This window comes from Motilimonas cestriensis (genome assembly GCF_021295315.1).
Taxonomy (GTDB): domain Bacteria; phylum Pseudomonadota; class Gammaproteobacteria; order Enterobacterales; family CBDFNC01; genus Motilimonas; species Motilimonas cestriensis.
Genome location: NZ_JAIMJA010000002.1, coordinates 57,672 through 115,342 on the forward strand (window position 1 = coordinate 57,672; position 57,671 = coordinate 115,342).

Annotated in this window: 53 protein-coding genes (2 of these 53 cut by a window edge); 22 read left to right on the forward strand and 31 right to left on the reverse strand. The window is 44.0% G+C overall.

Annotated features, from left to right (window positions below; genetic code table 11):
• The 9 genes from nadD to lipA all read left to right on the forward strand — a co-directional run.
• Positions 1-449, forward strand: partial view of a nicotinate-nucleotide adenylyltransferase gene (nadD, locus tag K6Y31_RS01990; protein WP_233051187.1) — the 3' portion only. It extends 244 nt beyond the left edge of the window; 449 of the gene's 693 nt are visible here — the last part of the coding sequence; its start codon lies beyond the left edge, outside the window; its stop codon occupies positions 447-449.
• Positions 450-585: 136 nt separating this feature from the next.
• On the forward strand, positions 586-924 hold the full coding sequence (rsfS, locus tag K6Y31_RS01995) for a ribosome silencing factor (protein ID WP_232800182.1): 339 nt from the start codon (positions 586-588) through the stop codon (positions 922-924).
• Positions 921-1,391 (forward strand): 23S rRNA (pseudouridine(1915)-N(3))-methyltransferase RlmH, encoded by a 471-nt coding sequence (gene rlmH, locus K6Y31_RS02000; RefSeq protein WP_233051188.1) that lies wholly within the window; start codon positions 921-923, stop codon positions 1,389-1,391. The genes rsfS and rlmH overlap by 4 nt, the downstream gene beginning before the upstream one ends.
• Positions 1,392-1,394: 3 nt before the next feature.
• The gene (mrdA, locus tag K6Y31_RS02005; RefSeq protein WP_233051189.1) at positions 1,395-3,347 is read left to right on the forward strand and encodes a penicillin-binding protein 2; all 1,953 of its coding nucleotides are present in this window, start codon (positions 1,395-1,397) and stop codon (positions 3,345-3,347) included.
• Entirely contained in the window at positions 3,347-4,450 is a 1,104-nt protein-coding gene (gene rodA / locus K6Y31_RS02010; protein ID WP_233051190.1) for a rod shape-determining protein RodA, read from the forward strand. Before mrdA ends, rodA begins: the two co-directional genes overlap by 1 nt.
• 260 nt (positions 4,451-4,710) lie before the next feature.
• Complete coding sequence (locus tag K6Y31_RS02015) at positions 4,711-5,883, forward strand: serine hydrolase (protein ID WP_233051191.1); 1,173 nt, start codon at positions 4,711-4,713, stop codon at positions 5,881-5,883.
• A gap of 312 nt (positions 5,884-6,195) precedes the next feature.
• On the forward strand, positions 6,196-6,465 hold the full coding sequence (gene ybeD, locus K6Y31_RS02020) for a DUF493 family protein YbeD (RefSeq protein WP_233051192.1): 270 nt from the start codon (positions 6,196-6,198) through the stop codon (positions 6,463-6,465).
• A gap of 33 nt (positions 6,466-6,498) precedes the next feature.
• Positions 6,499-7,146 (forward strand): lipoyl(octanoyl) transferase LipB, encoded by a 648-nt coding sequence (gene lipB / locus K6Y31_RS02025; protein WP_233051193.1) that lies wholly within the window; start codon positions 6,499-6,501, stop codon positions 7,144-7,146.
• On the forward strand, positions 7,143-8,108 hold the full coding sequence (gene lipA, locus K6Y31_RS02030; protein WP_233051194.1) for a lipoyl synthase: 966 nt from the start codon (positions 7,143-7,145) through the stop codon (positions 8,106-8,108). The genes lipB and lipA overlap by 4 nt, the downstream gene beginning before the upstream one ends.
• 82 nt (positions 8,109-8,190) lie before the next feature.
• On the opposite strand, the gene proB is transcribed toward lipA, so the two are convergent.
• From proB to K6Y31_RS02055, 5 genes are all read right to left on the reverse strand, one after another.
• Positions 8,191-9,294, reverse strand: coding sequence for a glutamate 5-kinase (proB, locus tag K6Y31_RS02035; RefSeq protein WP_233051195.1), 1,104 nt, complete (start codon positions 9,292-9,294; stop codon positions 8,191-8,193).
• 166 nt (positions 9,295-9,460) lie between these two features.
• A complete protein-coding gene (gene crl / locus K6Y31_RS02040; RefSeq protein ID WP_233051196.1) occupies positions 9,461-9,862 on the reverse strand; it encodes a sigma factor-binding protein Crl in 402 nt (133 codons plus the stop codon).
• A 164-nt stretch (positions 9,863-10,026) separates the two neighbouring features.
• The gene (gene frsA / locus K6Y31_RS02045; RefSeq protein WP_233051197.1) at positions 10,027-11,289 is read right to left on the reverse strand and encodes an esterase FrsA; all 1,263 of its coding nucleotides are present in this window, start codon (positions 11,287-11,289) and stop codon (positions 10,027-10,029) included.
• A gap of 165 nt (positions 11,290-11,454) precedes the next feature.
• A complete protein-coding gene (gpt, locus tag K6Y31_RS02050) occupies positions 11,455-11,916 on the reverse strand; it encodes a xanthine phosphoribosyltransferase (RefSeq protein ID WP_233051198.1) in 462 nt (153 codons plus the stop codon).
• A gap of 45 nt (positions 11,917-11,961) precedes the next feature.
• On the reverse strand, positions 11,962-13,254 hold the full coding sequence (locus tag K6Y31_RS02055; RefSeq protein WP_233051199.1) for an NCS2 family permease: 1,293 nt from the start codon (positions 13,252-13,254) through the stop codon (positions 11,962-11,964).
• 360 nt (positions 13,255-13,614) lie between these two features.
• Between K6Y31_RS02055 and K6Y31_RS02060 the strand changes: the two genes are divergently transcribed.
• Positions 13,615-15,252, forward strand: a complete 1,638-nt coding sequence (locus K6Y31_RS02060; RefSeq protein ID WP_233051200.1) for a methyl-accepting chemotaxis protein — start codon at positions 13,615-13,617, stop codon at positions 15,250-15,252.
• A gap of 40 nt (positions 15,253-15,292) precedes the next feature.
• On the opposite strand, the gene K6Y31_RS02065 is transcribed toward K6Y31_RS02060, so the two are convergent.
• Positions 15,293-15,802 carry a P-loop NTPase family protein gene (locus tag K6Y31_RS02065; protein ID WP_233051201.1) on the reverse strand — a complete coding sequence of 170 codons (510 nt, stop codon included), beginning with the start codon at positions 15,800-15,802 and terminating at the stop codon, positions 15,293-15,295.
• 192 nt (positions 15,803-15,994) lie between these two features.
• Here K6Y31_RS02065 and K6Y31_RS02070 point away from each other — a divergent pair, with 192 nt between their 5' ends.
• Both K6Y31_RS02070 and K6Y31_RS02075 read left to right on the forward strand, forming a co-directional pair.
• On the forward strand, positions 15,995-17,455 hold the full coding sequence (locus tag K6Y31_RS02070) for an aminoacyl-histidine dipeptidase (protein WP_233051202.1): 1,461 nt from the start codon (positions 15,995-15,997) through the stop codon (positions 17,453-17,455).
• 143 nt (positions 17,456-17,598) lie between these two features.
• The gene (locus K6Y31_RS02075; protein ID WP_233051203.1) at positions 17,599-18,090 is read left to right on the forward strand and encodes a hypothetical protein; all 492 of its coding nucleotides are present in this window, start codon (positions 17,599-17,601) and stop codon (positions 18,088-18,090) included.
• Positions 18,091-18,094: 4 nt separating this feature from the next.
• On the opposite strand, the gene dinB is transcribed toward K6Y31_RS02075, so the two are convergent.
• From dinB to K6Y31_RS02140, 13 genes are all read right to left on the reverse strand, one after another.
• Positions 18,095-19,162 carry a DNA polymerase IV gene (dinB, locus tag K6Y31_RS02080; RefSeq protein WP_233051204.1) on the reverse strand — a complete coding sequence of 356 codons (1,068 nt, stop codon included), beginning with the start codon at positions 19,160-19,162 and terminating at the stop codon, positions 18,095-18,097.
• 111 nt (positions 19,163-19,273) lie between these two features.
• On the reverse strand, positions 19,274-19,498 hold the full coding sequence (nqrM, locus tag K6Y31_RS02085) for a (Na+)-NQR maturation NqrM (RefSeq protein ID WP_232800164.1): 225 nt from the start codon (positions 19,496-19,498) through the stop codon (positions 19,274-19,276).
• The gene (locus tag K6Y31_RS02090) at positions 19,495-20,523 is read right to left on the reverse strand and encodes an FAD:protein FMN transferase (protein ID WP_233051205.1); all 1,029 of its coding nucleotides are present in this window, start codon (positions 20,521-20,523) and stop codon (positions 19,495-19,497) included. The genes nqrM and K6Y31_RS02090 overlap by 4 nt, the downstream gene beginning before the upstream one ends.
• Before the next feature lie 6 nt (positions 20,524-20,529).
• Positions 20,530-21,753 carry an NADH:ubiquinone reductase (Na(+)-transporting) subunit F gene (gene nqrF, locus K6Y31_RS02095; protein ID WP_233051206.1) on the reverse strand — a complete coding sequence of 408 codons (1,224 nt, stop codon included), beginning with the start codon at positions 21,751-21,753 and terminating at the stop codon, positions 20,530-20,532.
• 42 nt (positions 21,754-21,795) lie between these two features.
• Positions 21,796-22,404, reverse strand: coding sequence for an NADH:ubiquinone reductase (Na(+)-transporting) subunit E (gene nqrE / locus K6Y31_RS02100; protein ID WP_233051207.1), 609 nt, complete (start codon positions 22,402-22,404; stop codon positions 21,796-21,798).
• On the reverse strand, positions 22,404-23,030 hold the full coding sequence (locus K6Y31_RS02105) for an NADH:ubiquinone reductase (Na(+)-transporting) subunit D (protein ID WP_233051208.1): 627 nt from the start codon (positions 23,028-23,030) through the stop codon (positions 22,404-22,406). Before K6Y31_RS02105 ends, nqrE begins: the two co-directional genes overlap by 1 nt.
• Positions 23,023-23,820, reverse strand: a complete 798-nt coding sequence (locus K6Y31_RS02110; protein ID WP_233051209.1) for a Na(+)-translocating NADH-quinone reductase subunit C — start codon at positions 23,818-23,820, stop codon at positions 23,023-23,025. Before K6Y31_RS02110 ends, K6Y31_RS02105 begins: the two co-directional genes overlap by 8 nt.
• Positions 23,813-25,018, reverse strand: a complete 1,206-nt coding sequence (locus K6Y31_RS02115) for an NADH:ubiquinone reductase (Na(+)-transporting) subunit B (protein WP_233051210.1) — start codon at positions 25,016-25,018, stop codon at positions 23,813-23,815. The genes K6Y31_RS02110 and K6Y31_RS02115 overlap by 8 nt, the downstream gene beginning before the upstream one ends.
• A gap of 2 nt (positions 25,019-25,020) precedes the next feature.
• Positions 25,021-26,358 carry a Na(+)-translocating NADH-quinone reductase subunit A gene (locus tag K6Y31_RS02120; RefSeq protein ID WP_233051432.1) on the reverse strand — a complete coding sequence of 446 codons (1,338 nt, stop codon included), beginning with the start codon at positions 26,356-26,358 and terminating at the stop codon, positions 25,021-25,023.
• Positions 26,359-26,723: 365 nt separating this feature from the next.
• Positions 26,724-27,824 (reverse strand): TRAP transporter substrate-binding protein, encoded by a 1,101-nt coding sequence (locus tag K6Y31_RS02125; RefSeq protein ID WP_233051211.1) that lies wholly within the window; start codon positions 27,822-27,824, stop codon positions 26,724-26,726.
• Positions 27,825-27,870: 46 nt separating this feature from the next.
• Positions 27,871-29,253 carry a TRAP transporter large permease gene (locus K6Y31_RS02130; RefSeq protein ID WP_233051212.1) on the reverse strand — a complete coding sequence of 461 codons (1,383 nt, stop codon included), beginning with the start codon at positions 29,251-29,253 and terminating at the stop codon, positions 27,871-27,873.
• Entirely contained in the window at positions 29,253-29,795 is a 543-nt protein-coding gene (locus K6Y31_RS02135) for a TRAP transporter small permease subunit (RefSeq protein WP_233051213.1), read from the reverse strand. The genes K6Y31_RS02130 and K6Y31_RS02135 overlap by 1 nt, the downstream gene beginning before the upstream one ends.
• A 186-nt stretch (positions 29,796-29,981) precedes the next feature.
• Positions 29,982-30,581 (reverse strand): alpha-ketoglutarate-dependent dioxygenase AlkB family protein, encoded by a 600-nt coding sequence (locus tag K6Y31_RS02140; protein WP_233051214.1) that lies wholly within the window; start codon positions 30,579-30,581, stop codon positions 29,982-29,984.
• Between the two features lie 114 nt (positions 30,582-30,695).
• Here K6Y31_RS02140 and K6Y31_RS02145 point away from each other — a divergent pair, with 114 nt between their 5' ends.
• From K6Y31_RS02145 to pntB, 5 genes are all read left to right on the forward strand, one after another.
• Positions 30,696-31,268, forward strand: coding sequence for a YajG family lipoprotein (locus K6Y31_RS02145; RefSeq protein ID WP_233051215.1), 573 nt, complete (start codon positions 30,696-30,698; stop codon positions 31,266-31,268).
• Between the two features lie 3 nt (positions 31,269-31,271).
• Positions 31,272-31,853 carry a peptidylprolyl isomerase gene (locus K6Y31_RS02150; RefSeq protein ID WP_233051216.1) on the forward strand — a complete coding sequence of 194 codons (582 nt, stop codon included), beginning with the start codon at positions 31,272-31,274 and terminating at the stop codon, positions 31,851-31,853.
• Positions 31,854-31,983: 130 nt separating this feature from the next.
• The gene (locus K6Y31_RS02155) at positions 31,984-33,507 is read left to right on the forward strand and encodes an AmpG family muropeptide MFS transporter (protein ID WP_233051217.1); all 1,524 of its coding nucleotides are present in this window, start codon (positions 31,984-31,986) and stop codon (positions 33,505-33,507) included.
• A gap of 309 nt (positions 33,508-33,816) precedes the next feature.
• The gene (locus tag K6Y31_RS02160) at positions 33,817-35,349 is read left to right on the forward strand and encodes a Re/Si-specific NAD(P)(+) transhydrogenase subunit alpha (RefSeq protein WP_233051218.1); all 1,533 of its coding nucleotides are present in this window, start codon (positions 33,817-33,819) and stop codon (positions 35,347-35,349) included.
• A 10-nt stretch (positions 35,350-35,359) separates the two neighbouring features.
• The gene (gene pntB, locus K6Y31_RS02165) at positions 35,360-36,751 is read left to right on the forward strand and encodes a Re/Si-specific NAD(P)(+) transhydrogenase subunit beta (RefSeq protein WP_233051219.1); all 1,392 of its coding nucleotides are present in this window, start codon (positions 35,360-35,362) and stop codon (positions 36,749-36,751) included.
• 213 nt (positions 36,752-36,964) lie between these two features.
• On the opposite strand, the gene K6Y31_RS02170 is transcribed toward pntB, so the two are convergent.
• The gene (locus K6Y31_RS02170) at positions 36,965-37,801 is read right to left on the reverse strand and encodes a helix-turn-helix domain-containing protein (protein ID WP_233051220.1); all 837 of its coding nucleotides are present in this window, start codon (positions 37,799-37,801) and stop codon (positions 36,965-36,967) included.
• Positions 37,802-37,946: 145 nt separating this feature from the next.
• Here K6Y31_RS02170 and K6Y31_RS02175 point away from each other — a divergent pair, with 145 nt between their 5' ends.
• Both K6Y31_RS02175 and K6Y31_RS02180 read left to right on the forward strand, forming a co-directional pair.
• Positions 37,947-39,320 carry an MATE family efflux transporter gene (locus tag K6Y31_RS02175; RefSeq protein WP_233051221.1) on the forward strand — a complete coding sequence of 458 codons (1,374 nt, stop codon included), beginning with the start codon at positions 37,947-37,949 and terminating at the stop codon, positions 39,318-39,320.
• Positions 39,320-39,658: an MGMT family protein gene (locus K6Y31_RS02180; protein WP_232800145.1), complete on the forward strand. Its 339-nt coding sequence runs from the start codon at positions 39,320-39,322 to the stop codon at positions 39,656-39,658. Before K6Y31_RS02175 ends, K6Y31_RS02180 begins: the two co-directional genes overlap by 1 nt.
• A gap of 3 nt (positions 39,659-39,661) precedes the next feature.
• Here K6Y31_RS02180 and ltaE read toward each other — a convergent pair whose 3' ends face one another.
• The 5 genes from ltaE to K6Y31_RS02205 form a co-directional block, all read right to left on the reverse strand.
• Positions 39,662-40,675 (reverse strand): low-specificity L-threonine aldolase, encoded by a 1,014-nt coding sequence (ltaE, locus tag K6Y31_RS02185; protein WP_233051222.1) that lies wholly within the window; start codon positions 40,673-40,675, stop codon positions 39,662-39,664.
• A 72-nt stretch (positions 40,676-40,747) separates the two neighbouring features.
• Complete coding sequence (locus K6Y31_RS02190) at positions 40,748-41,188, reverse strand: type IV pilus modification PilV family protein (RefSeq protein ID WP_233051223.1); 441 nt, start codon at positions 41,186-41,188, stop codon at positions 40,748-40,750.
• A 20-nt stretch (positions 41,189-41,208) separates the two neighbouring features.
• Entirely contained in the window at positions 41,209-42,720 is a 1,512-nt protein-coding gene (locus K6Y31_RS02195; RefSeq protein ID WP_233051224.1) for a hypothetical protein, read from the reverse strand.
• A gap of 86 nt (positions 42,721-42,806) precedes the next feature.
• Positions 42,807-43,475 (reverse strand): prepilin-type N-terminal cleavage/methylation domain-containing protein, encoded by a 669-nt coding sequence (locus K6Y31_RS02200; RefSeq protein WP_233051225.1) that lies wholly within the window; start codon positions 43,473-43,475, stop codon positions 42,807-42,809.
• Positions 43,476-43,489: 14 nt separating this feature from the next.
• Positions 43,490-44,101, reverse strand: coding sequence for a GspH/FimT family pseudopilin (locus K6Y31_RS02205; RefSeq protein WP_345790228.1), 612 nt, complete (start codon positions 44,099-44,101; stop codon positions 43,490-43,492).
• 211 nt (positions 44,102-44,312) lie between these two features.
• Here K6Y31_RS02205 and K6Y31_RS22250 point away from each other — a divergent pair, with 211 nt between their 5' ends.
• Positions 44,313-44,714 carry a type IV pilin protein gene (locus tag K6Y31_RS22250; protein ID WP_282560137.1) on the forward strand — a complete coding sequence of 134 codons (402 nt, stop codon included), beginning with the start codon at positions 44,313-44,315 and terminating at the stop codon, positions 44,712-44,714.
• A 248-nt stretch (positions 44,715-44,962) separates the two neighbouring features.
• Here the strand turns inward: K6Y31_RS22250 and K6Y31_RS02220 are convergent, their stop codons facing one another.
• The 6 genes from K6Y31_RS02220 to K6Y31_RS22260 all read right to left on the reverse strand — a co-directional run bounded on the left by K6Y31_RS02220 (position 44,963) and on the right by K6Y31_RS22260 (position 55,801).
• Positions 44,963-46,867, reverse strand: a complete 1,905-nt coding sequence (locus tag K6Y31_RS02220) for a transglycosylase SLT domain-containing protein (RefSeq protein WP_233051227.1) — start codon at positions 46,865-46,867, stop codon at positions 44,963-44,965.
• A gap of 26 nt (positions 46,868-46,893) precedes the next feature.
• Positions 46,894-48,501: an ABC transporter ATP-binding protein gene (locus tag K6Y31_RS22255; RefSeq protein WP_282560138.1), complete on the reverse strand. Its 1,608-nt coding sequence runs from the start codon at positions 48,499-48,501 to the stop codon at positions 46,894-46,896.
• Positions 48,498-49,541 carry an ABC transporter permease gene (locus K6Y31_RS02235; RefSeq protein WP_233051228.1) on the reverse strand — a complete coding sequence of 348 codons (1,044 nt, stop codon included), beginning with the start codon at positions 49,539-49,541 and terminating at the stop codon, positions 48,498-48,500. Before K6Y31_RS02235 ends, K6Y31_RS22255 begins: the two co-directional genes overlap by 4 nt.
• Entirely contained in the window at positions 49,541-50,629 is a 1,089-nt protein-coding gene (locus K6Y31_RS02240) for a microcin C ABC transporter permease YejB (protein WP_233051229.1), read from the reverse strand. The genes K6Y31_RS02235 and K6Y31_RS02240 overlap by 1 nt, the downstream gene beginning before the upstream one ends.
• A complete protein-coding gene (locus K6Y31_RS02245) occupies positions 50,622-52,457 on the reverse strand; it encodes an extracellular solute-binding protein (protein ID WP_233051435.1) in 1,836 nt (611 codons plus the stop codon). The genes K6Y31_RS02240 and K6Y31_RS02245 overlap by 8 nt, the downstream gene beginning before the upstream one ends.
• A gap of 206 nt (positions 52,458-52,663) precedes the next feature.
• Positions 52,664-55,801 carry an EAL domain-containing protein gene (locus tag K6Y31_RS22260; protein ID WP_282560139.1) on the reverse strand — a complete coding sequence of 1,046 codons (3,138 nt, stop codon included), beginning with the start codon at positions 55,799-55,801 and terminating at the stop codon, positions 52,664-52,666.
• Between the two features lie 418 nt (positions 55,802-56,219).
• Between K6Y31_RS22260 and hpf the strand changes: the two genes are divergently transcribed.
• Together hpf and K6Y31_RS02270 are read left to right on the forward strand one after the other, a co-directional pair.
• Positions 56,220-56,558 carry a ribosome hibernation-promoting factor, HPF/YfiA family gene (gene hpf / locus K6Y31_RS02265; RefSeq protein ID WP_233051230.1) on the forward strand — a complete coding sequence of 113 codons (339 nt, stop codon included), beginning with the start codon at positions 56,220-56,222 and terminating at the stop codon, positions 56,556-56,558.
• Positions 56,559-56,637: 79 nt separating this feature from the next.
• A protein-coding gene (locus K6Y31_RS02270; RefSeq protein WP_233051231.1) for a chorismate mutase crosses the window boundary here: on the forward strand, positions 56,638-57,671 show its 5' portion. It continues 874 nt past the right edge of the window; 1,034 of the gene's 1,908 nt are visible here — the first part of the coding sequence; the start codon lies at positions 56,638-56,640; the stop codon falls past the right edge of the window.

The following is a 57,671-nucleotide window of genomic DNA, read 5'->3' on the forward strand; positions in this document are numbered from 1 at the left end:
CCATTGCCGGAGTACCCGCGCTTTGCTTAGACATGACGGAATTATCACTGCCTCAGCCTAACTATACTGTTGCCACCTTAATTGCATTACGTACAGCAAACCCCAATACCCCGCTGTGCTTTATTATTGGCATGGATTCGTTTATTAACCTGCCGAAATGGCATCGCTGGTTGGAACTACTCGACTATTGCCACTTAATTGTTTGCCAACGCCCGGGCTGGCAACAAGAATACTGTACGTCACTAAAACAACATATTTTGCCCAAGCAAACCTTGGATATCACCCAACTCCATCAACGTAAACATGGCTTACTCTATTTTACTCAGGTGACGCAGTTAGATATAAGTTCAAGTCAAATTAGGCAATTACGCCAACAGCAGCAATCAATAAAATACCTGTTGCCTGATAGCGTGGTCCAGTACATCGAAGACAACCAATTGTATTGCTAGTCAGTGCACCTAGGCACACCTAGCCTTGCTCTTCAATGATCGGTCAGCATTTTGCTGTCATTTCACTACAGAAAGCTTAATCCCCCCGCGTGATCATGTTAGAATGCCGCCCTTAAATAAATGAGAGGAAATACCATTGCAAGCAGAAGCGTTACGACAGTTCGTTATTGACAAAATTGAAGACCTAAAAGGTCGTGATTTAACAATTTTAGATGTACAAGGTAAGTCAACCCTAACAGACTACATGGTAGTATGCTCTGGTAACTCAAAACGCCATGTTATTTCGATTGCGGAAAACCTTTACACCGAAGCAAAACGTGCTGGCAACAAGCCACTGGGTATGGAAGGCCAAGATACTGGTGAGTGGGTATTGGTTGACCTAGGTGATATCGTAGTCCATGTCATGCAAGACGAAACCCGTGATTTCTATCAGCTTGAAAAGCTGTGGAGCGAAGCGAGCGAAAGCAACGAATGAAAATCCAGTTAGTGGCGGTAGGCTGTAAAATGCCAGACTGGGTTGAACGTGGCTATCAAGAATATGCCCGTCGTTTTCCCCATGATATGCCACTAGAGCTGATTGAAATAGCCGCTGGGAAAAGAGGTAAGAATGCTGATATTAAACGCATTTTACATAAAGAGGGTGAGCTCACTTTAGCCGCAATTCCCAAAAGCAATCGTATTGTTACTTTAGAAGTAACCGGCAAACCTTGGGATACGCCAATGTTGGCCAAGCAGTTAGAAACATGGAAACATGATGGCAGGGATGTCAGCTTATTAATCGGTGGGCCTGAAGGGCTTGCGCCAGCTTGCATTGCCGCCTCCGAACAAAAATGGTCACTTTCTCCATTAACTCTCCCTCATCCATTAGTTAGAGTGGTCGTTGCAGAGTCTTTATACCGTGCTTGGAGCGTGACGACTAACCATCCCTACCATAGAGAGTAATTGATGAATCAATCCAACATAGCGATGCGAGATCATAGTGCCGAATCAGCTCTATTTGTCCGTCGCGTTGTGGTCAGTATTGTATTTGTGTTGGCATTGATTTCTGTTCTTTTTCTAAACCTTTATTACTTACAAGTAGAATCGTTTCAGGTTTATAAAACTCGCTCTAATGATAACCGCATTAATGTACTGCCTGTCGCGCCAAACCGAGGCCTGATATACGATCGAAATGGCGTCTTATTAGCAGAAAATCGACCGATATTCAGTTTAGAAATTACCATCGAAAAAATAGATGATCTGGATAAAACCGTCCTCGAACTCGCTGAACTACTCGGGCTAGATCAGGATGATATTGATAATTTTTACAAACAAAAAAAACGCCAACGCCGCTTCAAGCCGGTCGCATTGGTGAACCGTCTAACCACCGAGCAAGCAGCTCTATTCAGTGTCAATCAGCATAAGTATCATGGCGTCAATATTGAGGCGTATTTGAAACGTTACTACCCCCACGGCGATACCTTGACCCACACGTTAGGTTACGTTGGCAAAATTAATGATAAGGACGTAATTCGCCTTGATAAAGAGGGGAAAACAGCCACTTACGCCGCCACTAGGGACATAGGTAAACAAGGCGTTGAGCGCTACTATGAAGAAATGCTTCATGGCGTGCCCGGCTATCAAGAAGTGGAAGTAAATAATCGCGGCAAAATCATCCGCGTACTCAAGTTTGTTCCACCCGAGCCAGGCAAAGATATCTATCTCAATATTGATTTAGCCATGCAACGCAAAGCGCAAAAGCTGCTTGATGGGCGTCGCGGCTCAGTGGTGATGATAGACGCTAAAGATGGCGGAGTGCTCGCCATGGTATCGAGCCCAAGTTATGATCCCAATTTATTTGTTCATGGTATCAGTAGTAAAAACTATAATGAGCTGCTGCATTCTTTTAGCCGGCCATTAATTAATCGCGCCACTCAAGGTCGCTACCCACCTGCCTCTACTATCAAAATGCAAATGGCATTGTTGGGTTTAAATGAAGGTACAATCACGCCACAAAGTAAAATCTGGGATCCCGGCTCATGGCAAATTCCCAACACGTCTAAGCGTTTTCGTGATTGGAAACGTTGGGGCCACGGCTGGGTCGATGTATATCACGCCATTGAACAAAGCTGTGATACTTTCTTTTATGACTTGATATACCAAGTGGGGATTGATAAAACCAGCGCCTTTATGAAACAGTTCGGCTTTGGTGATTACACCGGAATCGACATAGCAGAAGAAACAACCGCTGTGATGCCATCCCGTGGCTGGAAACGCGCTCGATTTAATCAACCTTGGTATCAAGGTGACACTATTTCGATTGGTATTGGCCAAGGTTATTGGACAGCGACGCCAATACAATTAGCCCAAGCGACGGCAAATTTAGCACGACGAGGTGAAGTGATAGTGCCCCGTTTATTGAAATCAATTCGCACTGGCAGTGGATCGTTTGAAGTGCCGCCCGATCATAAAGCACCTATCGTGTTAAACAATGAAAGCTATTGGCAAGTGGCATTAGATGGCATGTATGGCGTAGTCAATAAGAAAACCGGTACCGCCAGAAAAGCCTTTGCCGATACAGAATATAAGGCAGCGGGTAAATCGGGCACAGCTCAAGTCGTCAACATGAAAGAAGATGAAGTTTACGATGCTGAAAAATTGGCTGAGCATCATCGTGATAACGCCATGTTTGTTGCCTATGCGCCATTTGAAAACCCTGAAGTGGTCACCTCCGTAGTAGTAGAAAATGCCGGTGGCGGTAGTTCTCACGCGGCCCCTGTTGCCAGAGCGATGTTCGACGCCTACTTTGCCGGAAAGAAGGCCGCCGATGAAGCAAAGCTATTTAATCTACCACTGGTTGCTCCTCAGCCGATTGAAAATACTAATTTATTGGCCCCAACTGAAGCAGGAGCGCAATAATGGAACGCCACCAAGAAAATACTATCTGGTACAAGCTGCATATCGATCTGCCTTTATTATTAGGCATATTAGGCTTGATGAGCCTTAGTTTAATCGTACTTTACTCCGCTGGCGGCCAAGACATGGATCTGATGATTAGGCAAATAGTGCGGCTGGGCTTTGGCTTAGGGACCATGATTTTTATGGCGCAATTATCGCCTAACTTTTATGCCCGTTGGGCAATGCCGGTTTTTTTACTCGGCGTCGCCTTACTGGTTTCGGTGTTGCTGTTTGGCCATGTCGGCAAAGGTGCGCAGCGCTGGATTAACCTTGGCTTTTTCATGTTTCAACCCTCTGAAATAATGAAACTAGCGATGCCATTGATGGTTGCCAGTTATATCGGCAGCAAGAGTTTACCACCGAGTTTAAAGCACACCTTTGTCGCTTGCGCCATCATTCTCACGCCCACGCTATTAATCGCCAAACAACCCGATTTAGGCACCTCATTATTGGTTGCGGCATCGGGGATTTTTGCGCTATTTTTGGCTGGGGTAAGTTGGAGGTTAATTGGCGTAGCCGTGGCCGGCGCCTCTGCTTTTGCGCCTGTGTTATGGTTCTTTCTAATGCATAACTATCAGCGCCAGCGTGTATTAACCTTCTTAAATCCAGAAAGTGATCCACTTGGCTCGGGTTATCACATTATTCAATCAAAAATTGCAATTGGCTCTGGTGGCATATTCGGTAAAGGCTGGATGCAAGGTACACAATCACAACTCGACTTTTTACCAGAGCGACATACCGACTTTATATTCGCGGTTTTTTCTGAAGAGTTTGGCTTGGTGGGCATCGCCTTATTGTTAATGTTATATATTTTTATCATTTGCCGAGGGTTGTTTATCGCCAGCCAAGGCCAAAGTGCATTTAGTCGCTTAAGCGCTGGCGCGCTAACGCTCACCTTTTTTGTTTATGTTTTCGTTAACATCGGGATGGTTAGTGGGTTATTACCCGTTGTCGGCGTACCCCTGCCCCTGATAAGCTATGGTGGAACCTCAATGGTAACGCTCTTAGCAGGGTTTGGCATATTAATGTCAATTCATACCCATAAACGGCTTTTAGCCAACTAAATATGGGGTTAACAAGGATATTAACTCAAAAAGTGGCCGTTCAATTGAACGCTATGGCAACTTTATTGTCATAAACAATGGAATTTTAAGGGCTTGTGTTCTTACTTGTGGCAACATTTAAGCCATAACTGGCAATCCAAGCCTCGCTCATCTCTATCCAAATTTTATCGGATATGAGCCGTGAATCGAAAAATGTCTGCATTTCGATTTCGGGGATTTTTTTTCAGACAGTTTTATCAAACGAAGAGACCAGCATTTCCATGTCGATTATTGCAAATATTACTCGAAAAACAGCCCTCCTTTGCTTATTCGTTAGCTTTAGTTCACTGGCTACACCTAGGGCCATTCCTAATGCACCAACAATCGCAGCCAATGGCTACCTACTGATCGATTATGATTCAGGGGAAGTGCTCGCGGGAAAAGATCAAGACGTCCCTATACCGCCAGCCAGCTTAACCAAAATGATGACCAGTTATGTTATCGGTCAAGAGATAAAAGCAGGCAATATTTCTCTTGATGACAAAGTAGTGATCAGTGAAAAAGCATGGTCAAAAAACTTTCCTGACTCATCTAAAATGTTTATTGAAGTGGGTAAAACGGTGTCAGTTGCGGATTTAAACCGTGGCATTATTATTCAATCAGGTAACGACGCATGTGTGGCAATGGCGGAACATATTGCAGGCAGTGAAGAAGCGTTTGCCGATCTAATGAATACTTGGGCTAAGCAATTAGGCATGACCAACTCTCATTTTGAAAACAGCCATGGCCTGCATTCTGAAACGCACAACACCTCACCGATGGACATGGCAATCTTAGCCAAAGCAATGATCCGAGATGTACCAGAAGAGTATGCTATCTATAAAGAAAAATCTTTTACCTTTAACAACATCACTCAGTACAACCGCAACTCACTGCTATGGGATAAGAGCCTAAATGTTGATGGCATTAAAACCGGCCATACTAGCGATGCCGGTTATAGTTTAGTGTCTTCAGCGACAAAAGATGGCATGCGTTTAATTTCGGTAGTGATGGGCACCAGCAGTGAACAAGCTCGTAAAGAAGAGAGTAAGAAGCTACTGAACTGGGGCTTTCGCTTTTTTGAAACGTTAACACCTTATAACGCGGGTGATAAGCTAGCTTCAGAGCGCATTTGGATGGGTGATAAAGAATATGTTGATCTAGGTGTGATTGAAAACACGCCCATTACTATTCCACGTGGCTCTGCAAAAAACCTAAAAGCGAATTTTGTACTGGATACTGAACTCGCTGCGCCTATCGCCAAAGGCCAAGTCGTTGGTAAGGTGTTCTATGAAGTTGACGATGAAACCCTAGCTGAATTCCCTCTGGTCGCATTGAATGACATCAACGAAGGTAGCTGGTTTAGCCGTTTAATGGATTACTTCCAACTATTATTTAAACGCTGGTTTGGTTAATCGCGATTGAGTTATACCCAAGTAACCTCAAGATGTGAGATTCAGAATACGAACGGCGTGCTCAGTACAAAGAAAATAAGCGTGGAAATGGTCATCCCTTTCAAGCTTATTTGACACCGTAATGGCACGCCGAGCACATTCCCAGAGGGCAAGTTTTTTGTGGTACAAGCGCCCTAAGGGCGTTTTTCATTACAGAACAACTCATTAAAACCCTGCAAAAAATGTGATATACCTCAACCTAGAGCTGAGGTAAAATTGCACGCAATATCCCATTTAATGGGATTTGATTGATCAACTGAAGTGAAGTGAGCCATGTCATTAAATACACGATTCGATGAATTTTTAGAATTCCCTAACGACTTTTTATTTAAAGTGGTTGGCCTAGCACAAAAAGAACTGCCCGATTTAGTCATGAATGTCTTACAACAACATGCTCCGGGTGATTACAGCCCAAAAATTCGCGCCAGTGCAAAAGGCACTTATCACACAGTGTCAGTTCGCGTTAAAGTCGACAGCAAAGAGCATATCGAAACCTTATATACCGAACTGGGTAAAATTGAGATCGTGAGAACCGTGCTTTAAACCTCCCTTACGTTGCAAGCTACAGGAAGTCCCTTGATTAGTAATAAACTGATTGTTAGACAATATCCCCTAAGCGAATACAGTCTTGTCTGGCAACAAATGAAAGCTTTTACCGATGCACGGGGTGAGCAAGACAGTGATGAGATTTGGCTAGTACAGCACCCTAGTGTGTTTACTCAAGGCCAAGCTGGTAAAGCTGAGCATGTTTTAGTGCCTGGTGATATTCCTGTTGTCGCATCCGATCGTGGTGGTCAAGTCACCTACCATGGCCCCGGGCAACAAGTGGCTTACATACTGATCAATATTAAGCGCAAAGCCTTTGGTGTCCGCGATCTGGTTAGCCATATTGAAAATGCCTTGATCGCTTTACTGAGTCGTTACCAAATTGACGCTTATGCCAAGCCCGATGCACCGGGTGTGTATATAGATGGCAAAAAAATAGCCTCTTTAGGGCTAAGGATCCGCAAAGGCTGCTCCTTTCACGGCTTAGCGTTAAATGTAGACATGGATTTGATGCCATTTCAACGTATCAATCCTTGTGGTTACGCGGGTTTAGAAATGACCCAATTGCGCGATTTTACTGCTGAGATTGATTTTACTTTAGTTCAGCAACGACTAATTGATGAATTAACCCAACTTCTTGCTTATAGCGAGATTGAATGGACAGGGCCAAAACAATGAGCAAACCAAACAAACCCGTCGCAGGTGTAAAACTTAGAGATGCCGATAAAGTATCCTTAATCCCAGTAAAAGTAGTGCCGAGTGAAAAAGCCACCATGCTGAAAAAGCCGGAGTGGATGAAAATCAAACTGCCTAGCTCAAGTGCACGCATTCAAGAAATCAAAGATGCGATGCGCAAAAACGATTTGCACTCGGTTTGTGAAGAGGCTTCTTGCCCTAACCTGTCCGAATGCTTCAATCACGGCACGGCAACATTTATGATTTTAGGTGCAATTTGTACCCGCCGTTGTCCATTTTGTGATGTTGCCCATGGCCGCCCTTTGCCACCCGCAGCAGAAGAGCCAACCAAACTAGCGCAAACCATCAAAGACATGAAGCTTAAGTACGTGGTGATCACTTCGGTAGACAGAGATGACTTACGTGATGGCGGCGCACAGCACTTTGCTGATTGTATCCGTGAAATTCGCGCGCTGAATCCTGAGATTAAGATTGAGATTCTAGTCCCTGATTTTAAGGGCAGAATGGATCGCGCCTTAGAAATATTGAAAGACACGCCACCCGATGTGTTCAATCACAACTTAGAAACCGCGCCACGCTTGTACAAAAAAGTGCGCCCGGGTGCCGATTACCAGTGGTCTCTCACCTTACTGCAGCGCTTTAAAGAACTACATCCTAATGTGCCCACCAAATCAGGTGTGATGATGGGGTTAGGTGAAACTAACGAAGAAATAGAGCAAGTGATTAAAGACTTAAGCGCCCATGGCGTCACCATGCTGACATTAGGTCAATACCTACAGCCGAGTCGTAACCACCTTGCTGTAGAGCGCTATGTGCCACCTGCCGAGTTTGATGAATTGGGTGAGGTCGCGAAACAAAATGGCTTTACCCATGCCGCATGTGGTCCTTTTGTGCGTTCGTCTTATCACGCCGACTTACAAGCTGCCGGTAAAGCGGTTAGCTAATGTTAGCCTCTGACCGATAAGATCAAAAAAGCCAGTGTTGTTTTACACTGGCTTTTTTATTGACGCTGATAGGGAGCTACGGTTAAAGCACCACTAGATCGTCGCGGTGAATAGCAACCGAACCATAAACATAACCTAAGGTTTTTTCGATATCCTCGGAATGTATGCCTTTAATCGCTTCTAGCTCGATACTAGAATAACGTGCAATACCACGAGCAATGACCTTACCCGTTTGGCTCATCACTAAAATAACATCACCACGGCCATAAGCACCCGCGACATGAGTAATGCCTTTAGGCAACAAGCTACTGCCCTTAGCAACTACCGCTGTCTCAGCGCCAGCGTCAATAGTGATCTGCCCAGCAGGTGGCGGCCCCGCTAAGATCCATTGCTTACGATGCTCTAAAGGCGACTTTTTCGATAAAAACAAGGTGCCAAGGGATTCGCCTTCTGCCACGCGTTTTATCACTTGCTCTTCATTGCCAGCGGCAATCACCACATCAATACCCGCACGCATAGCAACATCCGCGGCTTGTAACTTAGTTGCCATGCCACCAGTGCCTAAACCCGAGACACTGCCACCAGCAAGCTGGCGAATTTCATCTGTTATCTCTGTAATTTGCGAGATTAACTTAGCATCTTTATTGGTCCGAGGATCGGCGGTAAATAAACCCGATTGATCGGTTAACAAAATGAGTAAGTCGGCATCAGCCAAAATGGCAGCAAGTGCTGATAAATTATCGTTATCACCCACTTTAATTTCAGAGGTGGCAACGGCATCGTTTTCATTCACTATCGGGATAATGCGATGCTTAAGCAAGGTGCGCATAGTATCGCGCGCATTTAGAAAACGCTCTCGATCATCTAAGTCGGCGCGAGTTAATAACATTTGCCCCACATGCAAGCCATAGATATTAAATAGGTTTTCCCACGTTAAGATCAATTGGCTTTGGCCTACTGCGGCTAACATTTGCTTGTTAGCCACAGTGGTGGGCAAATCATGCATGCCTAAGTGCTCGCGACCGGCGGCAACGGCACCGGAAGTCACGACTATCACTTGATGACCAGCATTGTGTAACTTGGCACATTGGCGAACAAGCTCGACCATGTGGGCGCGATCTAATTTGGCACTGCCACCAGTTAATACACTGGTGCCTAATTTGACTACTATGGTTTTTTTAAACATGAGGCTAGCTAATAATTATGTAAATAAAACGAATAAAATCGTAACGTTGCTCAATAATACCAAGTTTATTCAACGCTCACACCTGCTAAAACAAGGCAACATTGAATTCGAGAAGATAGGACTAAAAAAGAGCCAGCACAACCACTTAATGTGCTGGAAACAAAGATTATGCCGCAGTTAATACAAGGTGACTGTCTAGCGCAGAAGACGGTTCTAAATCTAACTCAAAGGTGTTTTCAACTAACTCCGTCATTTTTCCATAAAATACCTGCAAAGAGCGTGTTACCTCAGCTTGATGCTTTTTAGGTATTGCTTTTTCTTGCCACTCACCAGCAACGTCGAAAAAGCCATAATGGTAGTGATAGCTAAAGCCGGTGTCGGTTTTTTTCAGGTCAAGCCACCAACCATAAAACTCACGTTTCTCTGGCTCAGCGTTAACCCCTGCACACACCGCTAAACAATCAAAAAAGAAATTTTCGTCATCACTTTTACCCACTCGGAAATATGGACCGATATCGGTAAATTTTTTCGTTATACGTCCCCGAGGCGGGAATTGCGTTTCAGACATACTTATTTGTCCCCATCACAGTAAGAGACTATACAAATATCGCATTATCTTGGTTGGTGCAACTTTAACCAGTCAGGAGCTAGATCTACCCCGCGTAAATTTATTAATAACTCAATAAGTCTGCTATTGAAGCTAATAAAGCAAAACCGCATGCGCCATCATGATTATCTATCTAACAGGTATTGCTTGAGCCACTCTGCGGCTTGATCAAGGGCGCGATAATAAGATTTAAATATCGGCGGCTGATTAATAATAATGGACTCACCCGATAAACTGCCACGAGCAATCATTTTAATGTCTATCTCAGGGCAAATAAGGTCTTCGGCATGACCAATACTCAATAGCGGTACTTTAGTACGACTGCGCCCCAGTAAACCTTGACGAGAAAGAGAGAACACCTTGCAGCGCTGAAACAATAATTCATGATCTTCACTGGTCAATCCCATGCGGTTGGCAATAGTATCTAACATCATTTGCGGCAATAAATTAAATCGCTCCGGTTCAACAAACAGCTTATCAACCGCGCCCCCCACACTCACGGCGGCTTTGATACTAAATGGCTCAATATACGCTAAGCGTGTAACAAGATTCGCGCCCAAGCGCCCGCCTAATAAGGCAATATTGTCATAATCTACCCAAGGTACTTTTTTCAGATGGGCGATGACCGCTTGCAAAACTTGAGTACTATCCTGTTCCAGTTTAACACTGCTCGCAAAACCAAGGCCTGGCATGTCAACGGTCAACATGGCTAACCCTGCCGGTGCCAGATTGCGTTCAAACAATTTGAAATACTCAATTTGCATGGTGTCGATAGCGCCACACACTATTACCACAGGCGAAATTTGATCTTCTTGAGCTAAGTGCAAATAACAGTGAATCGTTTTACCTTTATAAGGCACATCAATGATGCGTAATGGATTAGGCAGTAATTTGCCCATTTCTCGATAGCATAAATTAGCTAATGTATGTGCCTGTAGCGCCAGCTCGTCGCCTTTTAAATGGGGGTAACCTGACACCGCATAATATTGAGACGCCATATAAAAAGCATGTCGAGCCAAGTCAAATTGCTCGTTAGCAAGTGCGTCTTTGGCCTTATGCTGCCAAACAGCGCCGGGCTGGCTCCACTCATAAGTCCAGTTACCTTTACGGTAATCGGTTACTGTGTCTAATAAATCATCTCGAGTGCGCGTTTGCTTAGACATGGCAATTTTTGCCAAAATAGCTTCTACTTCTATCGGGTCTATGCCTTGCCAAGCCCACTGAGCACGCCTTAATAGTCGATACCAACCCGGTGTATTATCGTTGTCCATCATTTCACCAACGGGGCTAGTTGATGACAGTTTCGCCTTTGGATTACTAATGGTAGAAGTTTCAGGGTAATTAAACTTAATTTTGAATAGCTTTTCTGAAAGATTTTGGCTCGACATATAACACACGAAGTAATGAAGGTGATGATCAAATTATACGTGTTTTATCAGAAAATGTGTCCGAAATGGGATTTTATTCATTGGCTTAGATCAAAGACCGATAAAAAGTTAAACAAAAAAAAGCGGCCAAAAGCCGCTTTATTTAATTGTCATAGAGTCAGAGTCTTACTCTTCATCAACCAATGGCTTGGTATAACTGAGCGTCATATCCCATGGTTGTTCAATCCAAGTGTCTTGGGGAATTTCCATGATAAAGTCATCGACTAAATGCTTACCTGCAGGTTTTGCAAACACAGTCACAAAACGCGCTTTTGGCAGCATTTCACGAATAACTTTAGCCGTACCACCTGTATCAACTAAATCGTCAACCACAATGAAGCCTTCACCATCATGATCTACGCCTTTGATCACTTTCAGCTCTTTTTGCTGATCGTGGGTGTAGCTGGCGATACAAATAGTATCAACATGACGAATGCCCAGCTCACGGGCTAAAATTGCCGCTGGTACAAGGCCTCCGCGGCTCACTGCAATAATACCTTTCCATTGATCAGCAGGCAGTAATTTACGCGCCAAACGGCGAGATTCTCTTTGCTCTAGTTCCCAAGAGACGTAGAATTTTTTGCTCATATTTACCTCAATATGATTCGAGTTGACGTTGGCGCAAAGCGATCACTAAAAATGCAATGCAAACTTAACAGCAAATAGTATTGCCAGTACCCAAACGCTACTGCTCACAGTCATGGCTTTACCTGTAATCAGTTTAATTACAGCATAAGCAATAAAGCCGATGGCAATACCATGGGCAATAGAGAATGTGAGTGGCATAAGCAGTGTTACTACTACCACTGGTGCCGCTTCAGTAATGTCATGCCAATCAATACGAGTTAAACCCGACATCATCAGAATGGCAACATAAAACAGTGCACCAGCCGTTGCATAAGCAGGCACCATGCCAGCAAGGGGCGCAAAGAATAAACATAAAAGGAATAAAATGCCAACAATAACGGCAGTTAATCCGGTTCGGCCACCTTCTGCCACACCACTTACACTTTCAATGTAGCTGGTTGTAGTTGAAGTACCTAATAATGCTCCCGAGATAGAAGCGCCACTGTCAGCCAGTAAAGCGCGATTCAAACGTGGCAAGTTACCCTTTTCATCCAACAGCTTAGCTTTATCAGCAACCGCAATTAGGGTGCCAGACGTATCAAACAAATCGACGAATAAAAAGGCAAAGACCACGCTGATCATGGCAATGTTAAATGCACCTGCAATATCCAAAGCAAGAAAAGTCGGTGCGATTGATGGCGGCATAGAAACAATACCGCCATAAGTCACATCACCAAATACCCAACCGAGGAAAGTCACACCTAACACAGCATACATAATGCCGCCTTTCACGCGATAGTGAACTAAAGCGATAATGGCAAAAAAGCCAACACTCGCCAGTAATGCATGTAATGATGTTAAATCACCTAACGTCACTAACGTATTAGGATTGCCTACCACTATTCCAGCATTCTTCAGCGCGATAAGCGCTAAAAACAAACCAATACCCGCTGCAATACCGGTGCGCAGTGCTTGCGGTATGCTGTTAATTATCCATTCGCGAATACGGAATAAACTTAAAAAGACAAAACAACAACCAGATAAGAATACCGCGCCTAAAGCCACTTCCCAGCTATAGCCCATATCACCGACGACAACATAAGCAAAAAAAGCATTTAAGCCCATACCCGGCGCTAAGGCGACCGGGTAGTTCGCGTAAAAACCCATGATAAAACAGCCAATCGCAGCGGCAAGACAGGTAGCAACAAACACTGCACCTCGATCCATACCGGTATCAGATAACATAGCCGGGTTGACAAAAATAATGTAAGCCATGGTTAAGAAGGTAGTGATACCTGCAATAATTTCCGTTCGAGCACTACTACCGTGCTCCTTAAGTTTAAATAATTTTTCTAACATCTTGAGCGTCCATTTAAATTAACCGAGTTATCAACTGATAACCACCTTCAGCCACACTCTCTAGCCTATCAACTAAGAGTGCCATTTTTTATAACTGCTTTATAAACTGAAAGGTGCAGGTTCGTGGTGAAATTAAGCCGCGGATTATAAAAGTCTGCTCATCAATTAACCATGACTTTAATCAGAAATACTCCTTAAGCCTTATAAAATTATTCAATCTATTTTATGAAACATCAAATAAAGATCACATAACAAGCCTAAATATAACAACCATCCATGGTAAATTGTGAGGTATTAACTGTTATTACTTTTTATTCCTTGGTACTAATCAAACCATCAAATTTCACTGGAGTGAGAGCCATGTTATCGACTCTACGACGTTTATCTATTGGGCAACGCTTATACAGCAACTTAGTCATTGTATTACTCGGCATGTCTGCCTTAATTATTTTAGTGCTATTTCAGTACCAGCAAGCCTTACACAAAGAAAAGCGCGCTCAAGTACAATTTGAGGTAGATACCGTTTACTCTCTTATTGAACATTTTCATCAACAAGCCAAAGACGGTTTGTATGATGAGACGACTGCGCAACAAAATGCCATCTCTGCCATAAAAGCGATTCGCTATAATGAAACAGAATACTTTTGGATCAATGATATGAGCCCAAGTATGGTCATGCATCCGATCAAACCAGCCTTAGACGGGCAACCTCTTGCCGCAATCAAAGATCCCAATGGTAAAAACTTATTTCTCGAATTTGTCGAAACGGTTAAGAAAAATGGTGGCGGCTTTGTTGCATATCAATGGCCAAAACCGGGCTTTGAAAACCCTGTCGATAAAATATCTTTTGTTAAAGGCTATCAGCCTTGGGGTTGGGTAATAGGTACCGGTATTTATTTAGATGATTTACAAGAGCTATTTTTAGATATGGTTTATAAAGCAATTGCTGTTTTTGTTGCCATTGCAGTCATTCTACTAGGGCTTTCCGCTCTAATTATCAAAAGTATAACTAAACCATTAAAACAAAGTGCTGATGCCATGTCTGAAATTGCGCAAGGAGATGGTGACCTCACTGTAACCCTTGAAGCTCAAGGCCAAGATGAAATAGCCAAACTGGCCAATAATTTTAATCTATTCACCCAAAAGATAGCTTTACTCGTGAGACAAATACAGCCTGTAAGCAGCAATATTTCTGAGACTGCCGAGCAATTGAATCATGCTGTACAATCCAACCATCGCATTGCCGATCAACAGCATCATGAAACAGATGGCGTTGCTGCAGCTATGAATGAAATGCTTTCAACCACTCAGGAAGTAGCCAATAGCGCTCAGCTAGCAGCAGACTCTGCCACTAATGTTAACCAGCGTGCTCAATATGGCAGAGCTTCCGTTGACGAAACCATTGCTTCCATAGCCGCTTTAGGGGAAGAATTAGAACAAACGGTTGGCTTAGTGGCAGAGTTGGAGCAGGACAGTCAACAAATTGGCTCAATATTAGATGTGATCCGCAGTATCGCCGAACAGACCAATTTACTGGCTTTGAATGCCGCCATTGAGGCAGCAAGGGCCGGAGAGCAAGGCCGAGGCTTTGCAGTCGTGGCTGATGAAGTGCGAACCTTAGCGACGCGTACGCAAGATTCTACCGACGAAATCCAGCAGATGATCGCCAAATTGCAAAAAGGCACCAATGACGTCGCTGACTCGATGAAGCAGACTCAGAACCAATCCAATAAAACTGCGACACAAGCTGAGGCAGCGGGAACAACATTAAGTGAAATTGTTGAGTCAATTGACGTTATCACAGATATGAATCACCAGATTGCCAGTGCAGCTGAACAACAGTCAAAAGCGTTAGATGAAATTAGTCGTAACGTGAACAATATTTCCAGTTTGGCAAGTGAATCCGCATCCTACAACCAACTCACCAGTGAAGCCAGTGGCCAGCTACAACAAGTCGGTCAAGAGCTGAATCGACTGATGGGGCAATTTAAGGCTTAGCCGCCTCCCGCAAGCTCACCTCATCACAAGCTACGCCAGCTTAACCTTGGTTAAGTTGGCGTTGTTTCATTTGCTCTATAGCTTGTGCACCTGAACTCACCACAACAATATCTTTATTAGGAAAGCAGGCTAATTGTTGATAGACCCTAGGTCGCATTTTAGTGGGGTAATGCCATAAGTACTTAATAAAAGCCCAGTCAAATCGCTCATGACAACCTTCGGCCATATCGGGACGATGGTTGGAAAATAAGGTGCGTTTCACTGCGCGATAAATGCAGCGATAGCGGTCGACATCAAGAAAAATCACGGTATCACAAGCGGCTAAACGAATATCCAGCGTGTTAAAATAACTACCGTCAATAATCCAGCTTTGTTGGCCGCATAGCTGTTGTTGCAACTGGGCCCACGCTGGCCGCTCAGCGCGCTGCCAATTAGGCCCCCAATAGAGGCGGTCAAGATGATATAGAGGTAAATCCAACTGCTTGGCCAAGGCGACTGCTAGCGTCGACTTACCGGCCCCGCCAGAGCCAATAATGGCAATTTTTTTCATCTAAGTCCTTGTAATATAGTTCTCGGCAAATAGCGCCTCAATTGGCAAGAATAAATCAGCATATTCTGTTACCAGTGACAATATTGCTCATAATCACTGCTAAGTTCTAACTCTGAAGCAGGCGAACCTTTATTCTGGGTTCGCTTCCGCCATATAATAGCCTTTTTATTATAGTTAACGGTGCCCCTATTCATGACTCAGCTTAACCAACTTAGCCCTCAGCCCCTGTGGCAATTTTTTAGCCAAATATGCAGCATTCCGCATCCATCCAAACATGAGCACGCATTATCCGATTGGATCACTCAGTGGGCCAAGTCAGAGGGGCTTTCGGTACAACAGGATAGAATTGGTAACCTAATCATCAAGAAGCCAGCCAGCTCAGGCATGGAGCACAAAAAAGGCGTTATCCTGCAGGCGCATATTGATATGGTGCCACAAAAAAATAGCGATACAGAGCATGATTTTACTAAAGATCCTATTCAAGCCTATGTCGATGGCGATTGGGTGACGGCGAAAGATACCACGTTAGGCTCAGATAATGGCATTGGCATGGCATCATGTTTAGCGGTGCTTGCCAGCAAAGACATCGCGCACGGCCCGATTGAAGTGCTGTTAACCATCGATGAAGAAGCTGGCATGACTGGCGCGTTTGGCTTAGAGCCAGGCTATTTTGATGGTGAAATCCTGATCAATACCGACTCCGAAGAAGAAGGTGAAGTTTACATGGGCTGCGCCGGTGGCGTGAATGTGAATGTTCACTTCCCTATTCAAACACAACCATTAGCTGTCGCGCAATCTGGCTACCAAATTAGTGTATCAGGCTTAAAAGGGGGACACTCCGGGTGTGATATCCACCTTGGCCGTGGTAATGCCAATAAAATCATCGCTCGCTGTTTATATGAACTAAGTCAGCAAACTGAACTTGATTTTACATTAAGTCAACTACAAGGCGGTAGTTTACGCAATGCCATCCCACGTGAAGCCAGCGCACAATTCATTATCAACGATACTAATCAGCAACAGCTAGAGCAGGCATTTACTGCGCTAACGGCTCAGATTAAAGCGACCCTTGCTCATACCGAGCCCAACCTAGCTATAAGCCTAGCGCCAATTCAAGTCAATCAAGTATTGGCTAAGAATGAACAGCAGCGACTAATCGCAGCCCTGCACGGCTGTGTCAATGGCGTGCTAAGAATGAGTGACGAGTTTGCCGGTGTGGTTGAAACATCGTCTAACTTAGGGGTAGTAAAAACCACTCCACAGGGTATTGATATTCAGTGCCTCGTCCGTTCAATGGATGACAGTAGCCGTAATGATGTGCAAAACATGCTTGAGTCAGTATTTAAACTAGCTGGCGCACAAATAGTATTTGATGGCGCGTACCCGGGCTGGGCACCTAAGGCAGATTCAGACATGCGTGATTTGGTACGAGAGGTTTACCAAGCAGAGTTTGGCAGCACACCGAAAATCATGATGATCCATGCGGGCTTGGAATGTGGCCTATTTAAAGCGGTATACCCAAATTGGGACATGGTCTCTATTGGACCAACCATTAAATTTCCTCATTCACCCGATGAAAAAGTACATATCGGCAGTGTAGCAAAATACTGGCAGCTATTAGTGAAGGTGCTAGAAGCAATTCCTGTTAAATAAGACTTCTTTTAACAAGCAGTGTCGGCTCACAGCCCTCACTGCATTTGTTACAGCTTACAACCCTCTAAACAATAATTAATCCTTGATAACTTTGGTTCAGACCTCAAGTTGCGTAGAATATGCACTCTATCAAGGAGGATACAATGAAATTTACTCTACTAAGCTTACCTTTGCTTTGCTCACTATTCGCTTTTCCAATAACCGCTAGTGCCGAATCAAGTTCGTGGGCTAATGCATGGGAAAGCACCAAAAAAGCCAGCTCTGATGCTTGGCAAGCCACCAAAGAAACCAGTGAAGATGTTTGGGATGCTACCAAAGAAACATCAGCTGACGCTTGGGATGTGACCAGTAAAGAAACCAGCGAAACGTGGCAAGAAGTAAAAAAAGACAGCAGTGAAGCATGGTCAGAAACCACCAATACAGAGAGTAGCTATTGGCAAAAACTCAAGTCATCATCGGATAAAACATGGCAAAATACCAAAGCAGCGATCACGGGTGAAAGCTTACACAGTTCTTCTGCAAAGCAAAATTCAACTGCTCAGGCAGCGAGCAAAACACAAGGCACTTCATCAACAAAAGCAAACTCAGCTGGCCAATATGATATTGAGGTTATCGAAATAGATTGGGATGAATAAATCACTAAATCAACTTTAGCTGTTTAGCCGCGGCTTCCATTACCTCATCCTGTTGCAGTTGTGCTGATAAACCAAGTAAACGAATACCACGCCCTTGGCTTTTTTCCAGCAGTTGATGTAACAGCGGCTGATAACAGCTCGGCTCTAACTGCTGTACCCGTTGCTCGGCTGAGCGTAATTGAAAATCGGCAAATTTCATTTTAACCGCTAGTGAACGGATCTTGTCATGTGCGCCTACTCGTGCAACACGACGCAGTAATTCTTTGTATAAGTCACTTAATACGGCTTCACACTCGCCTACCTGCTTAATATTATGACTCAGTGTCCGCTCTACACCGACGGATTTCCTCGCGCGGTCGACCACAACTTCTCGATTATCAATGCCATGGCTACGATCTAGCAGTACGCGGCCAAATTTTCCAAATTGAGTCAGTATCGATTCCTTGGCATAGCCTTGGACATCTTTACAAGTATGTAGCCCTAGTTGATGTAGTTTTTCCAGCGTGACCTTGCCAACACCTGGGATCTTTTCTAATGGCATACTGGCGACAAAGCCATCCACTTCTGCAGGTGTGATCACACATAAGCCATTAGGTTTATTTTCGTCGGATGCCACTTTGGCGATAAATTTACATGGCGCAACACCTGCCGATGCGGTTAACCCCGTTTCTTCTGCAATGGCACGGCGAATATCTTGAGCAATGTAAGTGGCAGAGCCTGAGAACAATAAAGATTCACTGACATCTAAATAGGCTTCGTCGAGTGATAGTGGCTCAATGATATCGGTGTAGCGATGAAATATCTGCTGGATATGTTGAGAAGCCGCTTTATAAGCTTCCATGCGACCGGGTAAGATCACCAATTCAGGGCAGAGCTGTAATGCTTTATGAGTGGGCATGGCGCTGCGCACGCCGTATTTACGCGCAATATAATTACAGGTAGACAACACGCCGCGACGTGAAGCTGCACCACCAATGGCGATAGGGAGAGTTTTCAACGCTGGATTATCCCGCATTTCTACTGCAGCGTAAAAGCAATCCATATCAACATGAATAATTTTTCTTTGCATCATACCAACCCCAGAGAACTGACTATTTATACAGTATATGTATAAATAAACAATCCTCAAGTTTTGGCTAATAAAAAAGACCCTTTCAGGTCTTTTTTATTTATTCGTTGTTAGCTAAATAATGCGATTTTTTTCCAACATTTCACGTCTGGCTTTTTCTTTCGCCATTTTATTCTTGCGGTTATCACAAGGATCTGGACAGTCACACTCTTTGTCTATACCAATACTGCCTAGGCCACCACAGCTACCACTCACGGCTTTCTTTTGAAAAATGTAACCCACCGACATTGCGGCGATCACTAATACAAATACTACGAAAGTTGCAAGAAAGTACGTCATTTTGCCTCCTGCAGCAAATAAGGTGCAAATTGCTGCGTATATTGCTCACTAAACCCTGTTTCTGTCTTGGTGATCATAAAAACAGGTAACCCTTGTTTGACAGCAAAATCATAACCTAGTTCAGGCCCCATCACCATAATTGCCGTGGCTAACCCATCTGAAACCATCGATGATTTATCAATCACAGTCACTGAAACTAGCTTATGCTTGATTGGCATGCCAGTGATAGGATTAATCATATGGGAAAAACGCTCGCCGTCTTCTTCGAAGTAATTTCGGTAATCACCGGAAGTCGCAACAGCGTTATCACCAGGCAATACAATCTCTTGGATCGCTCGCTCATTGGTAACAGGCTTTTCAACTGCGATCCGCCAAGGCAGATGTTTGTCATTACTGCCTTTCATGCGCAGCTCACCACCAATATCAACCAGGTAATGCTGCTCGCCAAGGCTCTCTATATATTCAGCAATTTTATCAACACCGAAACCCTTAGCGATAGAAGATAAGTCCACATATAATTCTGGAATCGCTTTTTGTAAGGTTAAACCTGACACACTTAAATGCTGGATACCAGTAATCGCTTTTCGCTTAGCTATTTGCTCTGCTGAAGGGGAATGAGTAGGCTTAGCGTCCGGGCCAAAGCCCCAAAGATTAACTAAAGGACCAACAGTAATATCTAACGCGCCTTGGGTTAACTGAGCCAGCTCAATTCCCTTTTGCACAACTTCAATGGTATCCGCTGAAACAGTGTGGGAATGCTCAGCCTGATTAAACAAAGAAAGCTCTGAGTTGGGTCGATAAGTCGACATTTGGTCGTTTACCAATTCTAAGCGCTTATCGATCTCGGCTTGAAAGGCAACTTGATCCGTTATTTTATCAGTCACAACCTTAACACGATAATAAGTGCCCATGGTTGCTCCCTCAATCACCACCATCGGCGCTAATTGAACCTGATCTTCACTGCATGCAGTAATAAAAAAGGCTAGCCCGATCAAGGCTAGCCATTTAGTTATAGATAAAGTCATCAGTGATTAACCACCAAAGTCATCCAGTAGTATATTTTCGTCTTCTACGCCCAGCTCTTTCAACATGTTAATAACAGCAGCGTTCATCACCGGTGGACCACACATGTAGTATTCACAATCTTCCGGCGCTTCATGATCGCGCAAGTAGTTTTCAAACAGTACATTATGGATAAAACCAGTGTAGCCATCCCAGTTATCTTCAGGCTGCGGGTCACTTAGTGCTACATGCCATTCAAAGTTATCGTTCTCTGCAGCGATCGAGTCGAAATCTTCCACGTAGAACATTTCACGCTTCGAGCGCGCACCGTACCAGAAGCTAACTTTACGGTCAGTGTGTAAACGACGGAACTGGTCAAAGATATGAGAACGCATCGGCGCCATACCTGCACCACCACCAACAAATACCATTTCAGCTTTGGTGTCTTTAGCGAAGAACTCACCAAATGGGCCTGAAATAGTTACCTTGTCACCTGCTTTTAGGCTGAAGATGTATGAAGACATCTTACCGCATGGCAAGGTCATATTATTAGGCGGCGGCGTAGCAATACGCACGTTTAGCATAATAATACCGTATTCTTCTGGGTAGTTAGCCATTGAATAAGCACGAATCGTTTCTTCATCAACCTTAGACTCAAGGTTGAAGAAACCAAAGTGTTCCCAGTCGCCACGGTACTGCTCTTCGATATCGAAGTCAGCGTATTTAACATGGTGAGCAGGTGCTTCAATTTGGATATAACCACCCGCACGGAACGGTACTGATTCGCCATCAGGAATTTGTAGTTTAAGCTCTTTAATAAAGGTTGCTTTGTTATCATTAGAGATAACTTCACATTCCCAACGCTTAACACCAAAAATTTCTTCTGGTAATTCAATATCCATATCTTGTTTTACGTTCACCTGACAGGCTAAACGTTCACCTTCGCGGGCTTCACCCTTAGAGATATGGTCTAGTTCAGTCGGCAGAATGTCACCGCCACCTGATTTGATTTTTACACGACACTGGCCACATGAACCACCGCCACCACAGGCTGATGATACAAAAATACCAGAGTTTGCTAGTGCGCCAAGTAGTTTACCACCCGCACCGCAGGTGATCGCCTTTTCAGGATCACCGTTTACTGAGATTTTAATGTCGCCAGAGGCCACAAGCTTTGATTTAGCAGACAAGATAATAAATACCAAGGCTAAAACTATCACTGTGAACATGACAACGCCGAGAATGATTTCCATCGACAATTTCCTTGCTTCAGGGACCGAAAAACGGCCCCAAGATTACAACTGAATACCAGAGAAAGACATAAAGCCTAGTGCCATCAGACCTGAAGTAATAAAGGTAATACCTAAACCACGTAGACCATCTGGAACATCTGCATATTTCATTTTTTCACGGATACCCGCAAGCGCAACAATGGCTAACATCCAGCCGACACCACTACCTACACCATAAACAAACGATTCAGTAATGTTATATTCACGTTGAACCATGAATGAAACACCACCAAAAATGGCACAGTTAACCGTGATAAGCGGTAAGAAAATACCCAAGGCTTGGTAAAGCGCAGGGAAGTACTTATCTAACACCATTTCTAGTATTTGCACTAAAGCAGCAATGACACCGATAAAGGTAATGTAACCTAGGAAGCTTAAATCGGCTTCGCCAAGGCCAGCCCACTCTAATGCACCAGGTGCTAACAAGTTAAAGTAAATAACTTGGTTAACCGGTACCGAGATGGCTAATACCACAATTACAGCGACGCCTAAGCCAAATGCTGTTTTTACTTTCTTCGATACCGCAAGGAAGGTACACATACCAAGGAAGAAAGCTAATGCCATATTTTCGATGAAAATAGAGCGTACGAATAAACTTAAGTAATGTTCCATTAGTCCTTCGCCTCAACCTGTTCAGGCTTAAATGTTCTGATTGCCCAGATCAATAACCCGATGATAAAGAAAGCACTTGGTGGTAACAGTAATAAACCGTTACTTTGGTACCAACCGCCGGCAGAAATTAATGGCATGATTTCGATACCAAATAGCGCACCAGAACCAAAGAATTCACGAATACCACCCACTGCAACAAGAATGAAGCCGTAACCTAAACCATTACCGATACCATCCATAAAGCTTGCGCCAGGAGGACTCTTCATCGCAAATGCTTCCGCTCGACCCATTACAATACAGTTAGTAATGATCAAGCCGACATAAACCGACAGCTGCTTAGATAGCTCAAATGCCACCGCTTTAAGTACTTGGTCAACCACGATTACCAAAGAAGCAATAATCGCCATTTGCACGATGATTCGTACACTTCCAGGAATGTGGTTACGAATAATCGAAATAAATAAGTTAGAAAAAGCAGTTACAAACGTTACCGCTAAGGTCATTACAACCGCCGTCTCTAGCTTACTGGTCACCGCTAATGCAGAACAAACACCTAAGATTTGTAGTGCAATAGGGTTGTTAGAGATGATAGGTCCAACGAGAACCTTCTTTGCATCACTAGCCATTATTAAGCTCTCCTTTACCTAACTTTTTCAGGTAAGAACCATAACCGTCAGTACTTAACCAAAAATCGAATGTATGTTGGATACCTGCACCCGTTAGTGTTGCACCTGATAGGCCGTCAACACCATGTACGTCACCTTCAGCAGCCCCACCTTTAACGATCTTAATCGCAGGGTTGCCTTGCTCATCATACAACTTTTTGCCTGGCCACAGTGCTTTCCACATTGGGTTTTCGACTTCACCACCTAGACCCGGTGTTTCACCTTGTTGGTAGTAAGTAATGCCGTCAACGGTATTGCCATCCGGTTGAACTGCCACAAACGCATACATCATGTTCCAAAGGCCTGCACCACGAACTGGCACGATAACGCGCTCAAGCTCACCAGCATCACTATTTACCAAGTAAACAAGACCAATATTTTCACGAGTAGAAAAGCCAGCTATGGCTTTTTCTGCTGGTAGCTTAGTACTCATACTAGGCTCTTTAGCAGCTGCTAGCGGATCGTATTCGTTAATATTTGAGACATCTTCAACATCTTTAACGTCAACATATTCACCTGTTGCTAAATCTACCAAGCGAGGCTCAATATTCTTAGCAAACACATCCGCCATTTTTTGTGAGCCAATTTCAAGACCTGAAACGGCTAAAATATTTTTTTGTTTGTCTAACAGTGCATTCGCTTGTTGAGTTGGACGTAAGCCCACCGCTGCAACTGATACTACAATAGAACAAACCAGACAAACACCGACCACGACGCCGAGGGTTTTGCCTAATGATTCTTTATTAGCCATTACGTGCAAGTCTCCGTTTAACGTTTGCCTGAACCACAAAGTAGTCAAATAACGGGGCAAATAAGTTAGCAAATAAAATTGCTAGCATCATGCCTTCTGGGAAAGCAGGGTTGACTACACGAATTAGTACCACCATGACACCGATTAACGCACCGTACATCCACTTACCACGATTAGTAAATGAAGCCGATACTGGATCAGTTGCCATAAAAATCATACCAAATGCAAAACCACCCATTACTAAATGCCAGTGCCATGGCACAGCAAACATTTGGTTGGTATCTGATCCGATAGCGTTAAATAAGAATGCAGTTACCGCCATTCCTATCATGACACCTGAAACAATACGCCAAGATGCAATTTTAGTGATCATCAAGAAAGCACCACCAATTAGGATAGCTAACGTTGACACTTCACCAATTGAACCTTGCATGTTACCAATAAAGGCATCCATCCAGCTAAGTTGTGCTGTTACTGCGTCCATACCACCATTAGCTGCAAGGCTAAGTGAGGTTGCACCCGAGAAGCCATCAACCGCCGTCCACACCGAATCACCAGAAATATCTGATGGGTATGCGAAGAATAAGAAAGCACGGCCCGCTAATGCCGGGTTTAAGAAGTTACGACCAGTACCACCGAATATTTCTTTAGCGATAACCACACCAAAGGTAATACCGATAGCCACCTGCCACAATGGAATTGAAGCGGGTACGATCAACGCAAACAGTACCGAAGTAACAAAGAAACCTTCGTTCACTTCGTGACGGCGCACGGTTGCAAACAGCACTTCCCAGAAACCACCAACGATGAATGTCACCGCATAGATAGGTAAGAAGTACATAGCGCCAAATAGCATGTTGGCAAACACACCCGCATCGGCCCCCATGGTGACACCGAACATTTGCAGTAGCGCAACACGCCAGTCATCAAATGCGACACCCGCGCCCGTTGCAATCGCTTCATTTGCTTGAAAACCAACATTGTACATACCAAAAAACATGGCTGGGAATGTGGCTAACCAAACAAAAATCATGATGCGTTTTAAGTCGATGCCATCACGAACGTGAGAACGACCTTTATTCACAAAACCCGGCGTATAAGCAAAAGTGGCAGCCGCTTCATATAGCGCATACCATCTTTCGTGCTTGCCACCAGGTTCAAAATGAGGTTCGAGATCCTCAATCAATTTTTTTAACATTTTTAGCCTTCCTTCTCAATCGTGGTCAAACAGTCACGAAGAATAGGACCAAAGTCATACTTACCTGGACACACAAAAGTACATAGAGCCAAATCTTCTTCATCGAGCTCAAGACAACCAAGGGCGACAGCACTATCAAGATCACGAGAGATCAAATCGCGTAGTAGCATGGTAGGCAAGATATCAAGGGGCATAACACGCTCGTACTGACCAATCGGAACCATGGCGCGATCACTACCACCTGTGGTAGTAGTAAAGTTAAATAGCTTTTTACCAAATGCCGAAGCAAATACGTTAGCTACCGAGAATTTATTAATGCCCGGTGAACCCCAGCCAAGAAACTCTTTTTCTCTGCCTTCTGCTAGTACAGACACTTGGTTAGCGTAACGACCTAAGTAATTAACTGGACCCGATGCTGTTGTACCGTATAAAACAGAACCCGAAATAATACGGTTTTCACCGGCTTTTAGCTCACCTTGAGTCAGCTCAGATAAACAAGCACCTAAACGCGTGCGCAGTAAGCGCGGTTTGTTTACCGATGGACCTGCTAATGACACTACGCGGTCGGTATATAACTCACCAGTCAAGAATAAATGGCCATAGGCAATCACATCTTGATAGTTGATATACCAGACTTGCTTGGTCGCACTCGCAGGCTCTAAAAAGTGAATATGAGTTCCTGCTAAACCAGCAGGGTGAGGACCGCTAAAAACGTGCTCTTCAACATTTGACAGAGATGCTTTTGGCAAACCAGCTTCGCCTCGACATACATACACTTTACCGTCGGTTAGCTGGGATAACACAGCCAAACCATTCAGGTATGCTTGCTCTTGCTCTTTGATAATCACTTCTGCAGACGCAGCTAATGGATTGGTATCCATCGCAGTGACAAAAATGGCAACAGGAGCGGCATCAATTGCCGGGACCTTACTAAAAGGTCGTGTACGTAACGCAGTCCAAGCGCCAGATTCAACCAAGTTTTGCTTGATTTTTTCTCGACCTAGAGACGTTAATTCAGCTGTACTGTATTTCTCAAAAGAAACACTGTCATTACCATTGACGGCAATTACCACAGACTGAAGCACACGTTTTGCTCCACGGTTAATTTCTTCAACTACTCCGGATGCTGGCGCTGTGTATTGCACACCTTCGTTCTTTTTATCGACAAAAAGAACTTGGCCTTTTTTTACACTATCTCCTACCTTAATTTTCATGGTAGGGCGCATGCCAACATAGTCTTCGCCCAGGGTAGCTACCTTTGTGATGGCGTTGCCATCATGGATTACTTGCTCTGGAGCACCTTGAATCGGGAGATCCAGTCCTCTTTTTATTGTAATCATACTCACTTGCACTACTTTAACGGGAAGAAAGGGTTTGTGCCTAAAGACACTCTATTTATTCGCTAGACACCTGATCTGACGCCAGTGCTACGTTCCTTTGTAACACCCCTGCGACATGAAGATAACATCCAGCTAAATTTTCAGGCGCTGTATTCTAGCATTAAAGATGACTGAATCGCCAAAAAAAATAGCGATTTGACACCATCATCCTTTAAATTTCGCGGGTGAATTAACAAATAAAACCTTAGTGCTGAATCAAGCTTGTTACAAATTTTCTTACAGCTTGTTACAAATATACGACTAAAGTCGAATACAAAAACGGCCCTCTCGGGCCGCCTTACAAACTTGATTTAAATCAATTTTTCTTAATTATCACGTAGTTCCATATAAGCTTTAGATGAAACCTTACTGTACTCTTTGGCATCATTGAGAAATGCCATGTACGCATCGTACACTTTTTTCATTTGCGGATCGGTCGCCACCTGTTCTTGCAATACTTCTTCGGTCAACGCTTTTAATCTAGCCATTACTTCCGGTGGAAATTGACGCAGCTCGACACCGTGTTCATTAACTAATATTTTTAGCGCTTTGGCATTTTGCACCATGTATTCATCCAGCATTTCTTCGTTAGTCGCTTTCGCTGCCACCTCTACAATCATCCGCAAATCTTCAGGTAATGCCTCTAAAGCCGCCTTATTCGCCATAAATTCAATGGTGGTTCCCGGCTCATGCCAACCCGGGTAATAATAGTATTTAGCCGCTTTATGAAGACCAAATGCTAAATCATTATATGGTCCCACCCATTCGGTCGCATCAATGGCACCCGTTTGCAGTGAAGTAAATATTTCACCGCCAGGCATATTCACCGGAACACCGCCTGCTCGCTTCAAGACCTCGCCACCTAAACCAGGCAAGCGCATTTTAAGGCCTTCCAAATCCGACACTGAATTGATTTCTTTATTAAACCAACCACCCATTTGAATATCGGTGTTGCCTCCCGCTAATGGAACCAAACCAAATGGTGCATAAACTTCTTGCCACAGCTCTAAGCCACCGCCGTTGTGAAGCCAAGCATTCATCTCTTGCGCGGTCATGCCAAACGGCATGGTTGAAAAGAACTGCGCCTCAGGTGACTTACCTTTCCAATAATAAGCCCCTGAGTGCCCCATTTGTGCGGTGCCTGCTGATACGGCATCAAACACTTGCAATGCAGGCACTAGCTCACCAGCACCATAAACTTTAATGGTTAAGCGGCCACCACTCATTTTGCCCACTTTTTCGGCAAAACGCTCTGGCGCGACACCTAAACCTGGGAAATTCTTAGGCCAAGAAGTGACCAACTTCCACTTAATAGTTTCCTGTTTAACTTGTTCCTTCACAGCCGCTTTTTCAGTGCCACAGCCCAACAGTGACAAACTTGCCGCCGTAAGGAAAATAGCCGAAGCCCATCTGATGATTTTTCTCATTTAGCTCTCCTGTTATCACTTATCATTAATTATCAATCTCGAACATCTATTTATAAATTTGATCTGGCAGCCAAGTAACTAAACTTGGCCACATCGCTAGCGCCATTAGCACCACTAACTGGATCGCGATATAAGGCGCGACACCGCGATAAATATCCTTTGTCGCCACACTTTCTGGCGCAACGCCGCGTAAATAAAATAAAGCAAAGCCAAAAGGTGGGGTTAAAAATGACGTTTGCAAGTTCACCGCAAACATAATACCCAGCCAAACAGGATCAAAGCCCATGGCGAGTAATACCGGCCCCACGATAGGCACCACCACAAAGGTAATTTCAATAAAATCCAGAATAAAGCCCAGTAAAAATACCACTAGCATCACCACCAGCATGGCGCCAAAGGCACCGCCCGGCATATTGTTAAATAATTCATGAATCAGGTCTTCGCCGCCAAAGCCACGAAACACCAAGGAGAAAACGGATGCACCGATCAAAATCATAAATACCATACAAGTGATCTTAAGAGTGGCTTGAACCACATCGGCCATCACCTGCTTGGTCATATTGCCTTGGATAAATGCCAGTAACGTGGCGCCAAATGCGCCAACACCCGCTGCTTCGGTCGGCGTTGCCAATCCCAAAAGAATAGAGCCAAGCACGGCAAAAATGAGCAATAAAGGCGGAAACAAAGCCCTCAACAGCGCAATTTTTGCTAACGGGCTCGCTTCATCAGCCGCCTCATCCGCGATGACTTGATTAATGGTCTTCGGGTTTAACCAGCTCATTAAAAAAACATACAGCAAATAACACGTCACTAATATCAAACCGGGTACCAGTGCCCCAGCAAACAAATCACCGACAGAAACAGTCTCAGGCGAAAAGATGCCCATTTTGATTTGCGCTTGCTGATAAGCGCTTGATAGCACATCGCCAAGCAGAACAAGGGCGATGGAAGGAGGAATGATTTGCCCTAGTGTGCCTGTGGCGCAAATGGTGCCGGTGGCAAAGCTTGCACTGTAACCGCGTTTTAACATAGTCGGCAGTGATAGTAAGCCCATGGTCACCACCGTCGCCCCCACTATACCGGTGCTGGCAGCCAGTAACATCCCCACCATGACCACAGCAATAGCAAGGCCGCCCTTCACTTGCCCCATCACTTGCCCCATGGAAGTAAGCAGTTTCTCGGCAACTTGGGATTTTTCTAACATCACTCCCATTAAGACAAATAATGGCACAGCAAGTAAGGTCTGGTTAATCATGATGCCGTAAATACGATTAGGCAAAGCGCCTAAATAAGCGCCATCAAAGTAGCCAGTGACAATACCGATAGAGGCAAAAACTAGCGATGTGCCCGCAAGAGAGTAAGCAACAGGGTAGCCAGCCATTAACACCAGACAAACGGCGACGAACATGACAATCGATAAATATTCCATTAGATCATCACCTCGTCTTTTTCTTGGCTTATCGGTTGATCTAATAGAGTGAGAACATTAATTAGCGTTTGGCTGATGCCCTGTAACAGCAACAATAAAGGCATTAACAGTAAGTTGGTTTTTAAAATAAAAACTAAAGGTAAGCCGCCGGGCTCAGGGCTCCCCTCTAATAAGCGCCAAGCACCAATCACGTAATCCCAGCTACTAAAAAAGAGAAACAAGCAAACCGGCAATAGCAAAAAGGTAAATCCTAAAATATCTACCCAGGCTTTGGTTTTGGCGGAAAAGTTACGATAAAACACATCGACGCGTACATGATCATCGTACTTGAGGGTGTAGCCAGCACCGAGCATAAAGGTCATGGCGTGAAGGTAGAGTGTTGATTCTTGTAAGCCAATTGAGCCATAGTCAAGTCCGTAGCGCAGTAATACCACAACTAAAACCAATAGCACCATCACTAAAAGCAACCAAGCCAGTGCACGCCCTAACCAATCCGAGCCCTGATTAATCACCTCTACACACCATCTCATCCTTGCGGGCATGACTTCATCCTTAAATATTAAAGCTGCGCGATGGACCCTTCTCAGGCAAGCCCAAACAATTGTTATCAACTTGAAAACAAATTAACAATTATGTGATGTTAATATAAAAGTATTGTGAAGCAAGGAGGCGTGGATAAATACATGAAGCAAATCAATTTACGGTCTAATAAAGTAAGTTAAAGAAACTCAGGTCATACAAACATCACGAAAAGTAAGATTGATACGTAAACGGCAGGGCTTCTGCGTTTTCGCGACTTGATGCTGCCAATAGTGCTGAGTTGAACCTCCCATTATCAGTAAAGCACCATGGGGTAACGCAAGCTCTAGCTTTTCTCCCGTTGTTTTATGCCTTAATAGAAATCGTCTTGTTTCACCAAAACTTAATGATGCGATAACGGGATCAGGCCCTAATTCAACTTCATCATCACTGTGCCACCCCATATAATCACTGCCATCGCGATACAAATTACCCAATACCGTGTTAAATGAATGCCCACTGGTAAGCTCGACATCGCGCTTTAGCTGGCTCAGTAACGCCGTCCATGGTGCTGGCGTTAAAGTTAACCCCGAATAAGTATAAGGTTTATCACCAAACCACACTTGTTGACGAGGTTGCAGTACTTCCTTGCCGTACAATCGGATGCTTAATTGCTGCCATGCTAACTGTTGCAAAGCTAACAGATGATTATCCGCCTGAATTTGTGAATAAAAGTCAGGTTGATACCAAAGTTCAGCACCAGGCAATTGAATATGCTCTAAACCCTGATGTCCACTGAATAATGTCATAAAATACTCTTACTTAAAATCGACTAAAGCCTAACCAGAATGAATCAAATGATAGATTTTAAAGGTAAATGCGCTATTATCACGAGCTCAATTCTTTACCAGTTAAAGGCAGTTATGAAATCATTTTTAATCCCTTTGTTGGGCCTCGTTTTACTTGGCGGTTGCTCATCATCTTTACCGGTTAACCTGCATTTATCGCCCAAAGTAGCAGAGCAAACAGTGAAGTACCCTGCCAACACCACGGCAGCCTTAGTCTCTAGCGATTTACGTACTCAACCGCATATTGTGAGTATCAAAGAAGATGAAAAACCCACTATCTTAGTCAATAACGATGTTCCTGTGCGCATTTTACTGGCCGACAAATTAGGTCAAGCGCTGACCGAGCAAGGTGTCATTATTACAGGAAGCTCAAGCACCAAGCTGCATTTAGACATTGTTGCAATGGAAACCAAAATAATCAAAAACGGCACCAGCTTTGACGCACAAAGCACAACTCAGTTAACATTGGTGATCGAAAAACCAACGCGTAAAGTAACCAAGCAGTATAAAACCGTTTCAACTAAAACGGGCGCGTTTAATCCAACAGCCGCGGAGCTGGAGGAAGGGTTGAATAATCAACTCACAACCCTACTATCAGACATTTTAAGCGACAAGCAACTATTTGAAGAACTTAATAAAAAGGACTAATTGATGAATCTTCGTAACCTTATTCCCTCTTTACTGTTGATGTTGTTAAGTTGTTTTAGCTTAACAGCACAAGCTGCAAACCCAGAGATAAAGATTGAAACCAGTAAAGGCGATATAGTACTTGAGCTTTATCAAGACAAAGCGCCAATCACGGTCGACAACTTTTTGGCTTACATCAAGCAAGATGCCTTTAAAAACAGCTTGTTTCACCGCGTGATCCCAGGCTTTATGATCCAAGGCGGTGGCTTTGCTCAAGACTATCAACGCCTAGCGACTAATGCGCCAATTAAGAACGAAGCCAGCAACGGTCTATCAAACAGCCGTGGCACAATCGCGATGGCGCGCACCAACGCCCCTGACTCCGCAACTCGCCAGTTCTTTATTAACCACGCCAACAACACTAACTTAGACCAAGGTGCTTTTGGCGCAGGCTACGCGGTGTTTGGTAAAGTGACTTCGGGTATAGAAGTGGTTGATGCCATTGCTAATGTCGCAACAGGCACCACAGCCGCTATGCCGGGCGCGCGTGACGTACCAACCAACCAAGTCGTGATTAAAAGTATTCAAGTTATTGAAGCTAAGTGATTAACGATATTTCAGTTTAATTAGCCAGTCCTGATTTGGACTGGCACATTACCCCTAAGCAATACCATCACCGTTTCTACTTCGTTTTATCTCGTGTTATTCCTTGATTTTGTTGTCTTGGGCTCGCAGAATGCTTAAGCATTCTTGTTTCGAGGCCAAGACAATTTCAGCTATAACTAAATCAAGCTGGTGGCAAGCCATTAGCGTCTATTTTGAAAAACGTGTCGCCGTTTTATTTTTACTGGGTTTTTCTGCAGGGCTGCCTATTTTACTGGTGTTTGGCACCTTGTCGTTTTGGTTACGAGAGGCTGGCGTTGATCGCGCCTTAATTGGCTTTGCCAGCTGGGCGGGCCTTGCTTATGGTTTTAAATGGGTTTGGGCGCCCATGGTCGACCGTTTATCGCTGCCTGTTCTATCAAGCCTGCTCGGGCGTCGTCGCAGTTGGCTGCTATTATCACAATTGTTGATCATGGCCGCTATCGCAGGTATCGCCTTTACCGATCCTCTTGAACACTTAGGCCTATTTGTCGCTTTTGCAGTGATGGTGGCCTTTGCCTCGGCCACCCAAGATATTGTGATTGATGCCTATCGCATTGAGTCCGCACCGGAAAAATATCAAGCGGCAATGTCGGCTTCGTATCTAACAGGATATCGCTTAGCCATGATTGCCGCTGGGGCAGGCGCCTTGACCTTAGCCGCCTTGTTTGCCGATGGCGCGCAGGGCTATCACCGCGGTGCATGGACGCAATCCTATTTAGTTATGATGTGTTTAATGCTGATTGGCGTAATCACTTGCTTATTTTGCCATGAGCCAGATGTGGACTTAAGAAAGTCAAACGCTGAACAACTTGAAATACAAAGCAACCTTATCGCTAACGGCATGTTACCTGTGTTTGCTCGAGTTATCGCTTGGGCACAAATATCCATCTTTATGCCGTTTGCGGATTTCTTCTTGCGCTATCGTTGGCAAGCGTTACTGATCTTAGCCCTTGTTGCCACCTACCGTATTTCAGATATTGTGATGGGGATTATGGCCAATCCTTTTTATGTTGATATGCAGTTCACTAAAGAGCAAATTGCCGCCGTCACTAAAGTGTTTGGCGTGATCATGACATTAGTGGGAGCGGGATTCGGTGGTATTTTGATCCATAAATTTGGCACCATGAAAATTTTGTTTCTCGGCGCCCTGCTCTCATCAGCCACCAACTTAACCTTTGCCATGTTAGCGATGACCAAGGTTGATGAAGTGCTTTATCAAGGGCAATTAACCCTTTTTAGCGCCGAGCCGTGGGAATTTATTGTTACTAACTTTCATTTATTAATTGCGGTTATTTCACTGGATAATTTAAGTGGGGGTATCGCAATCTCCGCCTTTATCACTTATCTATCTAGCTTAACCAATCGGACTTTTTCAGCGACCCAATATGCCCTGTTTAGCTCGGTGATGACCTTACTACCAAAATTTATTGCAGGATTTTCAGGTCAGTTCGTTAATAAATTCGGTTATGTGCACTTTTTTATTGCTACGGCGGCCATCGGTATACCTGTATTGATCCTGATCCTACTCATCAATCGTTACGTAACATTACAACAAGCGACTACCACTCCAAATCAGGAAACGACCGGCTCAGAAGTAACATCTGAGCTAAAATAGCCAACATTTCAGCAAGAAGGTAACCCATAGAGGCAGAATAGCCTCTATTTTTTATACCGAAAAAATAAATTTGGTAAACCTTCTTATACCGTTAAGTTATAAAAATGACGTAATTATCCTAAAAAGATAAGCCTTTTTTAGCTTAAATAGTGGATTGAAGCGGTCATTTTCTCTAGGATGACTAAGAAATGTTGTAAAATAACACCTTTATTGAAAATAACGATAAGCCACTGAATCATGATCCAGATCCAGCCTTCTTAGATTGTTATCAGTAAAATATGCAAAAACTTAATAACTCAGGGAATAACTATGCAGATAGGTGTACCAAAAGAGCTGTTAGAAAATGAAACCCGTGTTGCTGCAACGCCAAAAACGGTTGAGCAACTACTAAAACTCGGTTTTTCAGTTTCTATTGAAGCCAGTGCTGGCCAAAAAGCCAGCTTTAATGATCAAGATTATGTTGATGCAGGCGCGACACTGGCGACCGATGCCAATGCAATCTGGCAATCAGACGTTATTTTTAAGGTAAACGCGCCAACTTTTGATGAAATTGATCTCATCAAAGACGGAGCCACTTTGATCAGCTTTATTTGGCCGGCACAGAACGAAGACTTGATGAAGAAGCTAAGCAGCAAAAACATCAACGTGCTCGCCATGGATGCCGTACCTCGTATATCTCGCGCACAAGCGTTAGACGCATTAAGTTCGATGGCAAACATTGCTGGTTACCGCGCTGTGATTGAAGCCGCTAACCAGTTTGGTCGTTTCTTTACCGGTCAAATCACGGCTGCAGGTAAAGTGCCACCAGCGAAAGTATTAGTGGTTGGCGCAGGCGTTGCTGGTCTTGCCGCCATTGGCGCAGCAGGTAGCTTAGGTGCAATCGTGCGCGCAACGGATACGCGTCCTGAAGTAGCTGAGCAAATTGAATCAATGGGTGCTGAGTTCCTAAAGCCTGATTATCAAGAAGACGGCTCAAGCACTGATGGTTATGCAAAAGTGATGAGTGAAGGCTACTTAAAAGCCCAAGCGGAGATGATTGCTGAGCAAGCCAAAGACGTTGACATCATTATTACAACCGCACTTATCCCTGGTCGCCCTGCACCGTTGATCATTACCGAAGAAATGGTGATGTCGATGAAAACCGGCAGCGTAATTGTCGATTTAGCGGCGCAAACGGGCGGTAACTGTGCCTTTACTGAAAACGGTAAAGTGGTTGAAGTTAACGGCGTTAAAATCGTTGGTTACAGCGATCTACCTGGCCGCTTACCGACACAATCAAGTCAACTATACGGGACTAACCTAGTTAACTTGATGAAGCTGCTATGTAAAGAAAAAGACGGCAACATCGATATCGACTTTGAAGACGAAGTGCTACGTGGCACCACAGTCGTTAAAGAAGGCGAAATTAGCTGGCCACCACCAGCAATCAAAGTAAGCGCAGCACCTGCGCAACCTGCCGCCGCTGAGCCTACCGCCGTAGTGGAAGAAAAGTCGGCGAATCCTTGGATCAAGCCTATTGTTGCTGGTTTAGGCGCATTAGCGTTTTTCTGGATTGCCGACAGTGTACCAAGTAGCTTCTTATCTCACTTTACTGTGTTTGTACTTGCCTGTGTGGTCGGTTATGGCGTGGTGTGGAATGTAAGCCACTCGCTGCATACACCACTGATGAGTGTAACCAACGCAATTTCAGGCATCATCGTAATCGGTGCATTACTGCAAGTCGGCAGTGAAAATGGCTTTGCCAGTTTCTTAGCCTTCATCGGGGTACTGATTGCAACTATCAACATAGTCGGTGGTTTCACCGTAACTCAGCGCATGCTGAAAATGTTTACTAAAGACTAGGGGATAATCAATGTCAGCAGGAATTATGACGGCCGCTTATATCATAGCCGCTATTTTATTTATCCTCAGCCTGAATGGCTTGAGTAAACAAGAAACCGCTAAGCGCGGTAACTTGTACGGTATCGTGGGTATGGCTATCGCTATCTTCGCCACCGTATTCAGTGACGGCGTATCCGGCCTAGCTTGGATCATCCTCGCGATGGTGATTGGTGGCGCGATTGGGGTACATAAAGCGAAGAAAGTTGAAATGACCGAAATGCCTGAACTGATTGCAATATTGCATTCATTCGTCGGTATGGCTGCGGTATTAATCGGCTTTAACTCGTTTATCGTACCACCAGAAGTGATCCCAGGACCAGATGCCCACGCCGAGCACATGATCCACTTGGTGGAAGTGTTCCTAGGTATCTTCATTGGTGCCGTGACGTTCACAGGCTCTATCGTGGCTTACGGTAAGCTAAGTGGTAAGTTCAGCAGCGCACCGTTAAACCTACCAGCGAAAAACTGGTTAAACATTGCAGCTCTGGGCAGCAGTGCACTATTGCTAATGATGTTCGTTAACGCTGAAAACGGCAGCATGTTTGCCCTACTATTAATGACGCTAATTGCTTTTGCTTTTGGTGTGCATTTAGTGGCTTCTATCGGCGGTGCCGATATGCCAGTAGTGGTTTCGATGCTTAACTCATACTCAGGATGGGCAGCAGCGGCCACAGGCTTTATGCTTTCAAACGACTTACTGATCATTACCGGTGCATTAGTGGGTTCAAGTGGTGCCATTCTGTCTTACATCATGTGTAAGGCAATGAACCGCTCATTCATTAGCGTTATTTTAGGCGGTTTTGGCTCAGAAGGCGGCGCCGTTGCATCAGATGCAGAGCACGGTGAGCACACGGAAGCAAGCGCTGACGAAGTAGCAGAAATGCTACGTAACAGCCGCAGCGTAGTGATTGTACCAGGTTATGGTATGGCAGTAGCACAAGCACAATATCCTGTCGCCGACCTAACACGTAAACTGCGTGATAAAGGCGTTAATGTACGTTTTGGTATTCACCCAGTAGCGGGCCGTTTACCAGGCCACATGAACGTACTACTCGCTGAAGCGAAAGTGCCTTACGACATTGTATTAGAAATGGACGAAATCAATGATGATTTCGCAGACACTGATACAGTGCTTGTTATTGGTGCTAACGATACGGTAAACCCTGCAGCAAAAGAGCCTGGCTCACCGATTGCGGGTATGCCTGTACTAGAAGTATGGAATGCTACGAACGTGGTCATTTTCAAACGTTCAATGGCTTCTGGTTATGCCGGCGTACAAAACCCACTGTTCTTTAAAGAGAACTCTTCAATGCTATTTGGTGACGCTAAAGCCTCAGTAGACAACATTCTACACGCGCTTTAACACCAAACCTTTACATTGATTGAACAAGCCAGCTCATTGAGCTGGCTTTTTTGATCGGGTTGCTCCGTCGTTCATTGTAAATCTAATAGTCTGATACAGAAAAGGAATCGATAAATCAACTGGCGAAATGAGTGCGTAATAAGTGCTTATATGAAGCGCATTAAAATTACTCTTGGAGAATCCTGTAACGGTGAGTTTTACCAGCTTAGCGGGCTACCTTTGTCTCATTGCACTGGGCGACATGCCAAAGTGTTTTTTAAAGCGATTGGAAAAGTTTGCCACATCGGAATAGCCTAATGCCAAGGCTACTTGACCCACTGCCCAACGCTGGGTAACTAACAAATGCTTAGCGCGCGCCATTTTTAACTGCAATAAATACTGTTTCGGACTCATGCCTAAATGCTGTAAACAGAGCCTAAAAAAATGCGGTTCAGAATAATGTAGCTTATCTGCCAATTCGGCCACTGACCAAGGGTGATGTAATTGCTGTTCAACTTGGTTAAATAGATGGCGTAACTTTATCTCTAAGCCACTTTGTTGGCCTTGTTTAAATAAGGATTTATGGGTAAGTTGCAGTAGCATATCAAGGCAGGTAACCGCTAAACCTGACTGATGCCCGCTCAATTTAGCTTCCGAAAAGAACATATTCATGGCGTGGAAAATAGCCTGTGCATGCTCGCAATAACTCACATCAGGCTCGCCACTGGCTAATCCTTGCCACTGTTCGTTGTTTTCCAAGATAAGCCAAGCCGTCTGCCACTGTGGAGAATTCAGCTGAAAACCACTAATACTGCCTGCAGGAAGTAAGGTTAAGGTATCTGCTTCTATCATTGTTTTACCCGCAGGGGTTAGCAGGGCTCCTTGGCCTTTGATGCTATATAACAAAACATGGAAATTAGGCCGAGTTCGACGGACAAGGAAATGTTCTTTGGCCAAACTGGTACCACACAATATAATCCCTTGTTCTTGTAGGTATTTAGCTTCATCTGGGCCAAAAAACACCTCTTGGCAGACATCCGCCGCTTCACAACAATCTTGCCAACTAGCCATAAAAAATAATAATGATAGTTTAGAACAACATATTGCGAGTTTACACTATGCTAACATTTAGCAAAAGTCGCTATAGTTACTGGGTCTTATAAATCAACACCTGATCGAATCTTTTCGGTTTCCCGTTGAACCTTGAGGAAAGTCGATGAAGGCAAAAATAGCCACCGCAACTAATCAAGTATTTTTGCGCAAGCTATGGCAACTGGCACTGCCGGTTTCGTTGCAATCATTACTTTTCTCTCTGCTGGGTCTGGTCGACATTTTAATGGTTGGTCAGCTCGGTGAAGCCGAAGTGGCTGCAGTTGGATTGGGAAACCGAGTCTTTTTTTTCAACCTGTTGATCATTTTTGGTTTATCTGGCGGAGTGAGCGTATTAGCCGCGCAATACTTTGGCAAAGGCGAAGTATCAGGCGTCCGGCGCTGTTTAGTATTAGCGGTGATCTGTGCTATCGCTATCTCATTACCTTTTGCACTTCTTTATACCTTTGCCCCCACATCTGTTATCACACTAGCCAGTGATACGCCTAGCCTTGTTCACCTTGGCTCTACTTATTTACAAATTACCGGTGCAACCATTTTACTGACCGCAATTGTGGTGCCGATTGAGGCTTCATTGCGCGCGGTTGGCGATGCTAAAACACCGACTAACATTGGTATATTAGCCATCGTACTTAACGTCTTTTTAAACTGGGTACTGATTTTTGGTCATTTAGGCTTCCCTGAATTAGGTGTAGAAGGGAGTGCGTGGGGCACCACTATTTCTCGCTTATTCCAAACGCTTATTTTGATCTTGTACGTGCTAAAAAAACGCCGCATGGTCGTCTTTACTTGGATTGATATTCGCCAAGCACTGAGAGTGAAAGAGGCCAAGCGCTTTTCATTAATCGCCATCCCTTTGTTAATTCATGATGGCTTTTGGGCCTTTGGTGTCTTAATTTATAGCTTTATTTTTGCCCGCATTGGTGTTGATGAGCTTGCCGTAATGAGCATGCTCGCCTCTGTCGAAGGCAGTATTTTTGCTCTATTTATCGGTTTTGCAGTGGCCTGTTCGACCATGCTTGGTCATGAACTTGGTGCCAACAAATATGAAGACGCATGGCAGCAATCTTGGGTTTTTATTATTTTTAGTCCTGTTATCGCCTTGTTTATGACATTGGTTATTTTGCTGTTTAAAGATCAAATTGCCAGCATATTTAGTGGCTTTGAAGGAGATACTCTGGACAGCGCGATCCGAGTATTAATCATCATGGCACTGGCTTTAAGCCTAAAAGTTCTCAACATGGTGGGGATCATGGGCGTACTGCGCAGTGGTGGTGATGTAAATTACAGTATTTTTATCGACTTGTTTTGCATGTGGTGCATTGGTATTCCACTCACATTTGTCGCCGCTACCGTATGGGGCTGGCCACTTTATTTAGTCTATTTATGTTCACTATCGGAAGAGTTAGTTAAGGCAGTGTTGATGATTTTTCGTGTTCATCGGAAAAAATGGTTAAAAAATTTAGTGGCTGATAGTTAATGTCAGAACAAAAATATCAACAAATTTATCAAGTTATTCAACTTATCCCTGAAGGCTCTGTTGCGTTTTATGGGCAAGTGGCAGATTTGGCAGGGCTACCAAAACATGCTCGCTTGGTCAGTAAAGCGCTAAAAGTTGCCCCCAGTGAGTTGAACTTGCCTTGGCACCGAGTGGTATCGAGCCAAGGCAAAATTGCTATCGCAAAAAATACACCCTTGTACCATGAACAAAAACAACGCTTGTTAGTTGAAGGCGTCGCATTTAAAGGAGAGCGCATTTCTCCAGCTCATTACTGGCAACCCGATTTATTCGCCTTACTAACCCAGCTAACGCACTAAAACTTACTTTTCCTTAATAAAATCCTTTATGCCAGCTACTAAAGTGTCAATGCTGGTTTTGTCGACATTAAGATGGGTTACTAAACGCAACACTTTTCCCGGTGAAATTAGAATGCCCTGTGACTTTAAATATTCCGCCAAGGCAAGAAAGTCGACTTGTTTCGACTTAACAAATACCATATTCGTTTGTACTAAAGCAGGATTAACATCTAGTTCACTGATATTTTCAAGAGCATCAGCCAGATAGCGTGCATTAAGATGATCGTCAGCTAAGCGCTCCACATTATGCTCTAAAGCAAAGATTCCCGCTGCGGCCAGCATGCCAGCTTGACGCATGCCACCACCGCAGGTTTTACGCCAACGTTTCGCTTTGTTAATAAACTTCGAATCACCTAACAGTAATGAGCCAACCGGTGCGCCTAAACCTTTAGATAGGCAAATTGAAGCTGAATCAAAGTACTGGGTAATATTGCTGATAGGCTCACCAAGCTTCACAGCGGCATTAAATGCACGCGCACCGTCTAAGTGCATACGCAGATTATATTCAAATGCGAGGGCTTGGGTTTGCGCCATAAAATCATGACTAAGTACTTTGCCGTTGATGGTATTTTCTAATGAAATCAATTTAGTTTTAACAAAGTGAATATCATCACTTTTTATCGAAGCTCTCACCTTAGTCAAATCTAAGCTACCATCGGCTAAGTTTTCGATCGGTTGGGCTTGCACCGACCCCAACACTGCAGCACCGCCGCCCTCATAGATATAGTTATGAGCTTGTTGACCACAAATATACTCATCGCCTCTTTCACAATGAGACATTAATGCAATTAAGTTAGCTTGAGTGCCTGATGGCGTAAACAAAGCGGCATCAAACCCTGACATTTCCGCCGCCATTTCTTGTAACTTATTAACACTGGGATCATCTTCATAAACATCATCACCAACAGGTGCACTGAGCATAGCCTGACGCATAGCATTACTAGGCTGGGTAACCGTATCACTGCGAAAATCTAACATTAAGAGCCTATAAATAACGGAGAGAAAAAACTATTAAGCAGAAAAATCAGAGGAAATGCAACAAACGGGGAGCTAGTTGCCAGTTAAATCCTTAAAAATATTATCGGATGAAAAGTGGCTCAATGGACTTAAAAAGCCACTTAATTGCACTTCATGAGAGGTTTGGTTTATTCCCTGCCAAGCAACTGAAATATCGACTTTCTTAGGGTTGGTTGCGCCATCCAACAGTTTTAGCTCTTCAACTTGCCATTTTACTTCATAAGTAAAAATGCCGTAGTGTTGTGGCACTTCACTGCCTGTTGCAATCGCATTAAAATCATCAACGGTCAAAAAGTCTTTGAAATCTTCCATTTTCGCTTGCGCAAGCTCAAGTGCAACCAAACGCGCTTCCGCTTGGCTGCTTTTAAGGAACAAATGCTTTTGCAATTTAACCGTCGCCACCACCGCCACGCTAATAATCAGCACGGAGATTAAGATTTCGACTAAGCTAAAACCTTGCTCTTTGCGTTTCATGAAATAACGATTACGTCCGTTTACTCGTTAAAATCTCGCCAGGTACCAGGCACCCAGCCAAAGCGACGCCCACCCGTGGCATTAGTATTCACACTCGATAAGGTGCGCAATACATCTGCGTGATAGTTCACCACGATTGAACCAGAACTCAATACTACACCATGGTTTACACCATCAATTACCATGGCACCTGTTACCGTAATTGAACCACGAAACTTGGCATTAATAGCCGCGTTATTCTGGGTTTCCATATTACTGTTGACAATGTAAACCAAACCATTGATTGACGCTCCGCCGCGAAAATCGGCATTTCCATCAATGATCACGGTAACCCCTTCGGTTAAGGAGCCCCCGCTATAACCTCCGCCACTGACACCATTAACATAAACAGGGCAATCACCATAAATCCAAACTATCTTTTCACCTTGACCACCAGCAGGCACATCACACACACCGAGATCGTTTGGCTGAACAAAAATAATCCCTTCTTCACCATCAGCGGCTCGCTCTGCGACTTCATTTCTTAATATCGCGAAATCAGCCTCTTCGGTGCCCAAGTACTCTTCTTTAAGGCTATCGGGAAAACGCGGGTCGGATAAAGAGATATCGTCTTTGACAAAGTTCTCCTCTTCTTTAGGGCTACCATCACCTTCAGCACTTTCCACAACTTCAGCACTTTCCACAACTTCAGCACTTTCCACAACTTCAGCACTTTCCACAACTTCGGCACTTTCCACAACTTTAGCGCTATCCTCACTTGCAGGACTATCGGGAAAACCCTTTAAGGTATCATCGCTGTACCAACCCAGCTCATTCTCTAATGTGGCATCACCGGCTTCTAAGGTATTTTCGAATTTAGAGAGATCGGCAAAACCATCACTACTGTAACTAAACCAGTTACCTGCTAATTGCATGGCTTTATAGCTACTCCAATAAGACAACTCTTGATCATCAAAAGCAGTAGGGTTACTTGCCACCTGCACTGAACCTTCTAGCAATGTTTGGGTGTTGGTTGTTATCGGCGCAATAGGAATATTGTTTCCGCCGTTGTTAACGTTTCCTGAAAAATAAAATTCTCGACTGACAACTGCTTGCGCTTGACCATCTCGGGAGCGTCCGGTACTCACAACTTGCAGTAATTTAGGATTAGTAGGGCTTTGCTTAACCACCACTTCAACTTGGTTAGAAGCAAAAAACTCAATGAATTGTTGCGTTCCGCTATCCGTGCTCGAACCAATATTAAGCTTTAGCGGTTCATCACTGGTTTTATTTAAAAACGACATTGCTGCAGGCTGCTCTTTGCTGCCAACCTTGACCTTGCCAAATGCCAACCAAGTACCAGCATAATCTAGCCCTAGTTCGGCATTAGCATAAGCTTCTTTATAGCGATAATCATTACCCGAGGCTCGAATTTCGAACAGCTTGTTTTTAGCCGTGTAAAAGGTAAATGCGGTAGCACTTAACATGAGTAGGATAGTGACTAATAAGGTCGCCATCCCCTCCTGCTTACCTGAGGGTGACAGTTTGATCATACAGCTCCCGTTGTACTTCTCAATGAGCTTTCATTTATGGATTTACTCTGAGTTTCTCTTTGGAAACCCTTTATTTGAGTAAACCTTCAGTAACCTTGATTGCGCACTAGCACTGTTTTATCCAGTTCTATCGATTTTTTACGATCGCTTTGCAGTGACGCTTTCAGGTTGATGGTCACGGTACTCATCAGTGTATTTAGGCCCTCTGATGGTACGGTGCCAATTTCGCCTTTGGCATTAATCTTGGTTAAATTAAAGACAAGTTTGTCGATATAGATGGCATCGTTCGTTAATTGCGTCCAATGACTTGCAGCACCACAAGGGGAGAAGCCGGAACGAATATAAACACTGCCCTGTTGTAATTTATAACCTATATATTCTTGAGGTGTAACCTCAGGGTTAACACTATCCATATCATACGCAAACGTAATACAGGATTTGTCGGGTGAAACCGATAACGCCGCTGACGCGCCGTTGTATAAGTTGCTGCTAAAGTCACTACTCAATGCACTGGATGTCGCCCCACTCCAATAGCCCGCACGACGGATATCACGCGACATTAGCTCAATTAAGTTTTTCATTTCCAAGTTGAGCTTGCCTTGGTTAATAATTTTATTGTTGTTAACAATACTGCTGGTATAAAGAGAAGTCATCATACCAACCACCGCCAACCCCAATACCATAGAGATCATCAATTCAACGAGGGAAAAACCTCGTTGTTTTGATTTATTGGGTAGCAAAGATAACAAACTCAAGCTACGACTCCCACTTAGCTGCAAGCGCTGTAATCAGATGAGCCAGTAACGGTGCAAGTGGAAACATTGCCCATGACATTAGTCTTTATTCTTACTTTATTGTTTGGATCCAAGGTTTCAATTTCTATATGACCAAGAGTTCGTGATGTCTGAACAGGCATACCACGAACATTATCAAAAATGATTGTTTTATCTGTCATACTACCCAGGGCTTTGAGATTTACCTTTTTAAACTCATCACCATTGATTACAACCAGTCGCTTAACCGGAGGAGTAGTATTCGCCGTAATTGAGCAAGCATCCGTAGCGTCAGGATCTGTAAGCGTACAATCACACGTGTTTTTGGCTACCGTCACCGTTCTGACCCCAGCGCACCATTCACCATTGTTGCCATCAGTAAAACTAACGGCAATGTTAGTATTTGACTTAATCGATTCACTTTTGGCATAGGTAAGTAAAGAATACAGCGACTCACTGGCTCCCCGTAATTCGTTACGCTTAAACAGGCTGCTATAAGAGCCAACCCCAATGCTTAACAAAATAGAGAGCACCGCAATAGCGATCAATAGTTCCATTAAAGTAAAGCCCTGAAACTTAACTGGCTTTGATATCATCCATGACCTCATAAATTGTGATGTAGCACACTTCGAAATTTTATCCAGTGAATTTTATCACGGACAAAAATTGACCACAATCAGTGGCCTCTTTGAGAGTCGCAATAGGTGATGCAGATACCAAATTGGCATATACTAATGCGCTTATCTATGCATTTGACTTTATTAACAATAAAAACGGCATATCATGTAAAGCAGTGGCAAAACACAAGGATTAAAATAAATGACAAAAATACATAAACAAGCAGGCTTTACCTTGATGGAGGTGATGATAGTCGTCGCGATTATTGGGATTTTAGCTACAATTGCGTATCCTTCATACAAAGATTATGTACAAAAAACGCGGCGCGCGGATGCACAAGCCTACTTAATGAAAGCCTCTCTTGAACAAGAATCGTATCGCATTAACAGCCCAACCTATGCCGCTTCCATGACAGATTTAGGCCTGTTAGCGGCAAATGATTACTATGATTTCAGTATCGCAGACAACACCGCACATGCATACACTTTGAAAGCGGTGGCTAAAACGGGGAAAAGTCAGGCAGATGATAAAGAAGGCTCGCAAAGTTGCTCTACCCTTACCCTCGATCAATCAGATACGAAAACTCATGCTGATTGTTGGTAAAAAATAAAAATTAACCTCAGTTTTGCTTAAACCTATTACGAATGGATAAAGTATATTTTTACAGCAAAATTTCGTTTTCAGGGATGAAAACGCAAAGCGTATAGGGACATATTCATCGCGTTTTTGCAGGAGAAATAGACTATTTTGCTTATCCAGAACTCGGGTTAATTAGTCAATAAAAAGGCGCTCATCGAGTGCCTTTTTTATTATTCACAAAGTATCCATTCCAACTGTATGTACAACTATGTTTACAACTGGGTTTGCCACTCTTGCTTAGTTAGCATCGACATCGGCTTATCCTGCTGATGTTGGTAAACCACGTTATAAGCGAGCACACTTTGCACGTAGCCGCGGGTTTCCCTAAACGGAATGATTTCAACCCATACATCCGCCGCTAAACCTGGGCTATTGGCACGCCATCTTTTTACCCGATTCGGGCCAGCATTATAGGCCGCACTGGCTAAAATACGGTTACCATTGTAATCATCCAGTAACCCTTTGATATAAGCACTGCCTAAGCGTACATTCACTTCAGGATCGTAAAGACTTGCCACTCCTTCGTATTTAACGCCAATTTTCTTCGCGGTATATTTCGCCGTTGCGGGCATTAACTGCATTAAGCCGCGCGCGCCAACGGGGGACCTTGCTTGAGCGTAAAAAGCACTTTCCTGACGCGCCAAGGCAAACAAGAAGCTGCTGTCTACTTGGCGCTCTTTAGCAAACTTATTAAAGGTTGGCGCTTCCACTTGTGGGAAACGCTGCTCAACTAAGTCCCAACTTTTTGTTTCAATGCTGGCTAACACAGCAAAATGCAACCAACCTTTTTCAAGGGCATATTGCCCTAAGTGATCAACGATGGGCTTAGGTTGACGACTAATTAAATGGCCCCATTCGGTGCGAGCGATGTTATCAGCGCCATGATAAAGTAACTCACTAATACGTGCTAATACTGGCATTTGCTCAGTTAACAACGCCTTATTTAACGTCACCTTTTCAATATTTAAGCTATACGGCACCCCGAGCTGCTGAGCCGACATAAAACCATAATAACTGCGCTCTTTAGCGACTTCGGCAAAAAACACATTAGCGGCTTTATCACGACCTGCTTTTTTATTTAAGCGCGCTTGCCAATATTTCCAGCGTTCATGGTTTTTATCTGCTGACGGTAGCAATTCAATCCACTTTAACGCGGTTGACCATTGTTGCTGTGCGAGAGCATAACGAATACGCTGCTCAATCACAGTTGCATCTTGCCACCCTGCCAATTGCTTATCGGCCCATTTAAACGCCTTGCTCAAATCACGGTACATCACATACTGAATTAACTTTAACTCTAATGATCTACGCTGCTCTTGAGTAAAGTTAAATTGCTTTCCATAGTGGCGGTATGCCTTTAAAGCGCTTGGCGTTGATTTAGCGATTAAACGCTCTAAACCCGCTGCCACTATTTGCATATATGGCGTCGTCTTTTGCTGATAATCATTAAAGTTTAATAGCAGTTTAGGATTAGCATAAACCTTGGTTAATAACTCGCCGTAAGCCTGATGCTTGCCGGTTAAACTTTTTTGCAAATAAGCCATTAGTTTGGGCTTGTTTGCACTAAACGCGAGTACCATACGCTCAAATATTAAATCTTGGCTGAGCTTACCGGCTTGCTTCCAACTTGCAAATAGTGGGTCACAAGCATCGGGACGAGACTGACCAGACAACCACAGTTTCTCTGCTCCCTGCCAAGCAATGGTTTTTTCGCCAACTTGCATCTGAGCATTATAATAATGACACTGTAAGGTTATGTTGTTTGGTTGTTGTGGCTGTAATTTAAGAAAGCTGTGCCACTTCTCGTGAGCAGCAAGGCGAAACAAATATTGCCGCTCTAAGGTGTTAGCCAAGTAAGAATCTTGATTTTCTTGGCTGAAACGTTGCACCTTTTCTATCGGTAGAAAACTAAGCTGACTTTTTAATGCGTTGTACTCCAAAAAGAGCGCCAGTGGGTAATCAGTACCAAGTTGCTTTCTTAATTGCTCTGCACTGCCCCAATCTTTTTGTTTTTGTGCCTCCAATGCTTGACTGTATAAACTGCGCTGCTCTGACAGCGAGCTAGCTTGGCTGAAACTGGTAAATAGCAATAAAAAACTGACCAATGTAATACGCAATCGTCTCTCCTAAATGTCCTGAAAAGTTAAAATAATGCCGCTGATAACAAGTTGCGAGTATAGTCAGATTTTGGCTGACTAAATAATGAATTTACATCAGACTCTTCAATTAATTTGCCTCCTTGCATCACCATGACACGATGACATAGGGCGCGGATCACAGCAAGATCATGACTAATAAATAAATAACTTAATTGATACTTTTGCTGCAAATGTTTTAACAACTCAATAATCTGTTTTTGAACCGTACGGTCTAACGCAGAAGTTGGCTCATCTAACACAATCAATTTGGGTTTTAAAATAATGGCTCGGGCAATCGCGATACGCTGACGTTGGCCGCCAGAAAACTCATGGGGATAACGCTGCGCAGCCGCTTCATCCAAGCCGACTTCCAGCAGCGCAGCGCGTACGCGTATTGCCACTTCATCGCTGCTCAGTTGTTCATGCACTAGTAAGCCTTCACTCACTATCTGTTGCACCGACATACGCGGGCTTAAACTGCCAAACGGATCTTGAAACACAATTTGAATTTCTTTGCGCAAGGGAGCAAGTTGTGCTGAGTTCTTACCATCGAGTCGTTGCCCTAAATAAGTCACTCGGCCTTGGCTCGCATTTAGCCCTAAAATAGCCTGTGCCAAAGTGCTCTTGCCAGAGCCACTTTCCCCAACAATGCCTAAGGTTTCCCCTTTGTTTAAGGTTAAATTAATCCCGTCGACAGCCTTAAAATAGTCATGAACGCGACCAAACCAACCACTTTTAATTGGGAACCATACCTTCATATCATACGCTTCTAAAATCGGCTCTGGCGCTTCTAGAGCATGCATATTGCCCTTGGGTACAGCAGCCAATAAACACTGAGTGTATTCATGTTGTGGCTGTTTAAATAGATCCCGCGCCGTGCCCTGCTCCACCACCTGCCCCTGACACATTACAACTACCTGATCAGCGTAATGGCGCACAATATTGAGATCATGGGTAATCAATAAAATGGCCATACCGAGCTTGGCTTGTAAGTCTTTTAATAGCTCTAATATTTGCTTTTGTATGGTGACATCGAGCGCGGTGGTGGGCTCATCAGCAATCAGTAAGTCTGGCTCATTAGCCAACGCCATCGCTATCATCACACGTTGGCGCTGGCCGCCTGATAGCTCGTGGGGATAATGACCTAAACGTCGCGGCGCATCTTGAATGCCAACCAGTTCAAGTAGCTCTAGCATTCGCGGCATGGCTTGCTGATACGTTAGGCCTTGATGTAACCAGAGTACCTCGGCTAATTGTTTACCTAAAGTATGCAGTGGATTAAGGGACGTCATTGGCTCTTGAAAAATCATACTGATGCGCGAGCCGCGCAGCTGTTGCATGTCAATGTCAGATTGCTCTAACACATTAATATCGGCAAACTGAATTCGTCCTTGCGGATGATGGGCACCATTTGGCAGTAGTTGTAAAATAGATAAAGCTGTCAAAGATTTACCGCTACCACTCTCGCCCACTATTGCCAAGGTTTTGCCACGAGCTAGCTTAAAACTCACTTCTTGCACCACGGCTTTATCAGCAAAATTGACGCAAAGCTTATCTAAAATTAAAAGCGGCTTATCTGTCATCACTGGCTTTGTCACTGGGGTCTCATTCATAATGCTTTCCTCGGATCAAAGGCATCGCGAGCCGCTTCACCAATAAAAACCAGCAGCACTAAAATAGTCGATAAAGAAACAAACGCCGTTATACCTAACCAAGGCGCTTGCAGATTAGCTTTCCCCTGAGCCACCATTTCTCCTAGTGAGGCCGACCCCGGCGGCAAGCCAAAACCCAGAAAGTCCAATGCGGTTAACGTAGTCAAAGCGCCGGTAAATATATAAGGCATAAAGGTCATGGTCGCGATCATCGCATTGGGTAAAATATGCTTACTCATAATGACCCTATCTTTCACCCCTAACGCTTTCGCCGCCTTAATGTATTCCAAATTCCGGCCGCGCAAAAATTCCGCTCGTACCACACTGACTAAACTAGACCAACTAAATAGCAGCATTAATCCTAATAACCACCAAAAGTTAGGCTGCACCACACTGGCTAAAATAATCAGCATAAACAGCATGGGTAAGCCTTCCCAAATTTCAATAAATCGTTGGCCTAACAAATCAACCCAACCACCGTAATAGCCCTGAACCGCCCCCGCCGTAATACCAATAACCGAGCTTGCAAGGGTTAATACCAGCGCGAATAGCACCGAGATACGAAAACCATAAATCAAGCGCGCCACCACATCACGCCCTTGATCATCGGTGCCCAGCCAATTAACACTATCGGGTTGCGATGGGGCGGGCTCGGTTAACGCGTAATTAATCGAATCATATGAAAATGGGATCAACGGCCACAGCATCCATCCATCTTGATTAATCTGCTGTTGAATATAAGGGTCACTAAAGTCGGTCCAAGTATCAAAATCCCCACCATAAGTCGTCTCAGGATGATCACTTATAATCGGCACAAACAGCTGCTGTTGGTAATACACTAACACCGGCTTATCGTTCGCGATGACTTCAGCAAATAAGCTCAAACCAAATAAAAACACGAAAATCCATAACGAATAGTAACCGCGTTTATTGGCGCGAAACTGCTGCCAACGGCGCTGATTAATAGGGTTACTTTTAACGTCACTCCACCACTTCATCATTAGCTGCGCTCCGCAAAGTTAATTCGAGGGTCAATGACTGTATAGGCAATATCCGTGACCAATTTGAGCACCAGCCCTACTAAGGTAAAAATATAGAGCGAACCAAAAATCACCGGATAATCCCGGTTCACCACCGACTCAAACCCCAATAAACCTAAGCCATCAAGAGAAAAGATCACCTCAATCAACATCGACCCCGTGAGAAAAATACCAATCAGCGCGGCTGGCATACCCGCTATCACCAGCAACATGGCATTGCGAAAAATGTGCCCATACAATACGCGTTTCTCAGTGCAACCTTTAGCCTTAGCCGTCACCACATATTGCTTGCCAATTTCATCTAAAAAAGCATTTTTAGTCAGCATAGTTAACGCGGCAAAACTGCCGATAACGGAGGCAGTAACCGGCAAGGCAAGATGCCAAAAATAGTCAGTTATTTTGCCAACTAAACTAAGCTGGTCAAAGTTGTCAGAAGTTAAACCACGCAAGGGAAACCAGCTAAAGTAGGTGCCACCCGCAAAGACCACAATCAACATAATTGCGAATAAAAAGGCGGGAATAGCGTAGCCCGTGATCACCAGCGTACTGGTCCAAATATCAAACTGGGAGTTGTGACGAGAGGCTTTTTTAATGCCCAGCGGGATAGAAATTAGGTACACCAACAAGGTGGTCCACAAGCCCAACGAAATCGACACCGGCATTTTTTCAAGTAATAAATCAGTCACTTTAATATCGCGATAGAAGCTATCACCAAAATCAAAGCGGGCATAATTCCATAACATCATAAAATACCGCTCAACCAGCGGCTTATCAAAACCATACTGGCGCTCAAGTTGGGCAATAAATTCAGGGTCGATGCCTTGGGCGCCTCGGTAACTGGAATTGGCTTGGGTATTTCGGGTCATTAACTCACTGCCATCGCCCGTGCCCATGCGATTAGTGGCATCGCCGCCAATGCCTTGAACTTTGGCAATGGCTTGCTCAACCGGGCCTCCGGGAGCCACTTGGACGAGAAAAAAGTTAATGGTCATGATGCCAATCAAGGTTGGGATCATTAGTAATAAACGGCGAAAAATATAACTACTCATGTGTGTCTTCCTTGGTATTGCTCGATCGAGCATCCTGCCCTTTTGCCCACCACGTATCTAAGCCAATAGCATAGGCGGGTTTTATTTTTGGCTGGCTAAACTTATCCCAATAAGCAATTCGATGTGACGGGCTATACCATTGTGGCACCACAAAGTGCAGATGCTGCAACACTCGATCTAACACCCGAGTGTGAAGCACAAGCTCTTCACGAGTATTAGAACGAATCAGCTGTTGCACTAATTCATCAACAGCCGGATTACATAAGCCGGCATAGTTGCGAGAGCCCGGCGTACTGGCTGCATCACAGCTCCAATAGATTGGTTGCTCGTTTCCCGGTGAGATAGACTGCCCCTGACGCATAGTGGTGATATCAAAATCGAAACTGTTTAAACGATTGATATATTGCGATATATCCACTAGACGAATTTCAGTGGCAATACCGATACGACTTAAATTACGGCGATAAGGCTGGATCACCCGCTCAAAACTTTTGTCATAAACCAAAAATTCAAAAAACAGCTGGTTACCTTGCGGATCCAACATTTTTCCGTTTTTAAGCTGGTAACCCGCTTGTTCCATCAAAGCCACTGCTTGGCGCATTTGCGGTCGAATATTACCGTCACCTTGGGTCGCTGGCGGTTGGTAGACTTGAGTAAACACATCTTTGGGTAATTGCTCGCGATATGGCTCAAGAATAGCAAGCTCATCTGGGCTGGGTAAACCCGTGGCGGCTAACTCAGAGTGAGCAAAAAAACTGTCACTGCGGGTATAAGCGCCATAGAAAAATTGCCGATTTAACCATTCAAAATCAAACATTAAACCTATGGCTTGACGCACTTCCCGCGATTTAAACTTGTCACGACGTAAATTAAAAAAGAAGCCCTGCATGCCTTGCGGGTTGGCATCATCTAGTAAACGACGAATAATTTTTTTACTATCAAACACTTCGCCGGTATAAGCCGTGGCCCAGTTTTTTGCAGAATACTCTTGATGATAATCAAATACCCCAGCCTTAAAGGCCTGGAAAGCTATCGTGGTATCACGAAAATAATCAAACACTAAGCGATCAAAATTATGCCGTCCTTTATTAACGTTTAAATCAGCGGCCCAGTAATTTTTAACACGCTGGTAAACCACCTTACGCCCAGCATCAAACGAAGCTATTTTATAAGGCCCAGAGCCCAATGGCACCTCTAGGCTTGAGCGAGAAAAATTATGTTGTTGCCAGTAGTGCTTCGGCAATATTTGCAGCTCACCTAAAATAAGCGGCAGCTCGCGATTATCACCGGGTTTAAAGTCAAATCTGATGGTATGGGGATCAATCTCAACAACATTATCGACTCCCGCGTAATAGGATTTATATTGCGGGTTGCCTTGTTCAATTAAGGTATTAAAACTAAAGATCACATCCTCACTGGTAATCGGATGACCATCATGGAAGGTCGCTTTGGGATTTAAATAAAATGTCGTTGAGCTAAAATCCTCAGCTACTTTAACCCCTGCTGCAATCAAGCCATATTTAGAAAACGGCTCATCATCTGATCTCACCATTAAGGTGTCATAAATCAGGGCTAGCCCATTCGCAGGGGTTCCCTTTACGATAAATGGATTAAATGAATCAAAGGTTCCTCGCGCAGCTTGGCGCATCGCCCCCCCTTTGGGAGCCTCGGGATTAACATAATCAAAATGGCTAAAGCCAGCCGAATACTTCAAATCGCCATGCATCGCAATGCCGTGTTGGGGATGTAAATCAGAAGTGGTTGCAAAAGAGGAAAATGAGGCGGCTAAGCCCAACCACAGGCAACACCAAGTCAGTCGAGTTTGCATCACAAGTAACGCACCTTAAGGTATTGAATCAATATGAAAACAGCTGATTAGGCCAACTGTAAATGTTTCATTCAACCATAGCTAAACCAAGATGAAATGCAATCATCTTTACCCTAAGTTGAAGCCAAGTCGGCATTCTTAAAAAAGATAGCAAGGATCTTAACCATAAAGTTAAGATCCCTATTTCGTATGATGGGATAAGGGGGTTAGATGGTTTTTAGTCGCTTCACATAACGGACAATAGCATCGCCCGTTATTGGTTTACTAGCAAAGTAGCCTTGGTAGAAATTACATTCCTGTTTTTGTAAAAACTCTAACTGCTGACGTGTTTCTACGCCTTCAGCTGTGACACTAAATCCCATATGCTTAGCCAGTGCCAGTACCGCTTCAACAATAGCCATATCACTGGCATCACGAGGTATGTCGCGGATAAAAGAGCGATCAATTTTAAGCTCATCAGCGGGTAAGCGCTTCAGATAGGACAAAGAGGAATAACCGGCACCAAAATCATCCACCGAGAAACTAATGCCTTTTTCTTTTAACTGGGCCATTTTGCGGATGGTTTCTTCAGCATGACCCAGTACCACAGACTCGGTAATTTCAAGATTAAGGTAACTTGGCTCCATCCCTGACAAGTGCAGCGCTTCTTCCACCTGCTCAACAAAGTCAACATGATGGAACTGTTTAGCGCTGACATTCACCGCGATTTGTGGCAGTTGGATCCCTTGCTTAACCCAAACCATGTACTGCTTACATGCTTCCACTAATACCCAGTAGCCTATTTCAATGATCAAGTCGCTTTCTTCCGCAATGGGAATGAACTCAACCGGACTGATCATCATCTTACCTTCCGGCTGCCAGCGAACGAGGGCTTCAACGCCAACGATTTCGCCTGTTTTAACCATATGCTGAGGTTGGAAATGCAACAGTAATTCATTTTTTTCAATCGCCGAGCGCAATGCATTATGGATCGTTAAGCGTTTATCCGCCTGCTTTTGCATGTCCATGTCAAAAAACATCAAGGTTTTACGCCCTGCTGACTTGGCTTGATACATGGCAGTATCCGCTTGCTTTAATAAATCATTGGCATTTTGTTTTTTACCTGGGAATAGCGTTATCCCCACACTGGCGCCGATGTGCAGAGTCTGCTCACCGTAATGGTAAGGCGCAGAAACGATCTGAATAAGGCGTTCACCGACGATGTTAGCTTGCTGCTCAGCATGGGGTGGGTTTTCAGACAGATCCGGTAACAACAGCACAAACTCATCACCGCCTAAGCGGGCCAAAATGTCACCATCACGGATCATGTTACGTAATCGGATCGCCACTTGCTCTAAAATCCAATCACCAGCAGCATGACCTAAGGAATCATTAATGGTTTTAAAATGATCTAAGTCGATAAACAGTAAAGCACCTATCATGTTGTGCGCCTTAGCATGTTCAAATGCATCAGACAAACTTTCAAGTAACATGCGTCGATTAGGTAGCCCGGTTAACTCGTCATAATAAGCCAAGTTTTCAATGCGTTTCTCAGCAGCTTTACGCTCTGACATATCTTCAAAACAAATTACATAATGGGTTACATTGCCGTCATCATCACGCACTGAAGTAATGGTTTCCCATTGTGGATACAGCTCGCCATTTTTCCGTAACCGCCAACACTCCCCACTCCACTTGCCTTCTTCATCTAATTTCTGTGATAAGGAAATATCTTGGTCGGTGCGGCGCTCGCCATTTAAAATACTGATGTCTTGCCCTGCCACTTCATCGGCAGGATAACCCGTTATTTCGGTAAAGGCGTGGTTTACACGTAAAATCAACGCATTAGGATCGGCAATAATAATGCCTTCGTTGGTTTCAAACGCCACTGCAGAAAGTTTTAATTGTGCTTCGTCTTGTTTGCGCACCAACTCAGCCGATGCCCTTAGTGAAAAGGTTTTCAACAACACTTTTACATTGGCTTCATCTACAATCACATCATCTGTCATTAAAACCAGATAACCAATGACATGATCTCGACCGTTAAACAACGGCCAAGCAACATAACCTTCTACTTGCCAGTCAACAAATTCACCACAATCGGGATAGTATTTACTCACTTCCCTTTTGAATACTTGTGGGCCCGCGCTTGTCACTCTTTCGCAAGGTGTGCCGGCGGTATAAAAAATCATACTCTGTTGCAGTTCGCCATCTTCAACCATCGCTAAGGTACGCGCGGTGTATTCTGATTCAATCTCGCACAACATCACGCTGCGCATTTTTAATGCCTTGGCTAATTCACTTACCAACGCATTAAAAAAGCCCTGTCCCGTTTCCGCCGAAATCGCACTGGCAATAATATCAATCAAACCTTCACGTTGCAGCCGCGCTTTCTCCTGCTGCCCACGCTGCGCCATTTCCATCACCCGCGCCGCCAATGCCGCTACCGATTTTAAAAATGCTTGCTCATCAATACTCCATTGACGCATCTTCCCAGCGGACTGACATAAAATAACGCCTTTGACTATGCCTTCAGAAATAATACTGGTCTGGATACTCGAGCTAATATGTTGGGGGACTTCTAAGCTTTGGGTATGGGGGGAATAAGCCATATCACTGGCCACAATGGTTTTACTTTCTGCTACCGACTTAAAAAAACTGGGGTGGTCTTGGCGCAGTAATACTTCACCTAATTTGCCAAAGCCATCTCCGGAATATTCAACGCAAGTCAGCGAAGAAAGCGTGTCATTAGCAATCCAGATACTGATGTGTTGTAGCTGAAAAATAGGCTCTAAATGTTCCGCTAAATGGGCAAAGAAATTAGCACTATCGCCTTGATGTAAAGCTGGATCGGTCGCCAAATGCAGCAACAAATCATTTTGCTGTTGGCGATATTCATTAGCACTGCGGTATAAGGTTTGCTCGGTAGTGGTCGCTAATATTTTCGGCTTATTTAAGCCATCAAATATTGGCTGACTGAGCATTGTCACCACCCAAAATTCTTCACCTTCTGGGGTAAGCATTCTATATTCAAGGGGCGCCGGCGCTTCACCTCGCCAAGCTTCGTCTAAAAATACGCGAAATGTTGCTCTGTCTTCAGGGCAAACAAACGCAATGAGTTCACTGCTTTTTAGGGATGATTGCGCGGTAATTTTTGCAAGCTTAGTGGAATTACAACCTTGAAAATAAATCTTATCGTCAGCGAAATCCCAATACCAAAATACGCATTGGCCTTCGTAGGGGTTAGCATCTGAACGAGAATCGACTAACTTGCTACTAGCGGTTTGCTCGGGAGAAGAGTCTAATTGATGGCTTTCTTCACTGGTAATATGACCAGCCTTCTTATTAAATAATCCTTTGAACATATACCAATAGCTTTAACAACTTTTAATACTGTTATCTTAACTTAGCCACACATCAATTGGGCGAGAAAAATGCGGTTAATATGATTAGTATTACAAGAAAGAGAGAAAACTGATTAAACAATCATCATTATATCTGTTTCAAACAACAGCATAGTCATGGCAATGTCGATCAACCTAGTTATTTGTTGCACTGGCACGCCTTGGTTAACGCCACCTTATCCTCACAGATACTGCTACACCCCTTAGCCTAAAACAAGAAAAAAAAGGATATTCTGCAGCAGAAGCAAGACCAGATCATAAAAAAAATGCTTTTTCCGTTGGTGATGACAAAGAGTGACTTAGATCACTTTTTTATTTCTATAAAGTCGTAACCTGAAATGGAGCAACAGTTCATAGTTATCAAAAAGGGGCATTATTTATGACTATAGAAATCACCAGTAAACATATGGCTATCACTACCCCAATGCGTGAAAAAATAAGCGCTCGTTATGACCGATTAGAAAAAATGCAGCTCCCGTTAATCAAACCACATTTCATTATTACTCAAGAGCCAAAAGGTTTTAAAATCGAAGCGGCTATCGGCATTCCAAACGGTGACCTATTTGCCACCGCAACCCATGATGATTTGTACAGCGCTATCAACAAACTGGGCCAAAAGCTAGAAAAACAGCTGCATAAACACGTTGATAAACCGAATGCTCAACGCAGTGGTACGCATAAGCGCATCGTAGAAGAAGAGACCGAGGCCGCGGCGTAAAAACCTATTTGGTAAATTTTAATAAAAACGACATAATAAACCTCCCCTTTGGGAGGTTTTTTTATATTCAGGAAATAGTATGGCCAGCTTAGACTTAGAAGAAATTAGACGCACCATCACCGCACTCGATAGCGATTTATTAACCTTATTAGCGAAACGAAAAGCCATTGCCCTTGATGTAGCTCGCAGCAAACAAGCGAACCCTAGGCCTGTGCGTGACCAAGAGCGTGAGCAAGCGTTACTGGAACGGCTGATTATTCAAGGTAAAGATCTTGGTTTAGACGCACACTATATCACTGAAATATATCACACAATCCTAGAAGACTCGGTACGTTCTCAACAAGTTTACCTGCAGCAATTAGTCAACCCTGAAAATAGCTTACCGCAAATCAAACTGGCCTTTGTGGCAGAAACTGAAAGTTTATTTGCTGGTATCAAATACATTAATCGCCAGGGTAAAACCTTAGTACAATGGCCATGTAAGCACTTTCAGCAAGCCATACAAGAAGTCGAGCAAGGTTGTGCTGATACCGCCATTTTGCCGATAGAAAACACCAGTGCAGGTAGCATTAATGAAGTATATGATCTACTGCAACATACTCGTTTATCAATCGTCGGCGAAATTGTCGTTAATACTGAATATGCATTGTACGCCAACAGTGAATTGCCATTAACGCAAATGAGTACCTTGTACTGTACGCCGCAAGTAGCACAGCAATCTAGCCACTTCATACAGCAACTAGACAATATAAACATCGTCTATACCCTAACCAGTGCCCAAGCCGCAGAGCAAGTAAAGAACGACGCTCACGCCGCAGTTATTTGCAATATTGAAGAAGAATTTTGCGCTGAATTGGTTAATATCAAAAGCCACATTACTAATCAGCAAGAAAACCTCAGCCGTTTTATTTTGGTGGCGCGCAAAGCCATTAACGTGACCAGTCAAATTCCTGCTAAAACCACTTTAGTACTGGCAACGGGACAAACCGCGGGCGCATTACTCAACGTTTTAAGTGTGTTTAAAAAATATAACCTGATCATGACTAAGCTGGAATCCCGCCCGATCCAAGGCAATCCTTGGGAAGAAATGTTCTATATCGATCTAGCGGCTAA

What these genes read in the sequence shown, in the direction of transcription:
- rlmH (WP_233051188.1), top strand. Translation starts at nt 921, where the DNA reads ATGAAAATCCAGTTAGTGGCGGTAGGCTGTAAAATGCCAGACTGGGTT.
- mrdA (WP_233051189.1), top strand. Translation starts at nt 1,395, where the DNA reads ATGAATCAATCCAACATAGCGATGCGAGATCATAGTGCCGAATCAGCT.
- rodA (WP_233051190.1), top strand. Translation starts at nt 3,347, where the DNA reads ATGGAACGCCACCAAGAAAATACTATCTGGTACAAGCTGCATATCGAT.
- K6Y31_RS02015 (WP_233051191.1), top strand. Translation starts at nt 4,711, where the DNA reads ATGTCGATTATTGCAAATATTACTCGAAAAACAGCCCTCCTTTGCTTA.
- ybeD (WP_233051192.1), top strand. Translation starts at nt 6,196, where the DNA reads ATGTCATTAAATACACGATTCGATGAATTTTTAGAATTCCCTAACGAC.
- lipA (WP_233051194.1), top strand. Translation starts at nt 7,143, where the DNA reads ATGAGCAAACCAAACAAACCCGTCGCAGGTGTAAAACTTAGAGATGCC.
- proB (WP_233051195.1), bottom strand. Translation starts at nt 9,294, where the DNA reads ATGTTTAAAAAAACCATAGTAGTCAAATTAGGCACCAGTGTATTAACT.
- crl (WP_233051196.1), bottom strand. Translation starts at nt 9,862, where the DNA reads ATGTCTGAAACGCAATTCCCGCCTCGGGGACGTATAACGAAAAAATTT.
- frsA (WP_233051197.1), bottom strand. Translation starts at nt 11,289, where the DNA reads ATGTCGAGCCAAAATCTTTCAGAAAAGCTATTCAAAATTAAGTTTAAT.
- gpt (WP_233051198.1), bottom strand. Translation starts at nt 11,916, where the DNA reads ATGAGCAAAAAATTCTACGTCTCTTGGGAACTAGAGCAAAGAGAATCT.
- K6Y31_RS02055 (WP_233051199.1), bottom strand. Translation starts at nt 13,254, where the DNA reads ATGTTAGAAAAATTATTTAAACTTAAGGAGCACGGTAGTAGTGCTCGA.
- K6Y31_RS02060 (WP_233051200.1), top strand. Translation starts at nt 13,615, where the DNA reads ATGTTATCGACTCTACGACGTTTATCTATTGGGCAACGCTTATACAGC.
- K6Y31_RS02065 (WP_233051201.1), bottom strand. Translation starts at nt 15,802, where the DNA reads ATGAAAAAAATTGCCATTATTGGCTCTGGCGGGGCCGGTAAGTCGACG.
- K6Y31_RS02070 (WP_233051202.1), top strand. Translation starts at nt 15,995, where the DNA reads ATGACTCAGCTTAACCAACTTAGCCCTCAGCCCCTGTGGCAATTTTTT.
- K6Y31_RS02075 (WP_233051203.1), top strand. Translation starts at nt 17,599, where the DNA reads ATGAAATTTACTCTACTAAGCTTACCTTTGCTTTGCTCACTATTCGCT.
- dinB (WP_233051204.1), bottom strand. Translation starts at nt 19,162, where the DNA reads ATGATGCAAAGAAAAATTATTCATGTTGATATGGATTGCTTTTACGCT.
- nqrM (WP_232800164.1), bottom strand. Translation starts at nt 19,498, where the DNA reads ATGACGTACTTTCTTGCAACTTTCGTAGTATTTGTATTAGTGATCGCC.
- K6Y31_RS02090 (WP_233051205.1), bottom strand. Translation starts at nt 20,523, where the DNA reads ATGACTTTATCTATAACTAAATGGCTAGCCTTGATCGGGCTAGCCTTT.
- nqrF (WP_233051206.1), bottom strand. Translation starts at nt 21,753, where the DNA reads ATGGAAATCATTCTCGGCGTTGTCATGTTCACAGTGATAGTTTTAGCC.
- nqrE (WP_233051207.1), bottom strand. Translation starts at nt 22,404, where the DNA reads ATGGAACATTACTTAAGTTTATTCGTACGCTCTATTTTCATCGAAAAT.
- K6Y31_RS02105 (WP_233051208.1), bottom strand. Translation starts at nt 23,030, where the DNA reads ATGGCTAGTGATGCAAAGAAGGTTCTCGTTGGACCTATCATCTCTAAC.
- K6Y31_RS02110 (WP_233051209.1), bottom strand. Translation starts at nt 23,820, where the DNA reads ATGGCTAATAAAGAATCATTAGGCAAAACCCTCGGCGTCGTGGTCGGT.
- K6Y31_RS02115 (WP_233051210.1), bottom strand. Translation starts at nt 25,018, where the DNA reads ATGTTAAAAAAATTGATTGAGGATCTCGAACCTCATTTTGAACCTGGT.
- K6Y31_RS02120 (WP_233051432.1), bottom strand. Translation starts at nt 26,358, where the DNA reads ATGATTACAATAAAAAGAGGACTGGATCTCCCGATTCAAGGTGCTCCA.
- K6Y31_RS02125 (WP_233051211.1), bottom strand. Translation starts at nt 27,824, where the DNA reads ATGAGAAAAATCATCAGATGGGCTTCGGCTATTTTCCTTACGGCGGCA.
- K6Y31_RS02130 (WP_233051212.1), bottom strand. Translation starts at nt 29,253, where the DNA reads ATGGAATATTTATCGATTGTCATGTTCGTCGCCGTTTGTCTGGTGTTA.
- K6Y31_RS02135 (WP_233051213.1), bottom strand. Translation starts at nt 29,795, where the DNA reads ATGCCCGCAAGGATGAGATGGTGTGTAGAGGTGATTAATCAGGGCTCG.
- K6Y31_RS02140 (WP_233051214.1), bottom strand. Translation starts at nt 30,581, where the DNA reads ATGACATTATTCAGTGGACATCAGGGTTTAGAGCATATTCAATTGCCT.
- K6Y31_RS02145 (WP_233051215.1), top strand. Translation starts at nt 30,696, where the DNA reads ATGAAATCATTTTTAATCCCTTTGTTGGGCCTCGTTTTACTTGGCGGT.
- K6Y31_RS02150 (WP_233051216.1), top strand. Translation starts at nt 31,272, where the DNA reads ATGAATCTTCGTAACCTTATTCCCTCTTTACTGTTGATGTTGTTAAGT.
- K6Y31_RS02155 (WP_233051217.1), top strand. Translation starts at nt 31,984, where the DNA reads ATGCTTAAGCATTCTTGTTTCGAGGCCAAGACAATTTCAGCTATAACT.
- K6Y31_RS02160 (WP_233051218.1), top strand. Translation starts at nt 33,817, where the DNA reads ATGCAGATAGGTGTACCAAAAGAGCTGTTAGAAAATGAAACCCGTGTT.
- pntB (WP_233051219.1), top strand. Translation starts at nt 35,360, where the DNA reads ATGTCAGCAGGAATTATGACGGCCGCTTATATCATAGCCGCTATTTTA.
- K6Y31_RS02170 (WP_233051220.1), bottom strand. Translation starts at nt 37,801, where the DNA reads ATGGCTAGTTGGCAAGATTGTTGTGAAGCGGCGGATGTCTGCCAAGAG.
- K6Y31_RS02175 (WP_233051221.1), top strand. Translation starts at nt 37,947, where the DNA reads ATGAAGGCAAAAATAGCCACCGCAACTAATCAAGTATTTTTGCGCAAG.
- K6Y31_RS02180 (WP_232800145.1), top strand. Translation starts at nt 39,320, where the DNA reads ATGTCAGAACAAAAATATCAACAAATTTATCAAGTTATTCAACTTATC.
- ltaE (WP_233051222.1), bottom strand. Translation starts at nt 40,675, where the DNA reads ATGTTAGATTTTCGCAGTGATACGGTTACCCAGCCTAGTAATGCTATG.
- K6Y31_RS02190 (WP_233051223.1), bottom strand. Translation starts at nt 41,188, where the DNA reads ATGAAACGCAAAGAGCAAGGTTTTAGCTTAGTCGAAATCTTAATCTCC.
- K6Y31_RS02195 (WP_233051224.1), bottom strand. Translation starts at nt 42,720, where the DNA reads ATGATCAAACTGTCACCCTCAGGTAAGCAGGAGGGGATGGCGACCTTA.
- K6Y31_RS02205 (WP_345790228.1), bottom strand. Translation starts at nt 44,101, where the DNA reads ATGAGGTCATGGATGATATCAAAGCCAGTTAAGTTTCAGGGCTTTACT.
- K6Y31_RS22250 (WP_282560137.1), top strand. Translation starts at nt 44,313, where the DNA reads ATGACAAAAATACATAAACAAGCAGGCTTTACCTTGATGGAGGTGATG.
- K6Y31_RS22255 (WP_282560138.1), bottom strand. Translation starts at nt 48,501, where the DNA reads ATGAATGAGACCCCAGTGACAAAGCCAGTGATGACAGATAAGCCGCTT.
- K6Y31_RS02235 (WP_233051228.1), bottom strand. Translation starts at nt 49,541, where the DNA reads ATGATGAAGTGGTGGAGTGACGTTAAAAGTAACCCTATTAATCAGCGC.
- K6Y31_RS02240 (WP_233051229.1), bottom strand. Translation starts at nt 50,629, where the DNA reads ATGAGTAGTTATATTTTTCGCCGTTTATTACTAATGATCCCAACCTTG.
- K6Y31_RS02245 (WP_233051435.1), bottom strand. Translation starts at nt 52,457, where the DNA reads ATGCAAACTCGACTGACTTGGTGTTGCCTGTGGTTGGGCTTAGCCGCC.
- K6Y31_RS22260 (WP_282560139.1), bottom strand. Translation starts at nt 55,801, where the DNA reads ATGTTCAAAGGATTATTTAATAAGAAGGCTGGTCATATTACCAGTGAA.
- hpf (WP_233051230.1), top strand. Translation starts at nt 56,220, where the DNA reads ATGACTATAGAAATCACCAGTAAACATATGGCTATCACTACCCCAATG.